Annotated in this window: 57 protein-coding genes and 1 pseudogene (1 of these 58 running past the window's edge); 31 read left to right on the top strand and 27 right to left on the bottom strand. The window is 62.5% G+C overall.

Annotation, left to right across the window (positions count from 1 at the left end; genetic code table 11):
• On the bottom strand, positions 1–289 hold the start of the coding sequence (locus ACS8YF_RS05675; protein ID WP_440849247.1) for a DHA2 family efflux MFS transporter permease subunit. The gene continues 1,280 nt to the left of window position 1, outside the view; only the first 289 of its 1,569 coding nucleotides appear in the window; the start codon lies at positions 287–289; the stop codon falls past the left edge of the window.
• Positions 290–391: 102 nt separating this feature from the next.
• Between ACS8YF_RS05675 and ACS8YF_RS05670 the strand changes: the two genes are divergently transcribed.
• Positions 392–1,003: a hypothetical protein gene (locus tag ACS8YF_RS05670; RefSeq protein WP_440849246.1), complete on the top strand. Its 612-nt coding sequence runs from the start codon at positions 392–394 to the stop codon at positions 1,001–1,003.
• A 58-nt stretch (positions 1,004–1,061) separates the two neighbouring features.
• On the opposite strand, the gene ACS8YF_RS05665 is transcribed toward ACS8YF_RS05670, so the two are convergent.
• The gene (locus ACS8YF_RS05665) at positions 1,062–1,217 is read right to left on the bottom strand and encodes an entericidin A/B family lipoprotein (protein ID WP_109992946.1); all 156 of its coding nucleotides are present in this window, start codon (positions 1,215–1,217) and stop codon (positions 1,062–1,064) included.
• Between the two features lie 109 nt (positions 1,218–1,326).
• Positions 1,327–1,821 (bottom strand): Lrp/AsnC family transcriptional regulator, encoded by a 495-nt coding sequence (locus ACS8YF_RS05660; RefSeq protein ID WP_440849245.1) that lies wholly within the window; start codon positions 1,819–1,821, stop codon positions 1,327–1,329.
• Between the two features lie 160 nt (positions 1,822–1,981).
• Between ACS8YF_RS05660 and ACS8YF_RS05655 the strand changes: the two genes are divergently transcribed.
• Positions 1,982–3,676, top strand: a complete 1,695-nt coding sequence (locus ACS8YF_RS05655) for a 2-isopropylmalate synthase (RefSeq protein WP_440849244.1) — start codon at positions 1,982–1,984, stop codon at positions 3,674–3,676.
• 1,208 nt (positions 3,677–4,884) lie between these two features.
• On the opposite strand, the gene ACS8YF_RS05650 is transcribed toward ACS8YF_RS05655, so the two are convergent.
• On the bottom strand, positions 4,885–5,868 hold the full coding sequence (locus ACS8YF_RS05650; RefSeq protein WP_440849243.1) for a 2-hydroxyacid dehydrogenase: 984 nt from the start codon (positions 5,866–5,868) through the stop codon (positions 4,885–4,887).
• A 176-nt stretch (positions 5,869–6,044) separates the two neighbouring features.
• Positions 6,045–7,919, bottom strand: coding sequence for a chloride channel protein (locus ACS8YF_RS05645; protein WP_440849242.1), 1,875 nt, complete (start codon positions 7,917–7,919; stop codon positions 6,045–6,047).
• Positions 7,920–8,220: 301 nt separating this feature from the next.
• On the opposite strand from ACS8YF_RS05645, the gene ACS8YF_RS05640 reads away from it, so the two are divergent.
• From ACS8YF_RS05640 to ACS8YF_RS05630, 3 genes are all read left to right on the top strand, one after another.
• A complete protein-coding gene (locus ACS8YF_RS05640; RefSeq protein WP_440849241.1) occupies positions 8,221–9,066 on the top strand; it encodes a YiiX/YebB-like N1pC/P60 family cysteine hydrolase in 846 nt (281 codons plus the stop codon).
• 65 nt (positions 9,067–9,131) lie between these two features.
• On the top strand, positions 9,132–9,566 hold the full coding sequence (locus ACS8YF_RS05635; RefSeq protein WP_440849240.1) for a hypothetical protein: 435 nt from the start codon (positions 9,132–9,134) through the stop codon (positions 9,564–9,566).
• A complete protein-coding gene (locus tag ACS8YF_RS05630; protein ID WP_440849239.1) occupies positions 9,563–10,513 on the top strand; it encodes an alpha/beta fold hydrolase in 951 nt (316 codons plus the stop codon). The genes ACS8YF_RS05635 and ACS8YF_RS05630 overlap by 4 nt, the downstream gene beginning before the upstream one ends.
• Positions 10,514–10,877: 364 nt before the next feature.
• On the opposite strand, the gene ACS8YF_RS05625 is transcribed toward ACS8YF_RS05630, so the two are convergent.
• The 7 genes from ACS8YF_RS05625 to ACS8YF_RS05595 all read right to left on the bottom strand — a co-directional run bounded on the left by ACS8YF_RS05625 (position 10,878) and on the right by ACS8YF_RS05595 (position 17,387).
• Positions 10,878–11,867, bottom strand: coding sequence for an alcohol dehydrogenase catalytic domain-containing protein (locus ACS8YF_RS05625; RefSeq protein ID WP_440849238.1), 990 nt, complete (start codon positions 11,865–11,867; stop codon positions 10,878–10,880).
• Positions 11,868–11,881: 14 nt separating this feature from the next.
• Positions 11,882–12,646, bottom strand: coding sequence for an SDR family NAD(P)-dependent oxidoreductase (locus ACS8YF_RS05620; protein WP_440849237.1), 765 nt, complete (start codon positions 12,644–12,646; stop codon positions 11,882–11,884).
• Positions 12,643–13,947, bottom strand: a complete 1,305-nt coding sequence (gene hisD, locus ACS8YF_RS05615; RefSeq protein ID WP_440849236.1) for a histidinol dehydrogenase — start codon at positions 13,945–13,947, stop codon at positions 12,643–12,645. The genes ACS8YF_RS05620 and hisD overlap by 4 nt, the downstream gene beginning before the upstream one ends.
• A 71-nt stretch (positions 13,948–14,018) precedes the next feature.
• The gene (locus ACS8YF_RS05610; protein ID WP_440849235.1) at positions 14,019–15,326 is read right to left on the bottom strand and encodes a TRAP transporter large permease; all 1,308 of its coding nucleotides are present in this window, start codon (positions 15,324–15,326) and stop codon (positions 14,019–14,021) included.
• Positions 15,327–15,427: 101 nt separating this feature from the next.
• A complete protein-coding gene (locus tag ACS8YF_RS05605) occupies positions 15,428–15,982 on the bottom strand; it encodes a TRAP transporter small permease (protein ID WP_440849234.1) in 555 nt (184 codons plus the stop codon).
• A complete protein-coding gene (locus ACS8YF_RS05600; protein ID WP_440849233.1) occupies positions 15,979–17,145 on the bottom strand; it encodes a TRAP transporter substrate-binding protein in 1,167 nt (388 codons plus the stop codon). Before ACS8YF_RS05600 ends, ACS8YF_RS05605 begins: the two co-directional genes overlap by 4 nt.
• 35 nt (positions 17,146–17,180) lie before the next feature.
• Complete coding sequence (locus ACS8YF_RS05595) at positions 17,181–17,387, bottom strand: hypothetical protein (RefSeq protein ID WP_440849232.1); 207 nt, start codon at positions 17,385–17,387, stop codon at positions 17,181–17,183.
• A 380-nt stretch (positions 17,388–17,767) separates the two neighbouring features.
• Between ACS8YF_RS05595 and ACS8YF_RS05590 the strand changes: the two genes are divergently transcribed.
• Positions 17,768–18,787 carry a LacI family DNA-binding transcriptional regulator gene (locus tag ACS8YF_RS05590; RefSeq protein WP_440849231.1) on the top strand — a complete coding sequence of 340 codons (1,020 nt, stop codon included), beginning with the start codon at positions 17,768–17,770 and terminating at the stop codon, positions 18,785–18,787.
• A 542-nt stretch (positions 18,788–19,329) separates the two neighbouring features.
• On the opposite strand, the gene ACS8YF_RS05585 is transcribed toward ACS8YF_RS05590, so the two are convergent.
• Positions 19,330–20,061, bottom strand: a complete 732-nt coding sequence (locus ACS8YF_RS05585; protein ID WP_440849230.1) for a GntR family transcriptional regulator — start codon at positions 20,059–20,061, stop codon at positions 19,330–19,332.
• Positions 20,062–20,182: 121 nt separating this feature from the next.
• Between ACS8YF_RS05585 and ACS8YF_RS05580 the strand changes: the two genes are divergently transcribed.
• From ACS8YF_RS05580 to ACS8YF_RS05545, 8 genes are all read left to right on the top strand, one after another.
• A complete protein-coding gene (locus ACS8YF_RS05580; RefSeq protein WP_440849229.1) occupies positions 20,183–20,467 on the top strand; it encodes a UxaA family hydrolase in 285 nt (94 codons plus the stop codon).
• 2 nt (positions 20,468–20,469) lie between these two features.
• Complete coding sequence (locus ACS8YF_RS05575; protein ID WP_440849228.1) at positions 20,470–21,636, top strand: UxaA family hydrolase; 1,167 nt, start codon at positions 20,470–20,472, stop codon at positions 21,634–21,636.
• 65 nt (positions 21,637–21,701) lie between these two features.
• Positions 21,702–22,637: a hydroxyacid dehydrogenase gene (locus tag ACS8YF_RS05570; protein ID WP_440849227.1), complete on the top strand. Its 936-nt coding sequence runs from the start codon at positions 21,702–21,704 to the stop codon at positions 22,635–22,637.
• Positions 22,634–23,641 (top strand): Ldh family oxidoreductase, encoded by a 1,008-nt coding sequence (locus tag ACS8YF_RS05565; RefSeq protein WP_440849226.1) that lies wholly within the window; start codon positions 22,634–22,636, stop codon positions 23,639–23,641. The genes ACS8YF_RS05570 and ACS8YF_RS05565 overlap by 4 nt, the downstream gene beginning before the upstream one ends.
• 96 nt (positions 23,642–23,737) lie before the next feature.
• The gene (locus ACS8YF_RS05560) at positions 23,738–24,712 is read left to right on the top strand and encodes a tripartite tricarboxylate transporter substrate binding protein (protein ID WP_440849225.1); all 975 of its coding nucleotides are present in this window, start codon (positions 23,738–23,740) and stop codon (positions 24,710–24,712) included.
• Between the two features lie 60 nt (positions 24,713–24,772).
• A complete protein-coding gene (locus ACS8YF_RS05555; protein ID WP_440849224.1) occupies positions 24,773–26,287 on the top strand; it encodes a tripartite tricarboxylate transporter permease in 1,515 nt (504 codons plus the stop codon).
• Positions 26,288–26,294: 7 nt separating this feature from the next.
• Positions 26,295–26,765 carry a tripartite tricarboxylate transporter TctB family protein gene (locus ACS8YF_RS05550; protein WP_440849223.1) on the top strand — a complete coding sequence of 157 codons (471 nt, stop codon included), beginning with the start codon at positions 26,295–26,297 and terminating at the stop codon, positions 26,763–26,765.
• 13 nt (positions 26,766–26,778) lie between these two features.
• Positions 26,779–27,954: an enolase C-terminal domain-like protein gene (locus ACS8YF_RS05545; protein ID WP_440849222.1), complete on the top strand. Its 1,176-nt coding sequence runs from the start codon at positions 26,779–26,781 to the stop codon at positions 27,952–27,954.
• A 14-nt stretch (positions 27,955–27,968) separates the two neighbouring features.
• On the opposite strand, the gene ACS8YF_RS05540 is transcribed toward ACS8YF_RS05545, so the two are convergent.
• The 3 genes from ACS8YF_RS05540 to ACS8YF_RS05530 form a co-directional block, all read right to left on the bottom strand.
• The gene (locus tag ACS8YF_RS05540; RefSeq protein ID WP_440849324.1) at positions 27,969–28,868 is read right to left on the bottom strand and encodes an NAD(P)-dependent oxidoreductase; all 900 of its coding nucleotides are present in this window, start codon (positions 28,866–28,868) and stop codon (positions 27,969–27,971) included.
• A 51-nt stretch (positions 28,869–28,919) separates the two neighbouring features.
• Positions 28,920–29,783, bottom strand: coding sequence for an MBL fold metallo-hydrolase (locus tag ACS8YF_RS05535; protein ID WP_440849221.1), 864 nt, complete (start codon positions 29,781–29,783; stop codon positions 28,920–28,922).
• A gap of 123 nt (positions 29,784–29,906) precedes the next feature.
• Positions 29,907–30,323, bottom strand: coding sequence for a cupin domain-containing protein (locus ACS8YF_RS05530; protein WP_440849220.1), 417 nt, complete (start codon positions 30,321–30,323; stop codon positions 29,907–29,909).
• A 172-nt stretch (positions 30,324–30,495) separates the two neighbouring features.
• Here ACS8YF_RS05530 and ACS8YF_RS05525 point away from each other — a divergent pair, with 172 nt between their 5' ends.
• A complete protein-coding gene (locus ACS8YF_RS05525) occupies positions 30,496–31,260 on the top strand; it encodes an SDR family NAD(P)-dependent oxidoreductase (RefSeq protein WP_440849219.1) in 765 nt (254 codons plus the stop codon).
• A 13-nt stretch (positions 31,261–31,273) separates the two neighbouring features.
• Here the strand turns inward: ACS8YF_RS05525 and ACS8YF_RS05520 are convergent, their stop codons facing one another.
• From ACS8YF_RS05520 to ACS8YF_RS05510, 3 genes are all read right to left on the bottom strand, one after another.
• Positions 31,274–31,630 carry a hypothetical protein gene (locus ACS8YF_RS05520; RefSeq protein ID WP_440849218.1) on the bottom strand — a complete coding sequence of 119 codons (357 nt, stop codon included), beginning with the start codon at positions 31,628–31,630 and terminating at the stop codon, positions 31,274–31,276.
• Positions 31,631–31,844: 214 nt separating this feature from the next.
• Positions 31,845–32,591: a dienelactone hydrolase family protein gene (locus ACS8YF_RS05515; RefSeq protein ID WP_440849217.1), complete on the bottom strand. Its 747-nt coding sequence runs from the start codon at positions 32,589–32,591 to the stop codon at positions 31,845–31,847.
• A gap of 120 nt (positions 32,592–32,711) precedes the next feature.
• Positions 32,712–33,176, bottom strand: a complete 465-nt coding sequence (locus tag ACS8YF_RS05510; protein WP_440849216.1) for a DoxX family protein — start codon at positions 33,174–33,176, stop codon at positions 32,712–32,714.
• Positions 33,177–33,301: 125 nt separating this feature from the next.
• Between ACS8YF_RS05510 and ACS8YF_RS05505 the strand changes: the two genes are divergently transcribed.
• From ACS8YF_RS05505 to ACS8YF_RS05460, 10 genes are all read left to right on the top strand, one after another.
• Positions 33,302–34,213, top strand: coding sequence for a LysR substrate-binding domain-containing protein (locus ACS8YF_RS05505; protein ID WP_440849215.1), 912 nt, complete (start codon positions 33,302–33,304; stop codon positions 34,211–34,213).
• 651 nt (positions 34,214–34,864) lie between these two features.
• Positions 34,865–35,863, top strand: a complete 999-nt coding sequence (locus tag ACS8YF_RS05500) for a substrate-binding domain-containing protein (protein ID WP_440849214.1) — start codon at positions 34,865–34,867, stop codon at positions 35,861–35,863.
• An 85-nt stretch (positions 35,864–35,948) separates the two neighbouring features.
• Positions 35,949–36,968, top strand: coding sequence for a galactitol-1-phosphate 5-dehydrogenase (locus ACS8YF_RS05495; RefSeq protein ID WP_440849323.1), 1,020 nt, complete (start codon positions 35,949–35,951; stop codon positions 36,966–36,968).
• 32 nt (positions 36,969–37,000) lie between these two features.
• On the top strand, positions 37,001–38,518 hold the full coding sequence (locus tag ACS8YF_RS05490) for an FGGY-family carbohydrate kinase (protein WP_440849213.1): 1,518 nt from the start codon (positions 37,001–37,003) through the stop codon (positions 38,516–38,518).
• The gene (locus tag ACS8YF_RS05485; protein WP_440849212.1) at positions 38,515–39,504 is read left to right on the top strand and encodes a sugar-binding transcriptional regulator; all 990 of its coding nucleotides are present in this window, start codon (positions 38,515–38,517) and stop codon (positions 39,502–39,504) included. The genes ACS8YF_RS05490 and ACS8YF_RS05485 overlap by 4 nt, the downstream gene beginning before the upstream one ends.
• Positions 39,497–40,993 (top strand): sugar ABC transporter ATP-binding protein, encoded by a 1,497-nt coding sequence (locus ACS8YF_RS05480; RefSeq protein WP_440849211.1) that lies wholly within the window; start codon positions 39,497–39,499, stop codon positions 40,991–40,993. Before ACS8YF_RS05485 ends, ACS8YF_RS05480 begins: the two co-directional genes overlap by 8 nt.
• Complete coding sequence (locus ACS8YF_RS05475) at positions 40,990–42,018, top strand: ABC transporter permease (protein ID WP_440849210.1); 1,029 nt, start codon at positions 40,990–40,992, stop codon at positions 42,016–42,018. Before ACS8YF_RS05480 ends, ACS8YF_RS05475 begins: the two co-directional genes overlap by 4 nt.
• 107 nt (positions 42,019–42,125) lie before the next feature.
• On the top strand, positions 42,126–43,043 hold the full coding sequence (deoC, locus tag ACS8YF_RS05470) for a deoxyribose-phosphate aldolase (protein WP_440849322.1): 918 nt from the start codon (positions 42,126–42,128) through the stop codon (positions 43,041–43,043).
• Positions 43,044–43,071: 28 nt separating this feature from the next.
• The gene (locus ACS8YF_RS05465) at positions 43,072–45,471 is read left to right on the top strand and encodes an aldehyde dehydrogenase family protein (protein ID WP_440849209.1); all 2,400 of its coding nucleotides are present in this window, start codon (positions 43,072–43,074) and stop codon (positions 45,469–45,471) included.
• The gene (locus ACS8YF_RS05460) at positions 45,461–46,165 is read left to right on the top strand and encodes an HAD-IA family hydrolase (protein WP_440849208.1); all 705 of its coding nucleotides are present in this window, start codon (positions 45,461–45,463) and stop codon (positions 46,163–46,165) included. The genes ACS8YF_RS05465 and ACS8YF_RS05460 overlap by 11 nt, the downstream gene beginning before the upstream one ends.
• Before the next feature lie 295 nt (positions 46,166–46,460).
• Here the strand turns inward: ACS8YF_RS05460 and ACS8YF_RS05455 are convergent, their stop codons facing one another.
• From ACS8YF_RS05455 to ACS8YF_RS05445, 3 genes are all read right to left on the bottom strand, one after another.
• Complete coding sequence (locus ACS8YF_RS05455) at positions 46,461–47,078, bottom strand: LysE family translocator (protein WP_440849207.1); 618 nt, start codon at positions 47,076–47,078, stop codon at positions 46,461–46,463.
• A gap of 184 nt (positions 47,079–47,262) precedes the next feature.
• Positions 47,263–47,664, bottom strand: a complete 402-nt coding sequence (locus ACS8YF_RS05450) for a GFA family protein (protein ID WP_440849321.1) — start codon at positions 47,662–47,664, stop codon at positions 47,263–47,265.
• Between the two features lie 74 nt (positions 47,665–47,738).
• Entirely contained in the window at positions 47,739–47,942 is a 204-nt protein-coding gene (locus tag ACS8YF_RS05445) for a hypothetical protein (RefSeq protein ID WP_440849206.1), read from the bottom strand.
• Here ACS8YF_RS05445 and ACS8YF_RS05440 point away from each other — a divergent pair.
• Both ACS8YF_RS05440 and ACS8YF_RS05435 read left to right on the top strand, forming a co-directional pair.
• Positions 47,931–48,536: a LysR substrate-binding domain-containing protein gene (locus ACS8YF_RS05440; RefSeq protein WP_440849205.1), complete on the top strand. Its 606-nt coding sequence runs from the start codon at positions 47,931–47,933 to the stop codon at positions 48,534–48,536. The two genes, ACS8YF_RS05445 and ACS8YF_RS05440, sit on opposite strands and share 12 nt — an antisense overlap.
• A 151-nt stretch (positions 48,537–48,687) precedes the next feature.
• Positions 48,688–50,421, top strand: coding sequence for an FAD-dependent oxidoreductase (locus ACS8YF_RS05435; protein WP_440849204.1), 1,734 nt, complete (start codon positions 48,688–48,690; stop codon positions 50,419–50,421).
• A 29-nt stretch (positions 50,422–50,450) separates the two neighbouring features.
• Here ACS8YF_RS05435 and ACS8YF_RS05430 read toward each other — a convergent pair whose 3' ends face one another.
• Both ACS8YF_RS05430 and ACS8YF_RS05425 read right to left on the bottom strand, forming a co-directional pair.
• Positions 50,451–50,876 (bottom strand): type II toxin-antitoxin system VapC family toxin, encoded by a 426-nt coding sequence (locus tag ACS8YF_RS05430; protein ID WP_440849203.1) that lies wholly within the window; start codon positions 50,874–50,876, stop codon positions 50,451–50,453.
• Positions 50,877–51,116 carry a FitA-like ribbon-helix-helix domain-containing protein gene (locus ACS8YF_RS05425; protein ID WP_440849320.1) on the bottom strand — a complete coding sequence of 80 codons (240 nt, stop codon included), beginning with the start codon at positions 51,114–51,116 and terminating at the stop codon, positions 50,877–50,879.
• Between the two features lie 199 nt (positions 51,117–51,315).
• Here ACS8YF_RS05425 and ACS8YF_RS05420 point away from each other — a divergent pair, with 199 nt between their 5' ends.
• From ACS8YF_RS05420 to ACS8YF_RS05405, 4 genes are all read left to right on the top strand, one after another.
• Positions 51,316–51,621: a helix-turn-helix domain-containing protein gene (locus tag ACS8YF_RS05420; RefSeq protein WP_440849202.1), complete on the top strand. Its 306-nt coding sequence runs from the start codon at positions 51,316–51,318 to the stop codon at positions 51,619–51,621.
• Positions 51,611–52,891, top strand: a complete 1,281-nt coding sequence (locus ACS8YF_RS05415) for a HipA domain-containing protein (RefSeq protein WP_440849201.1) — start codon at positions 51,611–51,613, stop codon at positions 52,889–52,891. The genes ACS8YF_RS05420 and ACS8YF_RS05415 overlap by 11 nt, the downstream gene beginning before the upstream one ends.
• Before the next feature lie 28 nt (positions 52,892–52,919).
• A complete protein-coding gene (locus tag ACS8YF_RS05410; protein WP_440849200.1) occupies positions 52,920–53,078 on the top strand; it encodes a hypothetical protein in 159 nt (52 codons plus the stop codon).
• A 98-nt stretch (positions 53,079–53,176) separates the two neighbouring features.
• Positions 53,177–54,349, top strand: a complete 1,173-nt coding sequence (locus tag ACS8YF_RS05405; protein ID WP_440849199.1) for a Fic family protein — start codon at positions 53,177–53,179, stop codon at positions 54,347–54,349.
• Positions 54,350–54,396: 47 nt separating this feature from the next.
• Here ACS8YF_RS05405 and ACS8YF_RS05400 read toward each other — a convergent pair whose 3' ends face one another.
• The 3 genes and pseudogenes from ACS8YF_RS05400 to ACS8YF_RS05390 form a co-directional block, all read right to left on the bottom strand.
• Positions 54,397–54,834, bottom strand: coding sequence for a hypothetical protein (locus tag ACS8YF_RS05400; protein ID WP_440849327.1), 438 nt, complete (start codon positions 54,832–54,834; stop codon positions 54,397–54,399).
• A gap of 9 nt (positions 54,835–54,843) precedes the next feature.
• Positions 54,844–55,218 (bottom strand): annotated as a pseudogene (locus ACS8YF_RS05395) (DUF3037 domain-containing protein); the annotation flags it as partial.
• Positions 55,215–55,586, bottom strand: coding sequence for a HipA family kinase (locus ACS8YF_RS05390; protein WP_440849319.1), 372 nt, complete (start codon positions 55,584–55,586; stop codon positions 55,215–55,217). The pseudogene ACS8YF_RS05395 and the gene ACS8YF_RS05390, both read right to left, overlap by 4 nt.
• Positions 55,587–55,793: the final 207 nt, after the last annotated feature.

Raw genomic sequence — 55,793 nt, 5'->3', positions numbered from 1 at the left:
ATGCGGCGATGAATACCAGCAGCAGGCCGACATAGGTCTTGCGCTGGCCGAATGCCGCCATCAGCCACGGCGAGATCAGCAGGGTGACCGTCGTTGCCGCCAGAAATCCGGTCGACAACCATTGCACCTGCGACGCGCTCATGCCGAACGCCCCCTTGATGTAGGGCGTGGCGACATTGACGATCGTGATCGACATGCCGAGCGCAACGAGGCCGAGCAGCACCGTGAGGGTGACGTACAAGCGGTATTTCGGCCCGTAGCGCTCGAACATGGCCTCGACCTGGGTCATGAGACTCCGAGCGGGAAAGAGTGGCAGGAAATATTGTGTAGTATACAGAAAGACGGGGGCGCATGCTTACCCATGCCGGTCCGGTTGGAACAGGAGCGAGCCGTGAAAAAACTGCGGAGGGCAATAGCCGGCCTGCTGGCCGGCGTCGTGCTGACGGGGTTGGCTGGATGTGCGCATGCGCCGGCGAAGACCGGCCCGGGCGCGGCACGCTTCGACAGCGCGCGGTATGACGTGACGATGGTTTATCCGGCCACGCTCAAGGTTCGCCACGGATTCGCCAGTGGTTATTTCCTTCAGCAGCGCTGGAATCCGGATGCCGCCCATGCCGTGTCCGGGCAGGGCTTGCTGACGCTGACGCTGCCGCAATCGAACAAGCTCACCACGGGCGAGCTGCGGCTCGGCGTCAGCGACGCGAGCCGGGCGTTGCACCATTGCGCGCTGCCCGACGACGGCAACGCGGGCGCGGTTTCACGAGTCGTGATTGACGGCGTGGCGTTCAAGCGCCGCGACACCGGCGATGCGGGCATGAACCATTACCTGATGCGGCACGCCTATCGCGGCGTCGCGCATGGCCATTGCTACGCCATCGATCTGATCGTGGATGGCACGAATCCTGGCGTCTATCCCGGCAATCCCACTCCGCCGATGACGAAAAAGACAGCCTTCAAGCGCCTGACGTCGTTACTCGATGGCCTGACCTTCTCCCGCTCCTGAACGCAGAAGACCGCCGGTAGGCGGCGTTCGGTCCTATCCGCCGGGCGTGTCGTGCGGCTTATTGATCGCCGCTGGGCTTGTGCTTCTCGGCGCTATGTTGAATGCTTTGCCCCGCGTCCTTCATGTCGTGGCCGAAGCCCGCCATCGTGTTGCAGCCGGCCAGCCCGAAGGTGGCGGCGACGATGAGCAGCAAGCCGAATGTAATCTGTTTCATGGCGTACCTTTGTTGAGTCATCTGGCTCTCGGCCCGGATGGTAACGCGCAGGGCATGATGCCCGAATTAGGCATGGCAATGCATGAACCGCGGCTGACGAGCCCCGGCCTCAGGTGGCCGGGCGTGGCGGCAATGCACGATCCTGCAACACCCGGCGCAGCACGAAGCTTGAATGGACGCCGGACACGCCCGGTATGCGTGTGATGTGCTGCAGCAGCAGGCGCTGATAATCGTCCATGTCGACCGCTGCGATACGCAGCAGATACTCGGCTTCCTGGCCGGTAATCAACAGGCATTCCTGGACCTCGGGCAGCTCGGCGATGCGGGTCTCGAATTCCTCGAAGCGCTCCGGCGTGTGTTGGTCCATGCGGATCATCAGCACCACGTTGAGGCCGTAGCCGAGCTTGCGATCGTCGACCGTGGCGCGATAGCCGGTGACCAGCCCGGCCGCTTCCAGTGCACGCACCCGCCGCAGGCAGGGCGAGGGCGACAGATTCACGCGTTCCGCTAGGGCCTGATTGCTGATCCGGCCCTCGGTCTGAAGAATTTCCAGGATCCGGCGGTCGAAGCGGTCGGGGAATTCGCTGTTTCGGTTATCGGCCATGGCGGCGCAATTTTATTCTATATCAGTGTCCGATCTGGGAATAATCTACCTTTAACCGGTATGCGCGCGCCATAGTTGGCAATCATCTGCCGCGGCTGGGCGCGTATCATGAAGTCATCGTCGGCGGTTGCCGGCGTTCGTATTCGTCAGGAGTTTCGTCATGTCCCGATTCGACCATCGCAAATACAAGCCGGCGCCGCGCGTGACCGGTTTCGATCGCACCTGGCCCGAGCGCGAGATCACCCGCGCGCCGATCTGGGTGAGCGAGGATCTCCGCGACGGCAATCAGGCGCTGCTCGAGCCGATGACGGTCGAGCAGAAACAGAAGCTGTGGAAGCTGCTGGTGGATATCGGCGTCAAGGAAATCATGGTCGGCTTTCCCTCGGCCAGCCAGCCGGACTACGACTTCGTGCGCTGGCTGATCGATGAAGACCAGATTCCCGAGGATGTCACCATCGCCGCGCTCACCCAGTGTCGCGACCACCTGATCGACAAGACCTTCGAGTCGCTGGAAGGTGTGTCCAAGGCGATCATCCATCTCTACAACTCCACCTCGACCATCCAGCGCGAGCGCGTGTTCGAGATGGATCAGGACGGCATCATCGATATCGCCGTGGCGGGTGCGAAGCGCGTCAAGGCCAATGCGGAGGCGCGCCCCGGCGTGCACTGGCGGCTGGAATACTCGCCGGAGAGCTTCTCGCAGACCGAGGTCGATTTCTCGGTGCGCATCTGCGAGGCGGTGATGGATGTCTGGCAGCCCACGCCCGAGGACCGGATCATCTTCAATCTGCCGAACACGGTGGAGCAGGTCGGCCCGCATCATCATGCCGACCAGATCGAGTATTTCTGCCAGCACATCAGGGGCCGCGATTCGGTGATCGTATCCGTGCACACGCACAACGATCGCGGCGGCGCGCTGGCCGCGGCCGAGCTGGCGATGCTGGCGGGCGCGGAGCGCGTCGAGGGTTGCCTGCTGGGCAACGGCGAGCGGACCGGCAACATGGATATCGTGGTCCTGGCGATGAATCTCTACGGCATGGGCGTGGATCCGGAGCTGGATCTGTCCAACCCGGACGAGATCATCAAGGTCGTGCACGAGTGCACCGGCATCCCCCTGCATCCGCGCCATCCCTGGGTGGGCGAGCTGGTCTATACCGCCTTCTCCGGCAGCCATCAGGATGCGATCCGCAAGTCGCTGCGCAAACAGGGCGACGACGAGCCCTGGCAGGTGGCGTATCTGCCGATCGACCCGCGCGACATCGGTCGCGACTACCAGGCTGTGATCCGTGTGAACAGCCAGTCGGGCAAGGGCGGTATGGCCTTCCTGCTCGAGCGCGACTACGGCATCAACCTGCCGCGCTGGATGATGCTGGCGCTGGCCCCGCACGTGCAGCGCGAGAGCGAAAAAGTCACCGGCGAACTGGGCTCGGCCGCGATTCGTCGCCTGCTGTTCGAACATTTCGATCGCCAGCATCCGGTGTCCCTGGTGGACTACAGCGTACGCCGTGTCGGTGAAGGCCAGAAGGTGTCGGTCACCCTGGCGCAGGCGGGTCGCCAGTTCACGATCGACGGCGCGGGCAACGGTCCGTTGTCGGCCTTCGTGCATGCCTGGAACGACTACACGGGCGACGATGTCGCCATCGCCGACTACGCTGAACATGCGCTGACCTCGGGCTCGGACGCGAACGCGATCGCCTTCGTCCAGCTCAAGGCCGGCACCATCCGTATCCCGGCCGTGGCCGAAGATGCCGATACGCTGTCGGCCTCGATGAAGGCCATCATCAGCGCCATCAACCTCTCGCGCGAGGCCGACGAAACCGGTCAGCGAGGTGGTCTGGCGGCGCTGGCGAGCTAGCGTTTCGCGCTCTACCTGGCGAGCCTCGGAGGTTTCTCCGGGGTTCTTTTTTTAGGTTCTTCGCGGATTACGGCGGCCATTGCGCCCTGCGGGGCCCGAGCGTTCAAGCAGGTGTAGCTATGAGTCAGCAGTGCACTGGGCTGGCAACGCCGAACAGGCGCTCGGAAAGCCCCGCCCCGGGCGTCTTCGCCGATCTCCGGTTTCGCGCTGCAGCGCGAGTCACTTCTCTTGTTTGCGCAAGAGAAGTAACCAAGAGAAAAGCACCCGGCACGGCGCCGGCTTCGCCGGTTCACGTCGAGGCGTAGTGTCGGCGGGATGCGCCCAGAACTCACATCGCTTTGGCGATGCTCAAACAGGCTGGACGCACCGGCGCCGTGCGCCGGACACCCGCCGACACTACGCCTCGCCGTCGCCGCACAACGGGACTGAAATACAGACACGGCATATCAGAGCTTGGCGTATTCCGTAAACCGTTGCATCGCGGCCCATCTATTAATCCGGCATCAAAACAGCTGACTTCATCAGCTGTTTTTAACGCCTTCAAAAATAAAAGCCGGCGCCTGTCCGTCTTTTGTTTTCAAAGGCTTCGCGGCCGATGGCCGCGGCGAGCATGCGGTCGCATACGCGCGCTATTAACCCGAAAAATCATCTATTTTTGTGCCGGGTTAATAACTATCGAGGCCAGCATCCGGCTCGCCTCGATCCCGCAAATACGCGAAGAGCCTTTTTTATCCACAGATTCACACCGATTAACGCAGATTAGAAGGCTGCACTGATCGGGGACGAAGGCGCTGTGCAGGCGGCTCGGCCTTCCCCGGCCTTGGTGTCGCGAGATGAAGCTGGGCAGGTCGCAAAAACTGTATCGATAGGGAGCAGTGTATTTATTGGCTGCACGCGAACAGCCGGCGCCGTGATTCTCCGTCTTCATCTGCGTGAATCTGCGTCGATCTGCGGACCCATGACTTCCGGACCGAAGCGCTCGCAGGGCAGTTGTCTCGCGGTGGCATGGTGCGTCTCGGAGCTTTATCCCGGGCTCTTTTTGTCCGCAGATCGACACAGATCGGACGGCAGTGCTGATCGTGCGTGGAAACCCGTAGCGCCGTCATTCCTTGTCTTCAATCTGTTTGAATCGGTGTCAATCCGTGGATGAAAGCCTTCGGGAACGAAGCGCTAAGGCCGCAACGATTGGCGGGCCGCGTGGTGGCCGATCAGCGCCCGAGATCGGCCGTGTTATAGCAGCTCGGCATGGTCTCGCCTTCGAGGCCAGCGATGAGGTTGTCCACCGCCAGCCGCGCCATGGCGTGTCGCGTTTCGGCGGTCGCGGAGCCGATGTGGGGCAGGGCGACGACATCGTTGCGGCCGATCAGCGGATGGCCGGGGCCGGCCGGTTCGTCCTGAAACACGTCCAGGCCGGCCGCGCGGATGCCGCCGGCGTCGAGTGCCGCGACCAGCGCGTTTTCATCCACCACCGAGCCACGGGCGATGTTGATGAAGATCGCGTGCGGCGCCATGCGTTCGAAGGCTTTTTCGTCGAACATATGATGGGTTTCGTCGCTGCCCGGTACGACGGCGCAGACGAAGTCCGAGTTCGCCAGGAGGTCCTCGAATTCGACGTAGCGCAGGCCGATTTCAGCCTCGGCCTCGGGCTTGCGCGAGCGGTTGCTGTAGACCACGTCCATCTCGAAACCGAAGGCGGCACGCCGGGCAATGGCCTGGCCAATACGGCCCATGCCGACGATGCCGAGACGCTTGTGGTGCACATTGACACCGAACTGATCGCGCCCGATCGGCGCCGTCCATTGCCCGGCGCGGACCCACTCGGCCAGCTCGACCACGCGGCGCGCGGTGGCCAGGATGAGTGTCATCGCCGTGTCGGCGGTGGTGTCGGTGAGTACGTCCGGCGTATGCCCCAGCGCGATACCCTGGTTCGATAGCGCGTCGACGTCGTATTTGTCGACCCCGACAGACACGCTGGAGAGCACCTTGAGCCGGCGCGCCTGATGGATGGTCGCGGCGGGCCAGCGCATGTTCACGCCGATGGCGCCGCCGGCGGTGGCCAGCGCATCGTCGAATCCGGGCGCGGCCGCCGGGTCCTCGTAGTCGGAAAAGTCGGCCAGCTGGTAGCGTTCGGCCAGCCGGCTCTTCTGGTCTTCGGGCAGGCTGTCGGAGAAGATCAGAACGGTCTGCGTCATGACAAGCAAGCGATGAATCCAGCCTGCAATCTAGCCCCTGGCGCGGTCGGGTCACAACACCGGGCGGCGCCGGGCCTATGCATCAATCCGGCATCGTGGCCGGCTTGGCACGGCTGTCGGCCCGTATATTGCTGTCAGCGCGGGCCCTATACATGCCGTAGTAGACCGGTCATCGGCTAAGCGTCGTCTTCGGCCACCGGTTCGGCCCGGAGCGCGGGCTGTGTCTTGTCGCCGCGGTTGGGCTTGAGTGTGGGGCGGGGCTTGCGCCGGCGCTCCATCTGGCGGGCCAGACGCGAGGAGCGCGCCACGTCGGACAGCGTCAGCACGCCCTGAACCTCGCGCGGATGGGTCATGTTGCCGTCCCTGGTGACCAGCGCCACTTCGCAGTTGGCCGCACGCAGTCGGCCGACGATATCGAAGATCATGTCCTCGGCGCCGACCACGATGTAGTCGGTTTCCATGTGCTCGTCGACCCAGCTGCGGATGCCGATGCCGCCGCGGCCCTTGAGCCGATAGTGGCGCCGCGAGGAGAAGATCGCCTGAATGTTCTGCTCGGCGTCGAGCACCAGCACATTGGGGTGCTGTCGTCCGAAGCGCCGGAAACGCCGCCGGACCTCGGCCATGCCGCGCGTGCTGCCCACGCGCACGACCCGCGGATCGTAGAAATCCGAGGCCTTGCGCAGCATGAACAGGTTGGTTTCCAGCGAGCCGGGCACTGGGTGGTTGCGGCGCGTCAGTTTGAAGGTATAGATGGTGTCGGCCATCAGGAACTGGCGCACGCCATAGGCGATGGACACGATGATCACCATGGGAATGATCACGTGATAATCGCGCGTCATTTCGAAGATGATCACCAGCGCGGTGAGTGCGGCGCCGGTCGAGCCCGCCACCACGCCGGCCATGCCGAGCACGGCCATGGTCGCCACATCCAGATGGAAGCCGGGCGCGACATGCTGCATGGCCACGGCAAACGCGCCGCCGAGCGTGGCGCCGAGATACAGCGCGGGCGAGAACACGCCGCCCGAGGCCCCGGAGCCGAGGGTGAGCGAGGTGGACAGCAGTTTGGCCGCGAACAGAAGCAGCAGTAGCCAGGGATTGGTGAGCACGTCTTCCAGGATGTTCTGGATCGTGGCGTAGCCGACGCCTTCGACGTAGTAATGCCCGCCATAGATCAGGAATACGTACATCATCACGCCGACGACGCCCATGCCGGCGACATGACGGACGTAGTCGTTCACCGGCAGCTTCTCGAAGCCTTCCTCGAACCAATAGATGCTGCGCGTGAACAGCCAGGCGGCCAGGCCCAGCAGCACGCCGAAGATGACGTAGACGACCAGCAGCTGGGGCGAATTGAGCACCAGGCCGTCGTTGCCGAGCGCCGGAATATTGAACGAGGGATTGGTGCCGAACAGGCTCTGGCCGACGAAGGCGGCGGAGCCCGTCGATAGCAGCACCGGGATCAGCGTACGGCCCGAGGTCTCCGGCAGGATGATTTCGATCGCGAACAGCACGCCGCCCAGCGGCGCGTTGAAGGTGGCGGTGATGCCGGCGGCCGCGCCCGAGGCAATCAGCGTATTACGCTGCCATTCGCGCAGCAGCGCCAGCTGGCCGACGGTGGAGCCGAGCGCCGAGCCGATCTGGATGATCGGCCCCTCACGGCCGACCGCGCCACCGGTGGCGATCGAGATCGATGACGCCAGCGCCTTGGTGGCCGCCACCACCGGCCGAATGATACCGCCCTTGTAATAGATGGCGTCGATGACTTCCGGGACGCCGTGGCCCTTGGCTTCGGGCGCGAAGGTTTTCACCAGCCAGGTCACGATCAACGCGCCGATCATCGGTACCGCGATGATCCACGGGCCCCAGGGGCTGGCCGCGGTGTGCTGGTTCGCATCGTAGGCGAAGGAAAACTGGCCGGCGAAGGCGAGATTGTGGAACAGGCCGATCAGCGCGCGAAACGCGCCGGCACCATAGCCCGCAGCAATCCCCACGCCTACGGCGAGCAGGCTGAGTATCAGGCTGGAGCGTTCGATCGTGCGTGGCCGGGCCACCGGGTCTCTCTTAATTGTCGGCGACGAAGGATCAGCGCCGCCCCGGCGGCGGGGGCGCGATCGACATCGTCGAGTGTGTGGATGTCGGCGGCGGCCCGGGTCGGGCTGCCGCGCGAAGCGCATCATACATTAATAAATAAAGACTTTCTAAACGTCGACGAAAATTCGGAAAATCGTGCCGATTGTGCAGTCAAATACGCTTTCATGAGGCTACCGTGCGGTCGCATTGCGCGTTCCGGGGCGGCGCGCCTCGTCCGATCGTCCAGTCGTGGCGCCGGCGCGTCCGCGCTAAACTGGCGACATGAGCGAGGCGGCGGGACAGAACAAGGGCCCGGGTTGGCGCGCACGGCTGGCGCGCTGGGTGAGCCGTTGGCTGGCGACCGATGTGCAGCCCCGGTCGGCGCCGCGCACCGATTTCCAGCGTTTGAGCGAGCACCTGCGCCCGGCCGATGTGGTGCTGGTCGCCGGGCGGAGCCGCGTGGCCGGCGTGATCCAGACCGTAACGCTCAGCTCCTGGAGTCATGCGGCGCTGTACATCGGTCGCGCCGACGCGGTGGTTGATACCGGCGTGCGCCGCGCCATCGCGAATGCCGGCTGGCCCGCCGACACCCAGGTGCTGCTCGAGGCCGAGATGGGCGACGGGGTGCGCGTATCGCCGCTGGACCGTTATCGGGGCGAGCATTTGCGCATTTGTCGCCCGCGCGACATGCCCGCGTCCGATCGCGCGGCCGTGACGGCCTATGCCTGTGCGCGCTATGGCACGCCCTACGACACGCGGCAAATCTTCGACCTGCTGCGTTTCTTCCTGCCCTATGGCGTGTTGCCGAGGCATTGGCGGTCGACTCTGTTCGAGGCCGGTCACGGCGACATGATCCGCGCGATTTGTTCGACGCTGCTGGCCAACGCATTTGCCAGCGTGCATTATCCGATCCTGCCGACCATTCATCGCGGCGAACACGGCGAGATGATCTTCGTGCGCCGCAATGGGCGCCTGATCACGCCGCGCGATTTCGATTATTCGCCGTATTTCGACATCATCAAATACCCGTTTTTCGGTGACGACGTCGCCCGGTACCGCGATTTGACCTGGGATGACGACGCGCCGCGCGCCTCGCGCCCGGTAGAGGGCCGCCGATCGATCAAATAGCGCGTCGGGATGGCGGGTGCCGCCGATTGCGTATACTCGGCCGAGGGGTTTCGCGACCGAAAACCATGGTGTTTCGCCGCAACGCGCATGACATCGCATCCAGTCCGGCCGCCCGCGAGGATCGCCGGGAGCGTGGCGCGGACATGCCGGTAATGGTCTGGAACAACAGGCGCCTGCGTGTGTGCCATGCCGTTTCCGCCAACACCGTGTTCTGCATCCTGAGTTCGCTGGCGTTCTCGATCTATGTGAGGCTCTCGAACACCTGTTCGACGACCAGCGGCTCGCTTGGCGCCATGGTATTGGCCTGGCTCTACCGCACCGTTGTCATCATGCGGGTCGGCGGCGAGATCAATGTCCGGCTCGCGTTCCAGGCCCCCGAGTACATTACGGTCAGCGGCAACAAGCCAATCGGTGAGCGCGGCGCGTTCGTGGCCGACAGCGTCGCCAGGCGCGCCCAGGCTGTTGATTGCGACGCCCAGGACGAACGAGCCCCGCGATGACTGCAACGCGTGTCGATATCCCCAGCAGCGCCGAACCAGGCGCTACCGTGTGTCTGCGCGAGGCGACCGCGGCTGGGCGGTCGGGCCACGCCGGTCGCGCCGTGCTGTTCGTCCACGGTGCGACCTACCCCGGCGTGATGTTCGATGTGCCCGGCGCCAGCTGGATGAGGCGGGCCGTGGCCGATGGTTACGACGCGTACGCGCTGGATGTCCGGGGTTACGGTGGCTCGACCCGGCCGGACTGCATGGCCGAGCCGCCCGAGGCCGGTGCGCCGTTCTGCCGGGCGGAGGATGCGGCCCGCGACATCGCCGACGCGATCGCCGAAATTCGGCGTCGCGCCGGGGTGGCTTCGGTCGATGTGGTGGCCTGGTCATGGGGCACGATGACCACCGCCTGCCACATCGCGGCCGGAGATTCGGCGGTCCGCCGGCTGGTGCTGTTCGCTCCGGTCTATGGCGTGCCCAACCCGGACTGGGTCGATGGGCTTTCGGAGCCGGGTCAGCCCAACCGGCTGCGCCGGCTCGGCGCCTATCGGACCGAGTCGCAGGCCCAGGCCGATGCCCGCTGGGCGGCCCAGATCACCGCGGTCCGGGCCGATGCCTGGCGCGATCCGGCGGTGCTGGGGGCCTGGTTCGAAGCCATGCAGGCCGATGAACCGGGCGATGTCGTACGTGCGCCCAACGGCGTGCTGCTCGATCTGTGGTCAGCCTTCAACGGGCGGCCGCGCTACGAAGCCGCTCGCATCCAGGTGCCGACCCTCGTGATTCGCGGTGGCGCCGACACCACGGCCACGCGGGCCGACGGCCTGGCGCTGCTGGATGCATTGGGCACAAAGGAAAAATGCTACGTCGAGATTGCCCATGCCAGCCACTTCGCACTGCTCGAGCATCGGCGGCATGTGTTGTTCGATCAGGTCGCTGCGTTTCTTGATAGCGAGCCCGACTGAGGCGAAGTATGCCGCCGTGCCCCGATCGAAATACCCAGACATGATGTTTTTGTCCTGCTCGTCCTAAACATCGTGTGGGTTATGTCGCGGGTGGGGTACGGCCCCGAGGCAGAGCGACATTGAGCGGGGCGGGTCATATCCAGGATTATCACATGACCCATGGAGGCTCAGGCCGCGCCAGAGATGCTTGAGCCGTGCGCCTCGTCGGCATACGGCGCGTTCACGTCGATCTGGACTTAAACAAGGACAAGATAACAAGGACACGATCGCGGCGCCGGGTTCGTGGCTGCGGACAGTCATGAGGCAGCTGCGGTGAGACGCCGATGGACATCGGTTGGCGTGGCATATGGTCTTGCGTGCTGGACTATGGAATTAATACGACTTTGGCTGCGGCAACGCGGCCCTCGTCGAGTTCACCGAACATCCGGGCGCCCTGGGACAGGGGGTGCGTTTCCACCCATTCCAGCCCGCCGAGCGCGCCATTCACCAGTGCGGACAATGCAGCTTGAAAATCGGATGGCGTGTAGGTATAGCAGCCGAGCAGGCTGATTTCGGCCAGAGTGAGCTTACGGGCATCCAGCTCGCCCCCTGACGCCTGCAGCCCAATGCTCAAGACGACGCCGCCGGGGCGCACAGCGGATATCGCAACGCTGCGTGTGACCGCCGAGCCAACGGCATCGACCACCAGATCGAAGCGACCCTCGGACAACGTGCTTTTGCCTGGATCGTGCAGATTATCCATGCCGGCCCTGGCAGCGGTGGTCTGTCGCAGCGGATTCGGCTCGGAGATCAGCGGATCAGATGCACCATAAGCGCGCAGCAGCAGTGCACTGATCAAGCCGATGGCGCCGCCACCGATCACGGCGGTTCGTGCCTCGGACAATGGTCTCACAGCCGCGCGGGCGGCCAGATGCAGGGCGTGCACGGCAGTGGCGGTCGGCTCGGCCAGGGCTGCATGAACCGGGTTCATGTGGGGCGGCAGCACGAACAGGTTGCGCTCGGGTATGGTGACATGCTCGGCGAATGCGCCCGGTCGTGTCATGCCAATCATGGTCCGCTCGGGACACAGATTGAAACGCCCCTGTCCGCAGTATTCACATTGGCCGCAGCTGATCAGCGGATTGATCGCCACGGCCTGGCCTGCGTGGACGCCGGTCTGGCAGATTCCCGCCACTTCGTGGCCCAGCACCAACGGCGGATTGCGCCGCGGGTCGTGGCCGTGGAACGCGTGCATGTCCGAACCGCAGATACCGGCTGCCTGCACATCGACAATCACGTCGCCCGCGTGTTGGCCGGGTTCGTCCTGATCCCGGTACTGCATTTCAAAAGGAGCGGTATAGACGAGCGCTTTCATTGCTGTTTCTCCGGCTATTTTGCGGTGAACCCACCGTCGACGAAAACGGTCTGGCCGGTGATGTAATCGGACGCACTTGCGGCGAGAAATATTGCGATGCCGTGCAGATCCTCCAGACGCCCATTGCGGCCGATCATCGTCTGCTCGGCGTTGCGCTGGGCCTGCGCTGAGTCATCGAACACCGGCGCGGTCAGTTCGGTTGGGAAGAATCCCGGCGCGATCGCATTGCAGTTAATGCCGTGCGGCGACCAGGCTTCGGCCATGGCACGCGTCATCTGCACCACGCCGCCCTTGGCGGTGCCGTAAGGCAAGCCATTGGGAAAGGCACGCACCGACTGTAGCGAGGCAATATTGATGATCCGGCCCCAGCTGCGGCGCTGCATCCGGCCGACGAGCGCCTGCGCCAAAACAAACGGGACAGTCAGATGGATATGCAGGGTCCGCTGCCAGGTGTCCACATCGACCTCTGCTGCCGGCAGGCGCGGATTGACGCCGGCGGCGTTGACCAGAATATCGGGCGCGGCATTCAGATCGGCACAGCGCGCGGCGACCAGGCGCAAAGCGTCCAGATCGTCGAGATCGATGTCCAGCACACTCGCCCGGCCGCCCGATTGCTGGATACGATCGGCGGCCTCCTCCAACCGATCGCGGCGTCGCGCGGCCAGGATCACGTGCGCACCGGCGCCCGCCAGCGCAATAGCCAGCTCGCGCCCAATGCCGGAGCTCGCGCCGGTTATCAGCGCTGATCGACCCGACAAGTCGAAAAGACCGTCGCTCACAGCGACGCGTCGAGGTCGAAGCTCTCGCCCGGGAAATACTTGTGCAGTCTGATGTCGCCGGTTCGGGCATGGCCTTCCATGCCTTCGCTGCGCGATAGTCGAGCGGCTACCGCGGCGACGTCGTGCGTGGCGGCTTTGTCCTGGCGCTGATAAGTCACCACCTTGATGAATTTGTGCGCGCTCAAGCCGCCGGTATAGCGCGCCGCACCCTTGGTCGGCAGGATATGGTTGGTGCCTGAGCATTTATCACCGAAGGCGACCGTTGTTTCCTCGCCGAGGAACAGCGAGCCATAGTTCTGCAGATTATCCCGCCACCAATCAAGATCCGCTGCCTGGATTTCCAGATGCTCCGCCGCGTATTCGTCGCTGATCTTTGCGATCTCTTCACGCGTATCGCCGACCACGATTTCGCCGTAATCGCGCCAGGCCGCCGTCGCCGCCTTGCGCTGGGTCTCCGGCAGCGCATCGATACAAGCGGGCATGCGTTCCATCACGCTTTTGGCCAGCGTTTCAGACGTCGTGAACAACCACGCGGGCGAATCCGGCCCGTGCTCTGCTTGCCCGGCCAGATCGGCCGCGACGATATCGGCATCTGCGTGCTCGTCCGCGATGACGGCAATTTCGGTCGGGCCGGCAAACAGATCGATGCCAACACGCCCGTAAAGCAGGCGCTTGGCCTCGGCGACAAAGCGATTGCCGGGGCCCACCAGCATATCCGCCGGCTTGTCCGTGAACAGGCCAAAAGCCATGGCCGCCACGCCCTGTACGCCGCCCAGTGCCAGTACATGGTCGGCGCCGGCGACTTTCATGGCGTAGAGGATGGCCGGATGAACGCCGCCGTCGCGTGGCGGAGAGCAGGCGATCACATTCTTCACGCCGGCGATCTTCGCCGTCGCCACGCTCATCAACGCCGAGGCGATGTGTGCATAGCGCCCGCCCGGCACATAGCAGCCGACGGTCTGCATCGGGATCAGGCGCTGACCGGCAAACAGCCCGGGGCTGATCTCGGACTCGAACTCGCGGATGCTGTCGCGCTGCTGACGTGCGAATCCGCCGATGCGCTCGTAAGCAAAATGGATATCGTCACGCAGCTGCTGCGGCACATGCTCGGCTGCCGCGTCGATCTCATCCTGCGACACGACAATGTCGCCCTCGAACTTGTCGAGTTCCCGGGCATAGGTGATTGCCGCTTGCTCTCTGCCGTTTTCCAGCTTTTCCAGCATCTCCAGGACGGTGCTGCGGGTCTGGCTCTCGCCAGAGGATGACGTGCGCGAGGCTTTCTTCAGGTAGCGAATGCTCATTACTCAAACTCCTTTGTGTAATCGCTTACAATTATATTTTTACTTGCGGTGCGAATACTGGAATCAATGGGTCAGAATGCCCACAGCGACAGCTGCGGGATGAACGCGATCACCAGCACGGCCAGCAGCATGGCAAACACGAATGGCACGGCGTACCACGCCACGCTCATCACGGGTGTTCCGCGCAGGCTGGATACCACAAACAGATTCAAGCCGAAGGGCGGCGTGATGAAGCCGACACCGAGCGCGGTGATCATCACGATAGAGAAATGAATATCGTTCATACCGATGTTGCGAGCGAGCGGTAGCAGCAACGGTGCGAGGATCACGATATTCGGCGTGGTCTCCATCACGCAGCCGGCCACGAGCAGGATGCCGATCATGATCAGGATCAGCACGGTCGGGTTGTCGCTCAGACCGGTCATGCCGGCCACGAACGTCTGCGGTATGTCCAGAGAGGCCAGAGTTTGCGCCAGTGGCAGCGACATGGCGATGATCGGCAGGATGACGCCGTTCACCTTCGCTGAACTCTCAAGAATGCGCGGCAGATCGCGCAGATGCAGCGTGCCTTGCCCAAAGCCGACGGCGATGGTCACGCTTACGGCCACCGCGGCGGCCTCGGTCGGCGTGAATATACCCGAGTAGATGCCGCCCAGAATGATGAATGGAATCATCACTCCGTATCGAGCCGCCCAGAAGGCGCGCAGCCAACGGTTGAGGGAAAACTTGGCACTCTCATGCTCGTAGCCGTTGATGCGGTTGAGCATCACATTCGTGAAGAGGATGGTCACGAGCACGACCACACCGGGCACTGCGGCTGCGAGAAAGAGGGTGGCCACTGACTGGCCCAGAATGAGCCCAATGATGATGTATGAGATCGACGGTGGGATGAGCACGCCGGTACACGAGCCGGCTGCCACCAGCGCGCAGGCCATGGCTTCCGGATAGCCACGTGCGACCAGTCGGTCCAGTGTTATCCGGCCGATCGCCGCGGTATCGGCTGCGTCCGATCCGGAAATACAGGCGAAGAATCCCGCGCCCAGAACCGTGGCCGATCCAAGGCCTGTGCGGGCCCCGCCTACCGTCGCCTCGGCGAGATCCAGCAGTTTCGTCGACAACCCCGTGCGCACCAGCAGATCGCCCGTCAGGATGAACAGCGGAATTGCGATGAGTGCGAACGAATTGATGCCGTCGAACAAGGCTTCACCGAACAACGACAGCGGCAACACGCCGGTAAAGTAGAGCATGGCGCTGGCGCCCAGGCCGATAACGACCCAGATCGGTACCGCCAGCATCATCAGCACCACCATTGCAATCAGCGGCCCATAAAAGCCCCAGCCCAGGGTGGCTGCCTGCTGTGCATACATGAGTGCGTTCATTCAGGCGATCTTCCAGTGCATGTAGCGCCATCGGGCTCTTGGCCCGCCGGCAGCCCATAAGGTGTTGCAATCATTGCCGCGTCACACGCCAGTGCCGTTCCTCAATCAAAAAGCTTGCTGCCTTCGAACGGCGCACGTCCTGTGCGTAGATCGGATACGTCGCGAAGCATTGCCTGCAACAATCGGAATATCATCATCCCGAATCCAAGCGGCACGGCAGCCAGAAACCAAACCCGGCTGACCTGAAGCGCTTCGGCCACTGAGCCGAATTGCCACGATGTCTCTATTGGTGCCATTGACCAGTAGATCGCGATCACCGCCAGCAGAAGCGTCATGAGATCACCGAAAATCAGTACCGTCGCCTTGCCGCGTGGCGGCAGCCATTGCAGCAGGGCATCGATACGAATATGGCTACGCTCGCGTACCGCGGCCGACGCACCCACCCAAGCCAGGTATATGAATAGAAACCGGGATGCTTCGCCGCCCCACACGGACGAATCGGCCAGTAGAAAGCGTCGCGCCACTTCACTGGTCACGATCAGTACGATGGCGACATAGAACACGAGCAGTAACCATCGCTCGCCGTTGCGATCAAGTGCGCCAACAATGGCTCGAAGCCTGGATTGCCGCCGAGCAAGCGGAGATTCGGCGGTCATACGTCGGCCACGTAATACGTGCCTCGCTTTTGCGTGGCCGCCAGGAATTCATCGAACTTGTCGAGTGAACCGGCGAGCTTCTTCTTGGTGTCGTCCCATGTCTTGAGCTGATGACCACAGGACGCCTTCCACTGCGCCATCTCGTCGTCATTGGGCGTATAGAACTGCACCCCGGCCTTCTGCAGTTCCTGCATGGCATAGGCGCGGGATGCCGGCACCTGAGCCAGGTTCTGGCGGAACGTGATGTCACTGGCCTCCTCGATTGCGTGCTGTACCTCGCTCGGGAGGCTTCTGAACCACTTCAGGTTGCACGAATAGATCTGTGAATCAGGCACGGCCTCGTTGAAGGTCACCCAGGACAAGACATCCTTGAATCCGAATACATAGAGAGCGTTGATCGATGGATCGAGGGCGTCGGCAACCCCTTCCTTGATCGCCGCAGTCGTCTCGCCCCAGGCGATTGGCGTCGGATTGGCGCCCATTAATTTATAGACTTTCTGCAGAATCTCGGACCCCGGCACACGAAACTTGATTCCGTGCATCTGGTCCGGCGTCTTTATCGGTCCCTTGCCGCCCTTGCGCAAGGCAATGACGCGCGGGTCGATGACGACGTACATCAGCGCCTTGAAGCCGTGACTTTCCAGCTTCGGATTGATTGTGTCCTGCCATGTCTTGGACGTGACCAGGTTCACGAAATGCTGGCTGGCACCGCACCAATACGGCAGGTTGATCAGATCCGCTTCAGGTGCGAATGGCGCAAAATTGGAGAGGGAATGCTGAGCGCCCTGTATCGTGCCGCTCTGGACCTTGTTAACAAGGGCGGTTCCAGCACCGAGTTGGCCGCCGGGAGCAAGCTTCACGTAGACCTTGCCGCGCGTCATGTTCTCGATATTGTCCTTCAGGTTGAGCTGCATGATCGGGTAGCTACGCGAGGCACCGACGATATAGGCGGTGGCTAGATTCATCGTGTATTTGGCGGATCGCGCCCGCTGCTGCTCCTCACGGGAAACCGCGGCAACAGCCGGTTCCGAGGTCAGTAACCCGCCCGTGGCGGCAATCACGGCTGTGGTGAATCCGTAGCGGCCGGCGACCGACAGAAACTGGCGTCTATCCGGCGATTTCAGGCTCTTGTCGAAATCTCTCGAATCTTTGCTGCGTCCCATGAGTCATTCTCCTGCTTTCGCACTGGCGATTATTGTTAATTACGATTATTGGGCGTGTTTTCCCGGCGTTCCGCTACCAGCGCCGCCGCCACCAGAAAGACCGATATCAGCACTAGCAGCGCAAACTGCAGCGCGTTATCCGGCAGTAGTCGAACAAGGAATCCAGGCAGCATCCCTCCCAGTTTCCCCAGTACAACATCAAGCACATACAGCGCCGCGCTGAACCAGAAAAGACGCAGCAAGATTTTCTCTAAGCTCGTTCTGCCGGATCGCACCAATCTCATGCTGCTACCAAATGAAAGCGCTTACATACGCTATGCATAACAATATTGCACTGTCAACACTGCTGGCGGCATGGGCGTTTGGAATCGCTGATACCCCGTCGCGGGGGGCTTTTAGGGCGTCCTTTTTTTTATATACCGAATTGATTTATTTGATTTTATTTTTAACCCCTGGTTGCTGCTACAACTTTTGGATGAGTTTTCGCGCTGGTTGCGGTGCCACCAACGTCTAACTCCGTACAGGGCCGACAAATGACAGCCCTGCGCAAATGAGACAGACTTTAGGAAAATCACTAACCCGTTTGTATCGAGTGAAAGCTGCGAGACGTACGAGCCGCAATGTGGGCATTATCGACGTCGCGCGTCGCGCTGGCGTATCAACAGCGTCGGTTTCGCGCACTATCAACTCGCCCGATATGGTGCGCCCCGAGTTGCGCAAGCGCATCGAAGCCGCAATAAGGGATCTCGGCTATATCCCGTCTGGTGCCGCGCGAGCGCTGGCAAGCAGCCAGACTCGCGCTGTAGGCGCCATCGTTCCCACGCTGGACAACGCGATATTCGCCAGCGGTATCAGCTCGCTTCAACGCCGCTTGACGCAATTGGGGTACACGCTACTGGTGGCGGCGTCCGAGTATGACTTGGAGCAGGAAGTTCGAGAGGCGCACGCCTTCCTCTGTCACGGCGTTGAAGGGCTAATGCTGGTTGGAGAAGCGCACGCGCCCCAGCTGTATAGCCTGCTTGAGCGGTACCAGTTACCGTTCGTGAACTGCTGGACGTACCGAGCCTCGTCCGAATACCCATGCATCGGATTCGATAACGAAGGGGCAGCGCGCCGACTCACCGAATATCTTATCGACCTAGGCCACCGCGACATTGCAATGATCGCAGGCGTGAGCCAATCGAACGATCGTGCACAGGCGCGTATCCAGGGCGTACGGGCTGCACTCGCCGTGATCGGTAGGCAGTTGGAGGAGCAGCGATTAGTAGAGCAGCCCTATGGGATCGCAGATGGCCGAAACGGTATGCGTGAATTGCTGAATCGTTGCGCGCAACCCCCGACCGCGGTGATATGCGGCAACGATGTGCTGGCGATCGGCGCTATATTCGAATGCCAATCGCGCGGCCTGGGGGTCCCCGCAGCCATCTCGATCACTGGATTCGACGACTTGAGCATAAGCGCACATCTGCAACCGGGGCTGACAACCGTTAAGGTGCCGTCTTCAGAAATGGGCGCCAAGGCTGCAGATTTTCTCGTAAAACGCATCAACGGCGAGACGACGCTGCTCCATACGGAAATTGAAACGACTCTGGTCGTGCGTGGAACGACGAAATCCGCAGCGAATAGAGTGGTCACGACTTAGCTCGATTAATCCGAGCTTTGGCAGGGGCCAGTCAACGACAGTCTCGACAGTCATCGACAGGCGTTTCAATGGTTGAGGCGCCGAGCCAGATCAGTTTGTTCTTCAACCCCGGCCGCGCACGTGGCGACGATTGCTGGTAGCAGGACAGTCGCTTGTAGAACAAAGCCTCGTAGGGCGTATAAGGCTGGTTTCGTTGCTCTGGACCCGCGACGAGCGGGTTATCACCACGCTGCCCAAGGTGATACGGCGTGGTCGCTTGCGCCAACGGATTGCTCCCGATATCGCACAGACCCGCGCGCCCGGCGAACTGCGCGGTCAGCGAATGCAGCGAGTAGTGAGCTGATGCAATGGCAGCCGATGATATCCGCGCCGCGGTTGACCTGACGAATATGCGCCGACAGCGCCCCGAACAGCGAGCCGCCGAACAGCCAGGACAAGGGGCTCGATTTAGTCGGGTCTATGACGATATGTTCGCGATATCGAGCGTGTGACTTACGCTCGGCCTGCTGGTGCAGGCAGGCGCGAGGGGCATGCCGCGGTCGTCAGTCGAGTTCGTTGAAATAGTAATGATGCCCGGTGTGGCAGAGACTGCGGCGCCATTCAACGGGCTCGTTGCGAATGTTTAGAGCGCGCCGTTCCACCGACAGCAGCGGTGAAGCCGGGGCCACGCCGAGCAGTTCTGCTTCAGTCGCAGACGCGGCGGCCGCGCGGACCATCTCGCTCGCATGGACGACCATCACGCCGTATTCCGTCTCATAGAACTCATACAGCGTGTTCGGCAGGTCTTCGAGCCGCCAGCTCGATAAACCCGGGAAAAGACTGCTCGGAATGGTGATGCTCTCGTAAATCACGGGTGTGCCGTTAAGCTCCCGGACGCGCTCGATCCGAACCACCATGGCGTGCGCGGAGAGTTCCAGTGCGCGAGCCTCGGTCGCGCTCGCCTTGCTTTCCAGGCAGCGGGTGACCCGGCTGATCGGCAGTTCCCGCTCGCCGTTGTCGTTGACCAGGTGGAAGAACTGGAACAGCGAGCGTTGCTGGCTATGGCGCGCTGCGAACGTGCCTCGCCCCTGGCGTCGTTCCACAAGGTGTTCCTTCTCCATCGCGGTGAGCGCCTTGCGTACCGTGCCCTGGCTCACGTCGTATTCCTGTGCCAGAGCGATCTCACTGGGAAGCGCCGTGCCGGGCGGCCATTCATTATTACCTAAGCGCCTGACGAGCAAGCTTTTTATCTGCTCGTAGAGCGGTCTGTAATTTAATGTGCGTGCTTCGCTCATAGGGCCCTGTGCCTCGTGTAGCGGCTCATCATAACCGATAGTCTAATATTGACAGTCTTATATAAGACATAATACAAAAGACGTGCCGTTACGGCTCAACGCGATATCTGGAGGAAATTCAATGGAGACCCACTTCCTGGTCCACAACAAGGCTGACAAGGTCGGCGTTGTGGTTGTCGAAGGCGTCAGCGCAGGTGAAACGCTTACCGGCTGGCTGATGGAGGGCGACGAGACGCTCGAGATCAAGGCCAATCACGACATCCCGATCGGTCACAAGATCGCGCTCGACGATATCGGTAACCAAGACACGATCATCGAATATGAGCACGACATCGGCCGCGCCGTGGCCGACATCGCCAAGGGCGATCACGTGCACGTCCACAACATCAAGACCAAGCGGTGGTAGCCATGACGAAGCGCACTTTTCTGGGATATCGGCGTGAAAACGGGCGCGTGGGCGTGCGTAACCACGTCATCATCCTGCCGCTCGATGATATTTCGAACGCAGCCTGTGAAGCGGTGGCCAACAACATAAAGGGCACGATGGCCATCCCGCATCCGTACGGGCGGCTGCAGTTTGGCGCGGACCTGGATCTGCATTTCCGCACCCTGATCGGCACGGGAGCGAACCCGAATGTCGCCGCAGTGGTGGTTATCGGTATCGAACCTGGCTGGACCCAGCGCGTGGTCGAGGGTATCGCCAAGACCGGTAAGCCGGTCGAAGGTTTCGCCATTGAACAGCATGGCGATATCGACACCATCGCGCGTGCCTCCTGGACCGCCAAGAAGTTCGTGCAGGACGCTTCAATGAAACAGCGCGAGGAATGCGGTATCGACGAACTCTGGATTTCCACCAAGTGTGGCGAGTCCGACACCACCTCGGGGCTGGCCTCCTGTCCTACGGTCGGGAATCTGATGGACAAGCTGGTGGCCGAAGGCGCGACGATGTGTTTCGGAGAGACCTCGGAAATCACCGGTGCCGAGATGGTCTGTGCCGAACGCGCTGCCGACGAGGCGACCAAGCAGAAGTTTCTGGATACCTGGGGCAGCTACAACGATTTCATCAACCGTCACAAGACCAACGACCTGTCCGAGTCGCAGCCGACCAAGGGCAATATCGAAGGCGGTCTGTCGACCATCGAGGAAAAAGCCTTCGGCAACCTGGCCAAGATCGGGCACAAGACGTCGTACATCGACGTACTCGAACCGGCGGAAGAGCCGACGAAGGGGCCCGGGCTGTATTTCATGGATACGTCGTCGGCCGCGGCCGAGTGCGTGACGCTCATGGCCGCGGCCGGGTACGTGGTGCATCTGTTCCCGACCGGGCAGGGCAACATTATCGGCAACCCGATCGAGCCGGTGATCAAGCTGTCGGCCAACCCGCGCACCGTGCGCACCATGGCCGAGCATGTCGATCTCGACGTGTCGGGCATCCTGCGGCGCGAAATGGATTTCGACCAGGCCGGCGACGCCCTGATCGAGTCCGTGCTCGAGACGAGCAGTGGTCGTCTGACCGCCGCTGAAGCGCTCGGCCATCGCGAGTTCGTGCTGACCAAGCTGTATCGGAGTGCTTGATGAAAATCGGCGTGCGGCCGAGTGGTAGCCGCGCGCCGTTCGCCGTTGACTTCAGGGAGAGTTGAGTGAGCGATATCGTAATCACCGAATTCATGGACGAGGCGCCAATCGCGGCCTTGCGCGAACGCTACGACGTACGTTTCGAGCCTTCGTTGGTGGATGAGCGGGCGACGCTGCTCGGAGCGGTCGGCCACGCGCAGGCGATCATCGTGCGCAATCGCACCCGGGTGGATCGCGAGTTGCTTGAGGCGGCGCCAAAGCTGCGTGCCGTCGGGCGGCTCGGCGTCGGGCTCGACAACATCGATCTGGAGGCGTGCCGGGCGCGCGATGTGCGCGTGCTGCCAGCCACGGGCGCCAACGATGTGGCTGTGGCCGAGTATGTGATCGCGGCGGCGCTGATACTGCGGCGGGGCGCGTACGAACATCGTGCTTCGATGCAGGCTGGCGAATGGCCGCGTTCGGCGTTGATCGGACTGGAGGTGGCAGGGGCGACGATGGGGCTGGTCGGATTCGGTGGTATCGCCCGCCAGGTCGCGGCTCGGGCCAAGGCGCTGGGTATGCGCGTGATGGCACACGACCCCAACCTGTCGATGCACGACGCCTGTTGGGCCGAGTACGACGTCGAGCCGATCGACTTCAAGTCGCTTCTGGCCGAGTCGGACGTGCTCAGTCTGCATGTGCCGCTCGTGCCCGGCACGCGGCATCTGATCGATGCGGCGGCGCTGGCGCGCATGCGATCGGGCGCGGTGATCGTCAACAGCGCGCGTGGCGGTGTAATCGACGATGCGGCGCTTGCCAGCGCCTTGGCCGATGGCGTCATTGCGGCGGCCGCGCTCGACGTGTTCGAGGACGAGCCGTTACCGGCGGATTCGGTCTATGCCGGGCTCGATAACGTGCTGCTCACGCCGCACATCGCCGGGGTGACGGTGCAGTCGAACGTGCGCGTCAGCCAGGTCACCGTCGACAATGTACTCGCCGCGCTCGACGAGGCCGCGGCATGAGTCGCGTCAGCGCCGAGCGAGCCCGGGAACTGGCGAGCAAGGTATTGTGTAACAACGCCGTCAGCGCCCCGAACGCCGACGCGGTGGCGACGGCGCTGGTGGCCGCGGAGCTCGATGGTCTGGCCTCGCATGGCCTGTCCCGCCTGATCGCGTATGCCGATCAGGCGATGGCCGGAAAGGTGGATGGCTATGCCAAGCCGCGAATCCGGGTCAATGCGCCGGCGGCGTTGGCCGTGGACGCCGGCCATGGCTTCGCGTTCCCGGCGATTCAGTTCGGCATCGAACATGGTGTGGCGCGGGCGCGAGAGGCCGGCAGTTGCACGGTCGCGATCAGTCATTCGCACCATGCGGGCGTGCTCGGTCATCACGTGGAAGCCGCAGCCACACAGGGCCTGATCGCACTCGGGTTTTCCAATTCGCCGGCGGCGATGGCGCCGTGGGGCGGATCAAAGGGTGTGTTCGGCACCAATCCGATCGCCTGCGCCGTGCCGCGCAGCGGCGCGCCCCCCATGGTGATCGACCTGTCATTGAGCGGCGTGGCACGGGGCAAGGTCATGCTCGCGAACCAGCGCGGCGAGGCGATTCCCGAGGGGTGGGCGCTCGACGAAGCCGGCCGCCCGACCACCGAGGCCGCGGCCGCGCTCGCCGGCACGATGATCCCCGCCGGGGGCGCCAAGGGCGCGGCTCTGGCGCTGATGGTCGAGATTCTGTCGGCCACGCTCACGGGTTCGAGCTATGCCTTCGAGGCCAGCTCTTTTTTCAACATGGAAGGCCCGCCGCCGAATATCGGGCAATGCTTCTGGCTGATCGATCCGGACCGGCTGGCCGGCCCGCAGTTTGCAGCGCGGCTCGAAGTTCTGTTTGCCGCGATCACCGACCAGCCCGGTGCGCGTATTCCCGGGGTGCGCCGGCACGAGTTGCGGGTCGCGAATCAGAAAAAAGGTGTTGAAATCGACGATGCGTTGATGGCGAATATCGGACAGCGGGTCGGCGTATATAAATAGCTGAGAACCCACGCCGTTGCCCACGAGCTTCAAACAGAAAGCGGCCGCGGCGGGATATGAATCACAACAACGTGAACATGCGAAACGGAGGAGAACATGAAGATCAAAACGATGGCGGCAACCATGGTGCTGGCGAGTACGCTCGCGGTGCCGGTTATGGTGACGACGGCTCGAGCCGCCGATGCATCGAACTATCCATCGCGGCCGCTGCACTACATCATCCCGTTCGGGCCCGGCGGCGAGTCGGACATCACCGCCCGCTTGCAGCAACCGATATTCGAGAAGATGACCGGTCAGAACATGATCATCGAATACAAGTCAGGCGGCGGCGGGGCAGTAGCCTGGTCGCAGCTGAATTCGATGAAGGGCGATGGCTACACGATCATGGGTACGAATCTGCCGCATATCATCGTCAAGCCGATGATGGGCAACGTCGGCTTCAAGACGAGCGACATCACCAACGTGTACATGTTCGAGTACACGCCGGATGCGATTCTCGTGGCCAAGGACAGTCCGCTCAAGACGCTCGACGATCTGATCGCCTACGCCAAGAAACACCCCGGCATGCTCACGATGTCGGGGTCGGGCACCGGGACCGCCAACCAGTTGGCCAACGTGCGGTTCGAGAATATTACCGGCACCAAGACCACTTATATTCCGTTCAAGGGTACCGGGGCTGCCTATACGGCGCTACGCGGCGGACAGGTCAAGGCGGAATGGGGATATTCGACGGTGGCAGCCAATCATCCGGGCGAGGTCCGCATGCTGGCCGTGGCCACCGATAAACGCATGGCGATCTTTCCGCAGGTGCCCACCTTTAAGGAAAAAAAGATCGATATGGTTGGCGGCGCCTATCGGGGTGTGGCGGTGCCCAAATCCACGCCCGAGTCGATCCGAAAGAAACTCTCGGCTCTGATCGGCAAGGTCAACGCCAATCCGAAGTTCAAGCAATCGTTGGCCAAGCGCGGCTTTGTCGAACTGAACGTGCCGTACGAAAAGATGGATGCGTTCATGAGCAAGCAGCGCGCCAAGTACACCAGACTCGTCAAGAAAGCTGGTCTGGTGCACTGATTTGCAGCCTGGCCCGGCACACGCGCGGGCCAGGCCGCTTTTCTTCGGAGTCTGAGGACGATGACTCATATCAATGACATCCTGGCCGCGCTGACGCCGCTGCATCTGGCGTTGGCCGTGCTGGGTGTAGCGGCCGGCACTATCCTGGGCGCGATTCCCGGGTTGACGGCGACCATGGCGATCGCGGTGCTGGTGCCGCTGACTTTTTCCATGGACCCGACCACCGCGCTTATGCTGATGGGGGCGATCTACACGGGTGCGATCTATGGCGGTGCCTATGCAGCGATCCTGCTGAACACGCCGGGCACGCCCTCGGCGATCGCCACCACGTTCGATGGCTACCCCATGGCCAAGCGCGGCGACGGCGATCTGGCCGTGACCATTGCCTGCCTGTCCAGCGTATTCGGTGGACTGGTGGGGGCGGCCGTCCTGTTGTTTCTGGCGCCGCCATTAGCCAATGTGGCGCTCGCCTTTGGGCCGGTCGAATATTTCTGGCTGGCCATTTTCGGCCTGACGCTGATTTCGGCCATTTCCTCGGGGCAGCTGCTGAAAGGGCTTATTGGCGCGTCCTTCGGCTTGTTGCTGTCCTGCGTGGGGGTTGCGCCTATTTCCGGGAGCCCGCGGTTTACCTTCGATTCCACCACGCTGCTCGGCGGGATCAATGTCGTATCCGGCCTGATCGGCCTGTACTGCATCCCCGTACTGATCAATCTGGTCGCCCGGCCGGAGCGTCATCTGGAAATCCAGGAAGCTTCCCGTGGCTTTCGTTTGCCCGAAGCGATCCGGCTCTGTATGTCCGGCGGCCTCAACCTGATCCGTTCGTCGCTGATCGGCGCGTTCGTTGGCATTCTGCCGGGCGCCGGCGGGTCGATCTCCGGCCTGGTGTCGTATTCAGAGGCGCGTCGTGCGTCGAAGACCCCCGAGCGTTTCGGCCAGGGCGAGCCGCGCGGCGTCCAGGCCAGCGAATCGGCCAACAACGCCACCGTCGGGGGCGGCATGGTGCCCACCCTGGTGTTGGGCATTCCGGGCACACCGCCGGATGCCGTAATTCTGGGCGCGCTGCTGGTGCAGGGGATCCAGCCGGGGCCGGCCATGTTCTCCGGGCATAGTCCGATTGTCTACACCTTCATCTACGGTCTGTTCATCGCCACGCTGCTGATGTTGCCGATCGGCCTGTTGATCGGTCGTTATGCCTTCAAGTCGATCGTTACCTTTCCCAAGGCGGTGCTCGTACCGATCGTCGCTTTCATGACGATCATCGGCACCTACGCGATCAACAACTCGGTCTCCGACGTCATGGTGATGATCGTACTGGGCGTCGTCGGTTGGGGGCTCGAACGCCTCGGCTTCCAGCCGTCGCCGATCGTGCTCGGCCTGATTCTCGGCCCTATTGCCGAGCAGGGCTTCGTCCAGGGCTGGATGATCGGGGGCGCCACGGGCGACCCATTGGCCATCTTTTTCTCGGGGCCACTGGCGATCGGCATCTTCCTGTTGATCCTGGCCTCGCTTTTCTACCCCATGATCGCCGGCCGTCTGAGCCGGGGTGCCAAGGAGCGCGACAATGCCCCCATCTAAGGATGCCGTGCGCGACACCCGCGATCTGCGGGGCACCGTCGGCGCTTTGATCTTCGTCGTCGTCGGGGGCGTGTGCTGGTGGGATATCAGCCGCACGCCCTCACCGCAGGCGACGGTGTTCCCCGAGACCGTCATCGGGCTGATGGTGGTGTTCAGCGCACTGCTGATCCTGCGCAACCTGCTGGGCTACGCCGCGCCGGCGTCGATTGGCTCGGCCGGTTCGGTCGTTCGACGCGTTCTGCTGATCGTGGTGATGGTCATCGCCACGCTGGCGATGCCGTACTTCGGCTTCCCGATCGCCGCACTGGCCGCGTACGTGGCCATCATGGCCATTGCCATGTATGAACGCTGGACTCCGATGCGGCTGTGGCTCTATCCCGCGTCGGGGGTGATCGTGGTATTGGGTTTCTATTTCATCTTCAAATACCTGTTCCAGGTCCCGCTGCCCGAGCCTTCGCTGTTCGGGCCGCTGTTCTGAGCGGGGAGGGCTCATGCGCATACAGGAAATCCGCGACGCGGTGGCGCCGATTGCATCGCCCATCCGCAATGCGTTCATCGATTTTTCCAGGATGACCATCAGCGTCGTTGCGATCGTGACCGATGTTCAGCGCAATGGTGAGCAGATCATCGGTTATGGCTTTCATTCAAATGGTCGTTACGCGCAGCAGGGAATTCTACGATCGCGCCTTCTGCCGCGCCTGGCCGAAGCCGAGCCGGAGAGCCTGCTGGATGCGACGGGCGAGAATTTCGATCCGCAGAAGATCTGGCGCTGTTTCATGCACAACGAGAAACCGGGCGGGCATGGCGACCGCGCCGTGGCGGCCGGGGCTCTGGACATGGCGGTGTGGGACGTCATCGCGAAGGTGGCCGAACAACCGCTGTGGCGTCTGTTGTCCGATCGATACAACGACGGTCGGTACGACGATGAGATCGTGGTCTACCCCGGTGGCGGCTACTACTACCCGGGCAAGGAAATCGAAGGTCTCAAGGACGAAATGCGGCGCTACGACGAAGCGGGCTATCGCGTCGCGAAAATGAAGATCGGCGGCGCGGATATCGCCACCGACCAGGCGCGGATCGAAGGGGCTCTGGAGGTTCTGGGCGACGGGCAGCGCCTGGCCGTCGATGCCAACGGCAAGTTCGATCTGCCAACCGCGATCGACTACGCCAGAATGCTCGAACCCTACGATCTGTTCTGGTACGAGGAGCCGGGCGATCCGATCGATTATGCGCTGCAGGCCGAACTGGCCCGGCACTATGATCTATCGATGGCCACGGGCGAAAATCTGTTCTCGACGCAGGATGTCTGCAATCTCATACAATTCGGCGGCATGCGGCCCGACCGCGACTGGATCCAGGCCGACCCCGCACTCGCTTACGGGCTGACCGAATATCTCAATCTGATTGCGGCGACCGAGCGCCTTGGCTGGCCGCGGCGCCGGTTGATGCCCCACGGCGGGCACCAGCTCGCCTTGAACATTGCCGCCGGGCTGCAGATCGGCGGCACCGAATCGTACCCCGCGGTATTCCAGCCCTACGGCGGTTTTGCCGACGATATTCCGATCATCGACGGGCGCGTCCGGTTGCCGGACGCGCCCGGTATCGGCATGGAGCGCAAGCCGGTGATGTTCGACGCCCTGCGCAAAGCGCTCGAATTGACCGGCTGAGCGCGCCGAGTGCGCTAATCGTCCAGGTGTGCGCCGCGCCGGGACACCTCGGCCAGGGCCGACAGGTCCTTGTCGCCGTCGCCCGCCGCCATTGCCTCGGCCAGGCGTTCACGAGCGGTGGCGCCCATGGGCATGGGCACTTGTTCGGCGTGGGCCGCGGCCAGCGCCAGATCCACATCCTTGGCGCCGAGTGCCAGTTTGAAGCCTTCCGGGTTGTCGTACTCGCGCTTGCTCATCGCCGGGGCATAACCCTGGTAGGCCGGGGCGGCGAATACCGAGCTGGTTACGATCTCCAGGAAATCGCCGGGTTCGATGCCGTATTTGGCGGTGAGCGCGGCCGCCTCACCCATGGTTTCCACCGCCGACATGAGCATGTAGTTGGTCGCCAGCTTCATGACATTGGCCCGGTAGGGTGCATCGCCGGCCGGCCAGACCTTCGCGCCCATCGTCTCCAGCGCCGGCCGCGCGGCCTCGATGGCGGCGTTCGGTCCGGCGGCCAGGATCTGCAGCTTGGCTGCCTTGGCGATGTCCGGCCGGCCGAGCACCGGCGCGGCGACATAGGCCCTGCCGGCGGATTGATGACGGGCCGCCATGTCGCGGCCGGTCTCGACCGAGACGGTGGCCATGTTCACATGCACGGTGTTCTCGCCCATGGCCTCGATCAGGCCGTACTCGTCGACTACGGCCGCCAGCGCCGCATCGTCGGCCAGCATGGTGATCAACACGTCCGCCGTGGCGCAGTCGGCCGGCGAATCGGCCTGCGTCGCACCCGCTTCGACCAGCGGCTGGCACTTGTAGGCGCTGCGGTTCCAGACCGTGACGTCGAAATTCGCGTTGATGAGATTGGTGGCCATGGCGCGCCCCATGGCGCCGAGTCCGATGAATCCGATTTTCATGATTTGATCCTGTGTGATGTGGCGCCGCGCGCTGCGCGCCGCTGGAATGGAGGAATGACGTCCGAATGCTCAGATCGTGGGTTGCCAAACATGCGGCAGAAAGCGATAGCCCTCGCCGTCGGTCACGACATAGCCGATGCCGGGAAAATCCAGATGATGGCCGCCGACGAGTTCCTGCGACTCGGCCAGCTCGGCCATGATGCGGCGGCGCGTCTCGCGCGCCTGTGCGACATCGGTATCGAAGGCCACGCCCGCATCCGGGCAGGGAAACTGAATCTGCGGCAGGTGCACGATATCGGTCCACAGCAGGATACGATCGTGGCCGGATTCGATGCGATAGCCGGAATGATCGGGGGTATGCCCCGGCAACGGCACGCGCGTGATGCCGGGCAACACCGAGGTACCTTCCAGGTGCTGCATTTGCGCGCCGACTGCGGCGATCACGCGGTGGGCGGCCTGGAACTGGCCTTGCTGGGCGTCGGAGGCGCCCTCGGGAATCTCGCCGCCCCAGTAATCCAGCTCGCCCGCCGGTACCAGCACGGTGGCCTGCGGAAACACCGCGTTGTCGTCGGCATCGATCAGACCGCCGACGTGATCCGGGTGCATGTGCGTAATCAGCACCGTATCGATTGCGGACGGCGTCACGCCGATTGCTTGCAGATTTTCCAGCAGATAGGGCCCGGCATCGCCGGCCAGACCGCCGAGGCCGGTGTCGATCAGGATCTTCTGCGTACCGGTGTCCAGCAGATAAGCGTTGAGGGTGATGCGCGGCGGCGTCGGGCGCCGGCTTTCGGCGTGTAGCCGACGCACTTCGTCTTCATCGATGTTCTGCGGCAGCGCGAAGCTGGCCTCCATCTGGGCATCGAGTAGGGTGGTGAGAACAAAGTCGCCTATGCGCAGTTGGTGCACGTTGGCGGGTTGGGTTGTACTCATGAAGCAGGATCGGCCGTTTGATTGCGGGCCGATCAGTTGTGGGTGATGGGTTCCACGCTACAACACCCGGCCAGGCCATGCATTACGGCGCCGGCGATCGGCTCGCGCCGCCATCGTCCCGCGCTACTTGACGGCATCGGTTTCCAGTTCGGGCATCAGCACCACGCTTTCCTGCTCGTTTGGATCGGTGCGCGCGATCACCGCGCGGGCGGTTTCGCTGTCGCTGGGGTTGTAGGGCAGGTGCGGCACGTTCGCCGGGATATAGAAGAAATCGCCCGGCTCGACGACGGCGTGCTGCTCGAGATGATCGCCGTACCAGCAGTGCGACACGCCTTCGAGCGCGTAGATCGCCGTTTCGTGGTGTTCGTGCTTGTGCGCCCTGGCGCGGGCGCCGGGTGGAATGGTCACGATCTGCATATGAATGCCGGCCGCGCCCACCGATTCGGCGGACACGCCCACGTTGTAGTCTAGTGCCTGCTTGCCGGTGATGGTGTCGCCGGCGCGTACGACGCGGCAGGTGGGTTGATCGATTGCGCTCATATTGGCCCTTGCTCGACTGTCCAGGACGCCGATTCTAGAGGATATCGGCCGGCCGGACGTTGCGAACGATCAAGTCGGATGCTACCGATGTCGGGACGAGGGCCGGCATATCGGCCGCGAACGCGGATCGTGCGAATCTGCCGGCCATGGTTTGTATTGCAGGAGAAATCCGATGAGTGATTCGGTATCGAAATCGGGCAAGGCGGCCGGGATGGCCTTCGTTACGGGTGGCTCGCGCGGCATCGGCGCCGCCATCTGCCGGCAACTGGCCGCCGACGGCTATGCCGTGGCCGTGGGCTACGGGCACAACGAAGCCGCCGCGCAGTCGGTGGTGGCCGCGATTCGCGACGCGGGCGGCACGGCCGAGGCGGTTCATGTCGATGTCAGCGAACTCGACAGCATCGACGAGCGGATCGGCGAAGCCGAAGCGGCGCTCGGCCGCTTGTCCGTCCTGGTGGCCAATGCGGGCGTCACGGGCGAGACCCGGCGTGTGGATGAACAAAGCCTGGGCAATATCGAGGATGTGTTCCGGGTCAACGCCGTGGCGCCGATCGTCTGCGCGCAGGCTGCGGTACGCCGTCTTTCGACCCGTCACGGCGGCCAGGGCGGGGCGATCGTGATCATGTCGTCGGTGGCGGCCCATTCCGGGGGCGCGGGCGGCCTGGCCACCTATGGCGCCAGCAAGGGCGCGATGGAGACTTTCATTCTCGGTCTGGGCAAGGAAGTGGCGGACGAGGGCATCCGCGTCACCGGCGTGGCCCCCGGCATCATCGATACCGACATGCCGCCGGACGAGCTGCGCGAAGCGGCCGAGACTGCGGTGCCGATGCGCCGGCTCGGCAAGCCGGCGGAGATTGCCGACGCCGTGTCCTGGCTGGTCTCGGACCGCGCCTCGTTCGTGACCGGCGAATCGGTGACCGTTTCCGGCGGCCGCTAGCCGTTGCAAGTGCTCAGGGCTGGGGCAGCCGCCGGGCCGCTCCAGCCTTGTACAGGCCCAGCAGTGTGGGCCGAATCGACAGACGCACGGCGGGCCCGGCATGGCCGGTTTCCAGTTCGATCATGCGTTCGTAATAGAATTCGGCCTGCTCGATGTCGGCCTCGGCATCCCGAAGCCGCCGGCGGTGAAGCGGGTCGGGCGGGCGCGAGCCCAGATTTTGGCAATACGCCTGGTAGCGCTGGCGTGCTTCGTCGTAGGTCAGGCGCGCCGCGTTTTCACGCAAATACTTCATCCGGGTCGCGCGGTTACGCCGAACCATGAGGAATCGCAGCGCGATCAGAGCGCCGACCACCACCAATACGCTTGTCATCTCTGCCTCAGAGAACCCACACAAAGCCGTCGATCGTGCGTAATAACGGCCCCGGGGCGGCATAGTTAATACCGTTTCCCGGCAAAAGACACGCTTTATTTTCGCCGCCGGTGTGGCGGCCGGTCGGCGCCGTGCGCGACCGGCCGGATTCGAGTCTTTATCGGTCGTGAAACCGGGGGGTAGGTCTGGGCCCGACGCGGCGCCCCGGCCCCGTTCAGCCGCCCAGCGTTTCCTCGAATAAGGTCGACAAGCGCTTGTAATGACGGGCATCGGCGGCTTCGTTGTAGACCGGCGCGTCGAACGCGGTGTAGCCGTGGCCGGCGCCCTTGTACAGTTCGGTGGTGAAGTCCACGCCGGCCGCCGCCATGGCGGCATCGAGCCGGCCGATCTGTGCCGGCGGCATCAGTTCATCACCATCGGCGTGGCCCAGATAGACACGGCCCTTGATCCGGTCGACCACGCCGAGCGGGCTGTTTTCGTCGCCCTCGACGGCAAGCCGGGCCGAATGGAAGCCGGCGGCCGCGGCCACGCGTTCGGGATGGGCTGCCGCCATGCGCAGGGCGAACGCACCGGTCATGCAATAGCCAACCACGCCGATGCGGCTGCCGTCGAATTCGGGTTCGGCGTCGATCGTGGCGACCAGCGCCGCGAAGTCGCGCGCCTGAGCTTCCGGCGTCAGATGGCCGGCATATTCGAACAGCGTCGGCCGGACGTCTTCGTCGCGAAACGATTTCCCTTCGGGCACCACCGGACCCACGACGTCGCGGTAGTAGATGTTGGGCATGAGTACCGCATAGCCGTCGTCGGCGATGGTCTGGGCCTTGTCGTGATAGCAGGGCCGCAAGCCGCCGATGTCGGTGAACAGCACGACGGCGGGCAGGGCGCCGTTCGCATCGTCGGGTGTGAAGATGTGGGCGTCGATCGTGCCGTCGGTGGCGTTGATATCGATGGCGCGGCTCATGGGCAAACTCCTAATGAAATGAGTGGCATCACGTGGGTTATAGGACCATGTACCGGCATTCTGCAACGACCGCGCGGGCCTGCGGAGCCCGCGCGGTGGTCTCGATGCGGGCGGCGCGGCTCAGGCCGCGTGCATGGTCCGGCGCGATGCCGCGGCCCGTCGGCCGAGCCAGGCATCGACCGCGAAGCGCCCCGGGCCGGCGACGTAGAGCGCCAGCAGGCCGCCGATGATTGCGATGTTCTTGTAGAAGTTGATTTCGTTGGCGTACTGCTCGGCGCCGGTCATCGTCCAGTACGGGTGGCCGATGAGTGCAGTGCCCAACGTATAAAGCGCCATCAGCAGCGCCAACGGCCGGGTCGCCGCGCCGAATGCAATGGCAAGCGCAACCGGGACTTCCATCACCACGGCGATGGCCGCTGCGAGTACGGGTATCGGCGCGCCCGTGTGTTGCATGTAGGCCACGGTGCCGGCGAAGCCGACCAGCTTGCCCCAGCCGAAGAGCACGAACAGCCAGGCAATCAGCACCCGGGCGGCGAGCAGCAGCGGATCCTGGAAATACGATTTGTGCAGGAGAGAGTCGAACATGACGGGCCTCGTTGCGATTGTGGATCGGGCCGGCAAGGCCGGCTGTTTCATTCAAGTTAGGCGCAGGACGCCCGGATCGGAAGCCGGCATAATCTCAACACGGCGTTCTATTATGGGAACGAGGCGTGGAAGATCTTGATGATCTGTTCTATTTTTCGAGCGTGGTCGAGCACGGCGGCTTCTCCGCCGCGGCCCGGGCGCTGAAGCAGCCCAAATCGAAGCTCAGCCGGCGCGTGGCCGCGCTCGAGGCACGGCTTGGCGTACGGCTGCTTAATCGCGACACCCGAGGCATTTCGCTCACGCCGATCGGCGAGGCCTTCCATGCGCATTGCCGCACCATGCTCGATGCCGCGCGCTCCGCGTTCGAGACCGTCGAACAAAGCCAGGCCCAGCCGCGCGGCACGGTGCGCCTGAGTTGCCCGCCGGGGCTGTTGTATCTGCGGCTGGCGCCGTTGATCTCGGCCTTTTTGGCCCGTTATCCCGAAGTCAACCTGGAGATCGAGGCGGTGGCGCGACCGGTCGATCCCGTGCGTGAAGGTTTCGATGTGGCGTTGCGCGTGCGGCCGACACCGTTGGCCGACAGCGATCTGAACATGCGCGCGATCGCGGCCAGCCCGCATCGGTTGATCGGCGCCCCAGAGTTGGTGGCGCATCTGCCGGGCCGCGCCACAGCGCCCGAGCGCGTCGACTGGCCGGCGCTGAGCGAAAGCCGCCCGGATGGCCGTTATTGTTGGTATCTCGAGAACACCGCCGGCCTGCGTTGCGAGATCGCCTACCGGCCGCGGTTGGTGACCGACGATATGTCGACCCTGCGCCGGGCGGCACTCGACGGTCTGGGCGTGGCGCAGTTGCCGATGCTGTTCGTCGGCGACGACCTCGCCGCCGGCCGGCTGGTCAATGTACTCCCCGGCTGGGCGCCGCCCGACAAGCTGCTGCACGCCGTGTTCGCCTCGCGCCGCGGCCAGTTGCCGGCGGTACGCGCGCTGCTGGATTTTCTGGCCGAATCCATCGGGCCGAGCGATTTCACGGATGGATGAAGTCTGACAATGGCGTCAACGCGCGTTCGAGGCATCAGAGAGAGCCGGAACAAACACCGTTGCGGCCCGGCTCAGCGTGTTTGCCGCGATAGCGTGCTATGACGCGGGCAACGGCAATAGGATCTCGATTCTCGCCATAGTGCAGTCGTTGGCGCTCCCGCGGGTGCTTCGGGCGCTGGTGACGTCTGAGAGTCGACAATCGCGAGTCGCCCAAAGCGATATCTGGCTAAATCTTTAGTCTGATGTGAGGACTCCAAACGAGAAGCGAGCCCACTGTGTCGCGCGATAGGTGAAGAGGTTCGCTCCGGCGTCGTTAAACCAACATGAACAGCCTACGCATACAGCCTGAACAACCTCAGGTTGGACCTCTAAATAAATGCGTAGATATTTTAACCAATTGAAAATTAATAAATATTTTCTCTTCTCTTATACGTCGCGTTTCGACGAGACCGCTTCGTCGCGGGGGTCAAGACGTTCGCAACCACTGTCTGACCGTCGCTCGCAATGAGGCAGATCTTCGAACTCCGAAGGCGAACTCTTTGCGCTCGATCAGAGTTGACACCGGCAAAACCGGGTGCTCTATTTGATTCTCAAATGTGATCTAAATTCACATATGTGAATACAGCAAGTGCGACAGAGAGGAGACCTGGAATGAGAATCCAAAAGAAGTTGCTTGTGACCGCAGCTATCGCCGCGACCGTGCTCAGCTATTCGGCTGTCAGTTCCGCGCAGGGTAAAAAGATCGGTTTCAGCATGGTGACTCAGCAGTCGCCGTTTTATGTGCAGCTCCGTCAAGGTGCAGAAAGCGAAGCCCATAAGCGGGGCGATACGCTGGTGTTCGTCGATGCCAACGGCGATGTCACCAAGCAGAACAACGACATTCAGGATCTTCTGACACGCAAAGTCGGCGTGTTGATCATCAATCCGGTCAACCCGGATGCCGTGGCGCCTTCGCTGGCTGCAGCGAAACGCAGTCACGTGCCGGTTGTCGCCGTGGATCGCAACGTGCGAGGCAAGGTCGCCAGTTATGTCGGACGCGACAACGTCAAGATGGCCAATATGTCGGCCGAGGCGTTGATTAAAGCGCTCAAGGCCAAGGGAATCACGAGCGGGAATATCGTCGAAATTCAGGGCGATGCCGGCGGTACGGTCATGGCTGAGCGACACAAGGGCTTCCAGGACGCGGTCAAGGGCACGAATTTCAAGGTTATCGAAGGGCCGTATAGCGACTACATCCGCGCGAACGCTGTCGCTGCGATGCAGGACATTCTGCAAGCCCACTCGAACATCGTGGCTGTATTCGCGCACAACGACGATATGGGTATGGGAGCGCTTCAGGTGCTCAAGGAAGCGGGCAAAAACAATGTGCTCGTTGCAGGCGTGGATGGGCTGTCCGAGGCTCTGGATGCCATCGCCAATGGCAACCAGTACGTGGCTACGGCGCTTAACGACCCGAGGTATATGGGGCGTTTGACCGTCAAGACGGCTGAAAAAGCCGCCAATGGCCAGGCACTGCCGACGTTCATCAATGCGGGCACTGAACTCGTGACTAAGCAGAACGTCGCCGAGATCAAGCGTGATGGACCGTTCGGGCAGTACGTGCCCGCTAGCGCGAATCAGCCGAACGGCAAGGATTCGGTTTCCAAGTAATTCGCCCGGCGCGACGGCGGTCGTCGCGCCGCGTTTTTCGGACTTTCAATTCTCTTCAAAGGATAAAGACGTGAAAGCAGCCGTCATGCATCGACCGGGTGACATCCGAGTCGAAGACATCGCCATGCCCGAGGCCCGGCCGGGCCATGCCCGGGTCAAGGTGGCCGCCTGCGGCGTATGCGGATCGGATCTTCCCCGCATGCTGACCAAGGGGGCCCATGTCATGCCGTTGGTCTGCGGCCATGAGTTCTCCGGCTATATTGATGCGCTCGGGGAAGGGGGGGAGGATTTTGTCGAGGGTGAATTGGTCACCGTGCCGCCGATGATTCCCTGCATGGAATGTAACCAATGCCGGCGCGGCCATCCGTCGCGTTGCGTGGACTACGACTACTTCGGCAGCCGCCGCGACGGCGCTTATGCCGAGTACGTGAGTGTGCCGCTCAGCAATCTGGTCAAGGTGCCCCAGGACATGTCGCCGACGGCCGCGGCCTTCGTCGATCCTGCCGCCATTGCTTTGCACGCGATCTGGCAAGGCGAATTTCGCACCGGCGAGAGCGCTGCTGTTATGGGCTGTGGGCCGATCGGTTTGTTCGCTATCCAGTGGTTGAAGCTCATGGGGGCTGGCGACATCGTGGCTATCGACCTCGCCGAAGAAAAACTGGCGATGGCTCGTGAAGCTGGCGCAACACAGACCTACAGGGCCGATGAATTGGAAGAGGATTTGCCGGTCTGCCATTTGATCGTTGAAGCCGCCGGTGCGCCGGCCTCGATCGATCAAGCGATCCGCATGACCGGGCCGGGTGGTCATATCGTGTTCATCGGAATCCCGACAAAGGATGTGCAGCTGTCGACCCAGACTTTCTCTCATTTCCTGCGCCAGGAAATTTCGCTGCACGGGGCCTGGAACTCGTTCTCCATGCCGTTTCCGGGCGACGAATGGAGAACCGCGATCGACAAGCTGGCCAGTGGCGAGCTGCGCTGGGAATTCATGATCACCCACGATCTGTCGTTGGATGAGTTACCGGACATGTTCTCGCGCTTCGAGGCCGGGAGCGAGGTATCGGCCAAGGTACTGTTCCGCCCCGGCGGACCGGCGTCGGGCTAGGCCCGCGCACGAATGACAAGGAGGGCTGCCTCATGAGCCTGTTTCTTGGCGTCGATTTCGGGACCGGCGGTGTAAGGGTCGGCCTCTATGACGTGCAACAGCGTCGTCTGGAGAATGTTGCCGAAGCTGCCTACGACACCGATTATCCGGGGCAGGGTCGTGCCGAACAGGCGCCGGATGATTGGTGGCAGGCGCTGGGCAGGGCCTGTCGGGCATTGATGAGCGCGGCTGGGCGGCCCGCGGTCGTTGCCATGAGTGTGGCGACTACCGCTTCGACTGTCGTCGCTGCACGAGAGAATGGGCGCCCGGTACGCCCGGCGTTGTTATGGATGGACTGCCGCGCTTCCGTCGAAGCCACGGAGACCGCGGCGATCGATCATCCCATGATGTGTCCCGGTGGGGATGCGGCCGAGTGGCTTATCCCCAAAGCGATGTGGATGGCGCGCCATGAACGCGATCTGTATTGCCAGTCCGATCGGTTGTGCGAAGCCGTCGACTGGATCAACCATGCCCTGACCGGACGCTGGGTCGCCTCGCGTTTGAATGCGACCTGCAAATGGAACTACGACAGCAAACGGTGTCGTTTCCCGGCCGATCTCTACGAACAGCTCGATGTGCCGGAGCTCATCGACAAGTTGCCGGGCGAGGTGTTCGCCGTCGGTGAAGCGGTTGGCGAGATCACCGCGGAGGCGGCCGCACACCTTGGGTTAAACGGCCGGCCCTTGCTGGTGCAGGGTGGAATCGACGCCCACGTCGGTATGCTCGGAGCTGGCGCGACCGAGCCGGGCGATGTGTTGTTCATCGGCGGCACCTCGAACGTCCAGCTCATCCATACCGAAGCCGAACAGCCGGTCACCGGTGTCTGGGGGCCTTATGCCGATGCGCTGGTTGACGACAGCTGGCTACTCGAAGGTGGGCAGATATCGTCCGGATCGATCCTGTCTTGGTTGGCGCACACGATTTTCGGTCTGGATGACGCCGGCCATAGCGCGCTGATTGCCGAGGCCGGCAAGCTGACTCCGGCCGATTCGGGGCTGCTGGTACTGGATTACTGGATGGGAAATCGTTCGCCCTATCGCGATGCCAATCTGCGCGGCGCGATATTCGGTTTGTCTTTGCATCACGGTCGTGTGGACATGTACCGCGCGGCTGTCGAGGCAGTAGCGCTCGGCGCGGCGAACGTGTTCACCGCGCTTGCCCGACACGACATATCGGTGCGCCGGGTGATTGCGGCCGGTGGATTCCAAAAGAATCCACTATGGCTGGAAACGACCGTGAACGCGACCGGGTTGCCGTTCGATCTGGTTCCGCGCAACAACCTGACGCTGATCGGCACCGCGGCAGCGGCAGCCTGTGGCGGGCGGTATTTCGCGTCGCTGCGCGAGGCCGCGGCTTACGTTGCCGAACCCTGTGAGCGGGTTGAGCCGGATCGAACGGCGCATCGGCGATACGCCGATTTACTGGGACGCTACCAGGAAACCACCGAAAGAATGGGCGATCTGCTATGCAGTGCACGGATACCGCCCACATCTAATCGGTCAGTCGCATGAGTAACGCATCGAAAGACAACACCACGACTCGGCTTGGCACGGAAGAAACACGCGAGCAGCTCATGGTGCAAATCGCCAAGCTGTCGTATGAGCTGGAGCTCAACCAGAACGAGATTGCACGGCGTACCGGATTGACGCGCTGGCAGGTCGCACGGCTTCTCAAGGACGCGCGTGCTGCCGGGATCGTGCGCATCGAGATCTCCCCGCGTTCGTCGCGACTGCCGCACGAAGAAGCCGAGCTACAGAAGCGTTTCGGGTTGCACGAAGCCATCGTTCTAGCCGATCAGCACGACGACGATCTGGCGCTGAACGTGGTTGCCCGGGCCGCGGGGCAGTATCTGGCCTCGCTATCGCCAGCGCCTTCTCTGGTGGGGGTGTCCTGGGGCCGCACCATGACCAAGATCGCGTCCTGGTTGCCCGCGATGTGGAATGACGACGTGGACGTCGTGTTGCTCAACGGCGCGATCAATATCCGCAATGTGGCCGAAGTCACCAACAACGTGGCCGAGCGCTTTGCCCACGCCGGTAACGGCCGGGCAACGCTGTTACCGGTCCCGGCGGTCCTGGGTAGTTCGAATACGCGCGAAGCGTTGGAAGCTGATCACCTGATCGCCGATGTACTGCAAATCGCTGACCGGGCGCCGGTGGCGTGCATGAGTATGGGCGAATTGACGGATCGTTCGGTATTGGTCACATCGGGCTATATCGACGAAGCGCTACTCGACGAACTCGGCAGACGGGGCGCGGTGGGCGACATTCTGGGGCGTTTCATCGACGACGACGGGGCCATCGTCATGCCCGAACTCGACGATCGAACCATCGGTCTGCGGCCGGAAAGACTACGCGACAAGGAATTGGCGATCGGCGTCTGTGTAGGCGCCAGCAAGCACCGGGTAGCGCGTGCTTGTCTGCGTGCCGGCTATCTCAATGTCTTGATTACCGACGAGCCGACCGCGCGTTTTCTGCTGGAGTCCGACGATGGCTGAGCACGTGCTGGAACTGGATGGCGTGGCCAAGCGTTTTCCACCCAACGTGGTCGCGCTGCGGCAAGCCTCGCTGTTCGTGCGGCCGGGCGAAGTGCATTGCCTGATGGGCGCCAACGGCGCCGGCAAGAGTACGTTGCTCAAGGTCGTGGCCGGTGCGCACCGGGCCGACGAAGGCGAATTACGGGTCGACGGCCGGCGGCTCGATCCGCGGCATCCGCAGGATGCGGCCCGGGCCGGCATCGCCATGATTTATCAGGAACTGGATCTGGTCGGCCAGATGACGGTCGAGGAAAACCTGATGCTCGGGCGCACGCCGCAGCGCTGGGGGTTCGTTTCCCGCCGGGCGCGTCGCCGTATCGTGGAAGAAGCGCTGGCGCGCGTGGGTGCGACGTTCGGTCCGGAGGCTCGAATCGAGAGTCTGTCGATCGCCAATCAGCAGCTGGCGGCGATCGCCCGGGCCCTGACTGGCGAGGCCCGGGTCGTCGTGATGGACGAGCCTTCTGCAGCCTTGAACGAGACCGAACTGGCCCGGGTGTTCGAGGTGGTTCGCGAAATGACAGCCCAGGGCGTGGCAGTGGTCTATGTCAGCCACCGTCTGCCAGAAATTCGTGCCATCGGCGATCGGGTGACGGTACTGCGCAACGGCGAAACGGTCGATAGCTTCACCGTGGCCGAGGTCGACGACCAGGCGCTGCTCAAGGCCGTAGTCGGCGATCAGCCGATGGCCGAACGCGCCACGCGCGACCACAGCGCCCCGGAGCAGCCGATAGCGCTCGACATTCGCGAGCTCAATGGTCCGGACGGGCTGACGGTGCGCGATCTCAAGGTACGCCGGGGCGAGGTGATCGGGCTCGCCGGCCTGAATGGCGCCGGGCGGACCACTTTGCTCAAGGCGTTGTTCGGTGCGTTGCCGATGACGGGCGATGTGGCTTTATTCGAGCAGCCCTATCGGCCGCGTCACACCCGCGACGCCATCGCCCGGGGTGTCGGGCTGGTGCCGGAAAGCCGCAAGACGGAGGGGCTGGTCCTAGACAGTGCGATCTATCGCAACGCGAGTCTGGTGTCGATGCGTCATCGACGGCTCATCTGGCAGCAGGCGATGACGCAGCAGGCGCAACCCGTACTCGACGATCTCAAAACCAAATACGGTCGATTATCGCAACCCGTGCGCCAGCTTTCCGGCGGCAACCAGCAGAAAGTCGTGTTGGCGAAATGGGTGGTCGATGGCGTGCAACTGCTGTTGCTCGACGAGCCGAGCCGAGGGCTCGACGTCGGCGCCAAAGCCGAGCTTTACCGGCTGGCACGCACGCTGGCTGCCGAAGGCACGGCAGTACTCGTGGCGAGCAGCGAATTCGAAGAACTCTATCTCAACTGCGACCGGATCTGGGTCATGCACGAGGGCCGCAACGTGGCTTGCTTCGACCCGGCAGTGGCGTCGAGCGACGACATACAACAAGCGATAATTATCGGAGGAGAGCGTCAGTCATGACGACGTTAAGCCAGTCGCCGGCCAACACGCCGGCTGCGTCTTCGGCGGTGCCCGGTGCCGGCCGTCGCCTGCGCGCCGTGCTGAATTGGGCGATGCGCTACAACTTTCTGTTCATCTTCTTGCTGGCGGTCTGCATCGCGGCCTCGTTGTCCGACAATTTCCTGACCCCCGGCAATATCGCCAATTTGTTCCAGCAGGCGGCCGTCATCGGCATTCTGGCCGTGGGTATGACGTTCGTCATTCTGACAGCCAACATTGATCTGTCGGTCGGCAGCGTGGCCGCCTTCGGCGGCGTTCTGGTCGCGGTCCTGCTGCAAAGCGGGATGCCGGTGATCCTGGCCGTTCCACTGACCTTGTTGGTCGGTATGGCGGCCGGGGCGCTGATGGGGGCGATCACCGTGTTCGGCATGGTGCCCAGTTTCATCGTCACCCTGGCCGGGCTCGTCTCGTTCCGCGGGCTGACGTTTCTGGTCTCTGACGGTGTGCCGATCGGTGGATTGCCGACCGGTTTCAGTGGTTTCGGCTCGGCGGTCATCACGTTCGGCGAGTTTCGGTTTCCGGTGATGGGGCTTGTCTTCATCGGAATCGTGGTCGTCGCCGGTTTACTCCTGCGCTACACCGTGTTCGGCGAGCATGTGCTGGCCACAGGTGGCAATCGCGAAGCGGCCCGGTTGTCGGGCGTGCCGGTGCGCTTTGTCACGATCGCCGTTTTCGCCGTGTCCGGCCTGCTGGCCACGTTGGGCGGCGTGCTGTTGACCTCGCGGCTGTCGATTGGCCAGCCCACGGCCATGCAAGGGGCCGAGCTGGATGCCATCGCCGCGGTGGTGCTCGGTGGCACGAGCCTGTTCGGCGGGCGCGGCAGCATGCTGGGTACCGCGGTTGCAGTCATGTTGCTCCAGGTTATCCGCAATATCTTCAATCTATTGGGTCTGGGCTCGTTCTATCAGATGACGATCACAGGCGTGATCATCGTCTTTGCCATTCTTTTGAACCGGCTCATCGACCACTACGCAGGACGCAACTAATGGCTGGCAATGCAAACAGCGCGGCGGCCCGTCCCGCCACGGATGACACGCCGAGTTCGACCCCGCCCAATCCGCATTCGTTGCGCAACCCGGGTACGGCTTTGGGCATGGCCGACGTATTGCCGGTCCAGATCAACACGGCGGCCGCGCTTCGGCGTAGCGCTACCCTCGGTACGCGCCGTAGCGTGAAAAAGATCTGGCAGGTGGCTTGGGATCTCAAAGCGATTGCGTGCATGGACCTGACCACGCTGGCCGGAGACGACACGCCGGGGCGCGTCAAACGGCTGTGTGCCAAGGCCCGGCGGCCGGTGCGTTCCGATCTGCTCGAGGCGTTGGGCTGTGCCGATCTGGGGCTGACGACCGGGGCCGTCTGTGTGTATCCGACCATGGTGGGCCCGGCCGTCAAGGCGTTGTCCGGTAGCGGCATACCGGTGGCCTCGGTTGCCACCGGTTTCCCGGCGGGCCTCACGCCGCTGGCGCAGCGCCTCGAGGAAATCCGCTATGCGGTCGACCAGGGCGCGGCCGAGATCGATATCGTCATCACCCGCGAACATGTACTGCTCGGACAGTGGGATGCGCTCTACGAAGAAATCGCGCGGATGCGCGAGACCTGCGGCGATGCGCATCTCAAGGCCATCCTGGCCACCGGCGATCTCAAGACGCTGCGCAATGTGTATCGCGCCAGCCGCGTGGCGATGATGGCCGGCGCGGACTTCATCAAAACCTCGACCGGTAAGGAAGATGTCAATGCCGTGCTGCCGGTCGGCCTGACGATGTGCCGGGCGATTCGCGATTACCGTGAAGCGACCGGATACGCCGTGGGCTTCAAGCCCGCCGGCGGGCTGCGCACGGCCAAGGAAGCCCGGGTATGGCTGTCGATGATGCGTGAGGAACTCGGCCGCGAATGGCAGGAGCCTTCCCTGTTTCGTATCGGCGCCAGCTCCATGCTCGGCGATATCGAACGCCAGCTCGAGCATTTCGTCACCGGTCGGTACTCGGCTGCGCACCGCCACGGTCTGGCCTGAGCCGACCCGCGACTTCGGAAAATACATCATGAGTGCACCGTCCCCCACGATTCCCGAGCTACTCGATACCATGGATTACGGCCCCTCGCCCGAAAGCGCCGACCAGGCGCTGGCCTGGCTCGATCGGCATCAACGTCGTTTCGGCCATTTCATTGGCGGCACTTTCGTCGAGCCCACCGAGGGCGGCTATTTTCAAACCGTCGATCCGGCGACCGAAACCCCGCTGGCCGAGGTGGCACAGGGTAGCCCTGCCGATATCGACAAGGCCGTTGCGGCGGCCAAGAAGGCCTTGGGAAGCTGGTCGAAAACCCCGGGCCATGAGCGAGCGCGCCGACTCTATGCCCTCGCCCGGTTGGTACAGAAGCACGCACGTCTTCTGGCCGTGCTGGAATGTCTGGACAACGGCAAGCCCATACGGGAAGCCCGCGACGGCGATATTCCGCTGGTGGCCCGGCATTTCTACCACCACGCCGGCTGGGCTGATTTGATCGAGACCGAATTCCCCGGTCACCAGCCCGTCGGCGTCTGTGGCCAGATCATTCCCTGGAACTTTCCGTTGTTGATGCTGGCCTGGAAGGTCGCGCCGGCGTTGGCCGCAGGCAATACGGTGGTGCTCAAGCCGGCCGAATATACGCCGCTCACGGCGCTGGCTTTCGCCGAATTGTGCCGAGAAGCCGGGCTGCCCCCCGGCACGGTCAATTTCGTGACCGGCGATGGTGAGACAGGCGCTGCCCTGGTCGGCCATGCCGATGTCGCCAAGATCGCCTTTACCGGCTCGACGGCGGTCGGGCGCTGGATTCGTGAGCGTACGGCCGGGAGCGGCAAGAAATTGTCGTTGGAACTGGGCGGCAAGTCGCCGTTCGTGGTGTTCGAAGACAGCGATCTCGATGCCGCGGTCGAAGGCGTGGTCGACTCGATTTGGTTCAATCAGGGGCAGGTCTGTTGTGCCGGCTCGCGCATTCTGGTGCAAGAGGGCGTGGCAGAGCGCTTCCATCACAAACTGCGCGAGCGCATGGCGACCTTGCGAGTCGGCAACCCGCTGGACAAATCGACCGATATCGGCGCGATCGTCGATCGCCGTCAACTCGCGCGTATCATCGATCTGGTTGAGCGCGGCGTCGCCGAAGGGGCCAGCTGTTACCAGCCACCGATGGCCGTGCATGAAACTGGCTTTTTCTATCCGCCGACGTTGATTACCGATGTCGAGTCGTCCTCGTTGTTGATGCGCGAGGAAATTTTCGGACCGGTGGTCACATCGAGTACGTTCCGCACGCCGGACGAGGCAGTGGCTTTGGCCAACGACACGCGCTACGGTCTGGCGGCTTCAGTCTGGAGCGAGAGCATCAGCCGTGCGTTGGATGTCGCCGGTCAAATACAGGCCGGCGTTGTCTGGATCAATACCGCCAATCAGTTCGATGCCGCCGCCGGATTCGGCGGCTATCGCGAAAGTGGCTATGGGCGCGAAGGCGGTCGTGAAGGGTTGCAGGACTATCTGACGGCAGAACCCGTGAAACGCCGTAAAACCGAGGCCGCTCCCGCGCCCGTCGTGGCGGTGCCAGCCGCGGAGCCGGCGCCACCTGCCGGCATCGATCGGACCACCAAACTGTATATCGGCGGCAAGCAGTCACGGCCGGATTCCGGCTATAGCTATGCGGTTGCCGGCACCGAGGGCCGCGCCGTCGGTTTGGCACCGCTGGCCAATCGCAAGGATATCCGTAACGCCGTGGCTGCGGCTCGCAAGGCGGCCGGATGGTCGCAACAGAGCGCGCATGCGCGGGCTCAGGTCGTGTTTTATCTGGCTGAGAACTTGGACGCGCGCCACGCCGAGTTTGCCGAAATGCTGGTAGCGCACACGGGGCTGAGTCGAAGTGCAGCCGACAAGGAAGTGGCACTTTCGGTTCGGCTGTTATTTCACTACGCGGCGCTTGCCGACAAATACGACGGGCGGGTTCATTCGACGGCGGTCCGGCACGCCACGCTGGCAATGAATGAACCGTGGGGTGTGTTGGGCATGGTCTGTGCCGATGCCACGCCGTTATCGGGGCTGGTTGGTCTGGTCGCGCCAGCGATCGCGCTGGGCAATCGTGCGGTGGCCGTCGTTTCGCAATCGCATGCGTTGATCGCTCTCGCATTGTATTCAGTGCTGGATACGAGCGATGTGCCCGGTGGCGTGATCAACCTGTTGTGCGGGGATCGCGAGGAACTGGCCGGGGTACTGGCGGCGCACGACGATGTCGATGCACTTTGGTGTGCGGCAATGAGCGTGGAGCAGCAGGCTGCACTCGAGGTGGCGTCGAGCGGCAATCTCAAACCGGTGACGGTGATTCCGTCCCGGCGCTGGTCCGAGGAGGCGATCACCGTCGTCGGCGCTTCACTGGCGCCCCAGGCAATACAGGTCAAGAATATCTGGATTCCCTATGGCGATTGAGCAGCGCGCCGGCGACTCATGTCGTCGCCCGATCCGGGCGGTCATCTTCGATATGGATGGCCTGCTTCTGGATACGGAGCAGATATATACCGACGTGACGCAGGACATTGTCGGGCCCTACGGCCATCGTTTCGACTGGACAGTTAAGCAGGACACTATTGGCTTGGGCGAGAGCGCTCTGGCCGAGCGTATTATTTCTGCCTTCGATCTCCCGATGACGGCGATCGATTTTCTGGCCCAGCGAGAGCCGTTATTGCAATCGCGTTTCGCGGCCGTGCCGGCCAAGCCGGGGGCCGAGCGGCTGGTGCGTCATCTGGCGGCCCACGATATACCGATTGCCGTGGGGACCAGCTCGTCGAGGGCCTTGCTCGAACTCAAATCCGGACCGCACCAAGACTGGTTTGCCCTGTTCGATGTGATCGTCACGGCCGACGACAAGGCGGTAGCCGAGGCAAAACCCGCGCCGGATATCTTCCGAGTGGCCGCTCGGCGCATCGGCTGCGACCCGGCCGAAACGCTCGTTTTCGAAGATTCGCCCTTCGGTATTCAAGCGGCCCGTGCGGCCGGAATGTCGGTTATCGCGGTGCCGGATGCGGCCATGGACCGGACACGATTCGAGGAGGCGAACGATATCATTAAGTCGCTACATGATTTCGAATCGACCAAATGGGCGTTACCATCTCTTGATGTCTAAGTGAGAGAGGGCGGGTTGCCCTCCGCTGCAATTGGACCTCTTCAATCAATATTGGCCTCGGCATATCGGTAGGCGAATATCGAGAACGATTGCGCTGAACTCACGCCGTTGATAAGCACGGTCGCCCGCTGCCGCTATAACCGCTGGCTTGTAACCGATGAGACGGCCACACTGCGCTAGGCGGCGCTCGACGGTCTGCGCGTATCGCAACAGCTAATCGTACGCGCGCTGCTGGATTTTCTGGCCGAATCCATCGGGCCGAGCGATTTCGCCCGCCGGCCCCCGGCGGGCGAGGTTAGCGGGCGTTCGGCAGAATGAGGTGGGTGCCGAAACCGGCCAGTGCGATGCCCACGAGCCGGTCGAACGCCGTGCGGACCCGGCTGAAAAGCGCCAGCGCCGGCGGCCGGCTCAGAACCAACGCGACAACCGCGTACCAGCTCGCCGAGATCAGGGCCATCATCACGACGGCCGCCAGACTCCAGCCGATCGAGGCCTGCGGCGGCATGACGGTGGCGAACAGGCTGGATACGAATACCGCGGTCTTGGGATTGGCCAGATTGGTGATCAATCCGGTGCGAAACAGTGCGCGCGCCGCAGGCTGGTCGTGAGCCCTCGGCGGGCCGTCGCCGGGGCGGGTCGAGGCGCGCAGCATAGCGAGGCCGAGCCCGATCAGATAAGCGCCGCCGACAAGTTTCAGGCCGATATAAGCCCAGGGCGCGGCCAGAAAAAGGCCGCGGATACCCAGAGCGCCGGCCAGCCCCCAGACGAGCGTGGCCGAGGCAATGCCCGCCACCGCGAACAGGCTCGCCCGGGCGCGATGGCGGGCGGCGGTACGCGCCACCAGCACGAAATTCGGCCCCGGTGATATCGCCGCCAGCAGCCAGAGGCTGCCGAGGGCTATGAACTGATGCATGGCTCGGCCCGGTTTCTCATCGAACGAACGATGCTTAGGCGCGATGGCGCCGGGAGAATGTGTTCCAGCCGAGCGTTAGCGCTGAGTTGGCAGGGTGGGGCGATATCGTCGAACGCCAAAGCTCACCGGCCGCTTTGGAGCGCAGCGGTAAAGCGGTCAGGTGCAGCGCCTTGTTGGGCGATCATTACCAATCTACCAGCTCACCGGAACCGCCACCTTCAGATGGAAAATCCTTGAAGTGGGGTAAATTATCTACTATAGGGAGCACTGCGTGCTGACATTGAACGTGTAACTTTGGATTGAATTCCTTACTTGGCAATAGAAACGCGTTCACGCTCCGAAGACCCATTCTCGGGATCTCCGAAAAAAGATGGGTGCCGCAAGTCTCGCAACGCATTCTTTGAGTCGTCTTCACCACAATAGGAGTGGGCGTTCCGTGAACCACTCTAACCGCTGTTGCAGGGTAAGCGGATGATGCAACATATGCGGCGCCATGAGCTGCTCGACAATCATCACAGTGACAATAGGCTTGCACGACCGGTTGCCCGGTGATCTCCAGGTCAATTTTACCGCAACGGCAATGCACATCTATTGTATTCAAGTTTTTCTCCTCTCAGTCCTTACTGACGCCTAACGTTTGGTTATGGTCGCCCCGCTCAATCAAAGCCGCATGCCGCCCGCGGCCTCGATGCGCTCGCCGTCGATCCAGCGCGCGTCATCGGACAGTAGCATGGCCGAGCGCTGCTCGATCGCGGCCGCGAATGGCTCGATGATCTCGATGAGATCGAAACCCTGTTCGAGCACAGGCATAACGCGTTGTCGGGCCTGTTGCGGGTCGATGTCGGCCATGCGATGGCGCGTCATCTGCTGATCCCGGAATGGCCCGGCTTGCTCGCCGCCCATCCGGGCCTGGAACTCGAACTGTCCGTCAGTGACGGACTGGCCGATCCGGTACGCGAAGGTCTGGATCTGGTCGTACGCGGCGGTCGCGTGCGGGACGCCCAGCTCATTGCCCGGCCGCTCGGCGATATGGCGATCGTCAACTGCGCCAGTCCGGGTTATCTGGCGCGCCATGGCACGCCGAGGTCCCCGGCCGATCTCGAAAACGGCCATCGCGTCGTGCACTACGTGCCGCGCCTCGGCGAGCCGCTGCCACGCTGGGAATACGTCAGCGACGGACAGACGCATGTTCTGCCGCTGCCGGGCGTGATTACGGTGAACAGTACCGGTGCGTATACCGATGCCTGCCGGGCCGGGCTGGGACTGATCCAGGTGCCGCGCGTCGGCGTGCAGTGGTTGCTGGACGCCGGTGAACTGATCGAGGTGATGCCCGGCCACCGCGCCGAGCCGATGCCGATCTCTTTCGTCTACCCGCATCGGCGCAATCTGTCGCGTCGCGTGCGGGGGTTCATGGACTGGCTGGGCCCGAAGATCCAGGCCTACTATCGGCTGGCGTGACGACGGAAACCGTCCTGGCCTCGCGGTGGTGCCGGGGCGCTGCATCGGAAATCGTGGGTAGGGCGGTATGGTGGAGATATCGGGCGCGGCTGCTTGCCGCCGCTTTTTTCGCCGACACGCGGATCGTGGTCGGCTACGGAGATCGACGCACATGCAGTTACGCGAAAGCAATATCCAGCGACTCCAATCCGGCGATGTCTACGACGCACTCATCGTCGGCGGGGGCATCAACGGTGCGGTCAGCGCGGCGGCACTGTCGGGCAAGGGCGTCAAGACAGCGTTGATCGACCAGGGCGATTTCGCCGGTATGACCAGCATGTGGTCGTCCAACCTGATCTGGGGCGGTATCAAGTACATGGAGTCGTACGACTTCAAGCTCGTGCGCGAGCTGTGCGTCTCCCGCAACCACCTGATCAAGCATTACCCGTCCACGGTGCAGGAAATCCGCTTCCTGACCACGATCACCCAGGGTTTCCGCTGGCATCCGCTGGTGCTCTGGGCCGGCACCTGGCTGTACTGGTTCTTCGGCAACTGCTTCACGAAGATTCCGCGTTTGCCGTCGCTCAAGCAGGTCAATAAAGAAGAACCGGTCATCGATACTCAGCCGGCCGTGGGCTGCTTCGAATATTCCGATGCCTTTCTGCACGACAACGACGCGCGCTTTGTCTTCAACTTCGTGCGCCTGGCGATGAACAGCGGCTGCGCAGCGGCTAACTACGTCGAATCCATCGGCGCCACCCGCGAGAACGGCATCTGGACCGTGCAGCTGCGCGACGTGATGACTGGCCGGGAATTCACCGCGAAAACCCGCACACTCATCAACGCCTGCGGCCCGCTCGCCGATCAATACAACCGGCTGACCGAGAAGAAGACTGAGCATAGCCATGTGCTGTCCAAGGGGATTCATCTCATCGTCGAACGGCTCACGCCCAACAAACGCGTGCTGGCTTTCTTCGACCAGGATGGGCGCCTGTTCTTCGCCATCCCCATGGGCAACCGCACCTGCATCGGCACTACCGACACGCGCACCGACGACCCGCATGCGGCGATCACCGACGAAGACATCGACTTCGTACTGGACAACATCAACGCCCGGCTGGCGCTCGACAAACCGCTGGATCGCGACGACATCATCGCCACCCGCTGCGGCGTACGTCCGCTGGCGGTGGAAAACAGCGGCGGCCAGGATCGGGACTTCCTGCAGCTCTCCCGCAAGCACGAGATCGATTCCGACATCGAACAGGGCTACATCAGCATCTTCGGCGGCAAGCTCACCGATTGCGTGAACGTCGGCAACGAAATCACCGACCTGGTCGAACGGATGGGCATCGAAGTCCGCTACCCGAAATATCGCTGGTACGGCGAACCGGTGGATTCGGTGCGCGACGAATTCTTCCATCAGGCCCGGCTCATGAACCTCGACGGCTACACCGACCCGGCCTCGTCCGAACCGCTGTCCACCCGGCTCTGGCGCCGCTACGCCGGCCATGCCATCGGCATTCTCGAAAACATCCGAGAAGACCCGCGCCAGGCCGAAATCCTCATCGAGGGCACCGAATACATCCGCGCCGAAGTCCGCCAGGCCGCGAGACGAGAGATGATCACCAAGCTCGAGGATTTCCTGCGCCGCCGCTCCAAGATCAGCCTCGTCTCCCGCCAGGACACCATCAAGCACTCTGCCGGCCTGCTCGAAGCTTGCGAGATCCTGTTCGGCGACGACGCGAAAAAACGCTTCGACGAATACTTCCGCGAGCACCCGGTAGTCAACGGCATCGCCAAGGACCCGTCGTCCGGCCAGGCCGCCGCAGACGATGCGCCCGAGGCGACCGACGTAGCCGACACCGCCCGCGAGCGCGAGCATGGGTTTGAGACGTTGAATTGGTAGGGGCCATCGGCTGGGATGATGTTTCGTGATCAGTGTTCATCCCAAGGATTAACCAGCGCAACGCCGAAGGGGTCAAAGTCCTTGGTGTTGCGGGTCGCAAGCGTTGCGCCGTGGTTAAGGCAGATTGCGGCGATTTGGGCGTCCGCCATTGAGGCGGGGCGCCCCGCGGCTTCGCTCGCGGCCACGCGCTGTGCATAGTGCACCGCAGCCTCAGCGTCGAACGAGAAGATGGCGCCAGCAAAGTCTTCTTCGAACATCATGGCGGCAACGCCGCCGAGTTGCTGTTTGCGCCGCCCGTCGGGCAGGCGCTCTATGCCATAGAGAATCTCGGCCACGGTGATCGCCGTGATGGCTATATCGTCTCGGGCACTTGTCGAGTCGATCCAATCTACAACGGGCGGGTTCGGCGCCGGTCGCATGAGTTCGGACAAAACGTTCGTACCAAGAACGATCATCTAGTCGAACTCGGCGGGCCGTGCTCGTTCAGTTCGTTTCGGCGCATCGATTTCCACGCCATCGGTGGCCGCGAACCGTTCGCAAATGCGGCTGCCCAAACCTCGCTGTCGGCGTGGTGCAGGCGCACGTTGCAGAATCAAGCGCACTTCTTCTTCCATGGAATGCCCGTGTTCGGCGGCCGTCAGCCGCAATGCGCGTTTCAGTTCATCGTCCAGATTGCGAATCGTGATTGAAGCCATGATCGCTTTTGATTGCATTGAAATCAATGCGGTCATTATAGCAATTCGACAGTCCGAGAATGACATCCAGATCTTGCTCACCTCCCGTTCGTCTCGGTGAGTAGATCGCGCCTTGCCGCGAAATATTCCCGAACGGAAATATTGCGGTTTTATTCCTGTTCGGGAATACTGTTCAAATATATTCGTTCGGATGTAAGTAGTGACGATCAGGAACGCGAAAGACTTCGGCCTCCAGATTCGCGAAGCCCGTCGTCGTGCAGGGATCACGCAGGGTGTACTGGCGGATCGTTGCGGCACCACGCAGAGCTGGATATCGGAGCTGGAAAACGGCAAGCCCCGCGCTGAGCTCGAGTTGGCTCTGCGTGTGCTGCGCGAGCTTGGCCTGGCACTACAGGTTGCAGAGAGTGCTGAGCCGCCAGCGACGCAGTCGAACAGCAATTTCGACGTAACCGATCTTGTCGGAATGCCGCGCTCGCACAAATCATCGAGTACCGATGATGGCTGAGCGTGTCACCCGGAGCACGCCGCTGTATTTCGGTGATCGTTTGATCGGTGTGATAGAGAGGTTGGCCGATCAAGGTCGGCTCCGTCTGACTTACGACGACAGTTGGCGGGAAATGCCGGGAGTTTGGCCCATCTCCTTGTCGCTTCCCATCTCGCGCCGGGTTCATACCGACCAGCGCCGCGAGACCCAGAAGCCGGTCGAGCATTTTCTCCGGGGGCTGCTACCCGACAACGAAGATACGATTAATCGATGGGCGCGCGAGTTCGGCGTGGGCCGGCACGACCCGGTCGCCATCCTGAGCGAGATCGGTGTGGACTGTCCGGGCGGGATTTCCTTCGTCGAGCCGGCCGGCCAAGGCTACGAAGAACCGCTCGACAACGCGCGGCTCGGCCATGAAATGCGATGTCTGCAAGAGTCGTTACCCTCGGCGTTGGAGGGCGACCACGGTCAGTTCTCTCTGGCCGGTGCCCAGGCAAAAACCGCCCTGCGAAAAACAGCGACCGGATGGGCCGTTCCGCACGGTGGCTTAGCCAGTACGCATATTCTCAAACCCGCCATGATCGGCTTGCCCGATCAGGCGCTCAACGAGCATTACTGCCTGGAGCTGGCGCGCCGAATCGGCTTGCCGGCGGTCGAATCGGAGGTCGTCGACTTCGACGACGTGCCGGTGCTCGTGGTCAAGCGTTTCGACCGCTTCGGCGCGGTGCCGAATCTAATACGGCTGCATCAGGAAGACTTCTGCCAGGCGCTTGGCGTGCATCCGCGCAACAAATACGAAGCCGAAGGCGGGCCGAGACTCGCGGATATGATGCAACTGCTCGATCGCCACAGCGGCGATCCACTGGCCGACCAGACACGCCTGTACCAGGCGGTACTCTTCAACCTGATCATTGCGGGCACCGACGCACACGCCAAGAACTTCGCGCTCATCTATCCGCCAACAGCCGGCTTGCCACGGCTCGCCCCGCTGTACGACATGAACAGCATGTACCCCTACGCCGCTCAGCGGCGTGACCTGCGCAGTTCGCTACGCTTCGCCGGCCATTACAAGCTGCGTGAAATCACGAGAGAACATCTGGTACGTCGAATCGATGGCTGTCGTCTGCGAGCGCGCGACATGGCGTCTATCCGGGATGAGCTGTTGGACACACTGCCTCAAGTTGCCGAAACGTTGGCGGCTGACGTGGCTGCGGCAGGCGTGAAATCGGACATTCCCGAGACGATTGCTGCCGGCGTAGGGGCGGCTTGTCGGCGTTGGCGCGGCAGCTAGATATCAGCGGTCAGGCGCTGTCGTAGAGATGCTTCTGGATCAAGACCCGCGCCAGGTCGAAATCCTCGTCGAAGGCACCGAATACATCCGCGCCGAAGTCGGCATCGCAAAGGATCCGTCGTTGGGACAGACGGCGGCCGACTCAGCCCGCGAGCGCGAGCATGGGTTCGAAACGTTGAACTGGTAGCAACGCTGTCTACAAGTAAAGCTTGTTTAACTAGCAACGAGCTAAGTAAACGAAATCGCGAATTGCTTTATTAGCGTGGCTATCGCTACGCTTCGGCGATGATCGATGAAGCCGATGCTGCAGCCCGAGCCGGCCGCTACCGCGAAACCATCGCGGGCGGCGAGACAGTGCGCGCGTTCGTACCCGCCGATTTGCCGCCCGAGCCGCCGATCGATGTGCTATCGCTACTGGAACCTTTCGCCAGGGCCCAGAGCGCGATCGGGCGCCTCGACGGCATTACGACGCTGCTGCCTGGCGATGATCTGTTTCTCTACATGTATGTGCGCAAGGAAGCGGTGTTGTCCTCTCAGATCGAGGGCACGCAGTCCACGTTGAACGACCTGCTGCGTTTCGAAAGCGACGCCACTTCCGGCCAGCCGATCGACGATATTCGCGAAGTATCGAATTACGTCGACGCCATGCTCTACGGCCTTGACCGCCTGGAAACACTACCTTTGTCGCTCCGCTTGATGCGCGAAATGCACGCGCGGTTGCTCGATAGCGGCCGCGGTGCCGCCAAGAGCCCCGGCGAGTTCCGGACCACGCAGAACTGGATCGGCGGCATGCGGCCCGTTAATGCCCAGTTCGTGCCGCCATCGCCCGACGACATGCTGCAGTGCCTGGACACGTTCGAGCGTTTCATTCATGAACAGGAGTCGCGCTTGCCTACGCTGATCAAGGCCGGACTGCTGCACGTTCAATTCGAGACGATTCACCCGTTTCTGGACGGCAACGGACGCCTCGGCCGCCTGCTGGTGACGTTGTTCTTATGCATGCAAGGCGAGATGAAGCGGCCGCTGCTTTATCTCAGCCTCTATTTGAAAACCCATCGCGAACGTTACTACGCGCTGTTGCAAGACGTTCGCGAGTACGGTCTTTGGGAAGACTGGTTGACGTTCTTTCTCGAGGGTATCGCCGAGACCGCGAACCAGGCGTTCGATGCGGCGAACCGCATCGTGCGGCTATTCGAAGCCGATCGTGCGGCCATCCGGAACAACGATGATCGTGTCGGTTCAGTCCTCCGAGTGCACGAGGCCATGCAGCGCTTGCCGTTCGCCAACACGAAGCAACTCAGGCGCGCGACCGGATTGTCAGCCCCGCCGATAAACGACGCGCTCAAGGTGCTTGAACGCCTTGAAATCGTGAGTGAAGTCTCGGGGCGCCAGCGAGGGCGGGTGTATCGGTATGATGCCTTTATGGACATTTTGAGCGAAGGGACCACGCCGCTGTAGCGAGCTTCGCGAAACGTGAAACAGCCTCTCGCTTATCAGTAGGTGTATCAATCGCCCAGGGCGAATTCGAGAACAGCCTGCTTGTCTTGATAGCTAACAACGGACGCTTCGGCCTTAGCAAGAAGCTCCCGTGCTTCCTCGACTGCCCTGCTTCGCTTTTTATCGTTGTTCGTCCCATCGACGGCGAATAGGAAACGACCTGCAAACAGGTGACGGCGCCGAATCTCGGCCAGTCGAAATTGCCAACGATTGGCATGTTCCAGAATGGCGCTAGGTGTCGTTTGTCCAAGGTTGAGCGGTTTCATCGCCTTATGCGCTTTACCGTCACGTTGTTCGACGAAGGGTAGCTCTGGCGTTTCGAACTCGTCATTACCTAGGCGAGCTTGCGTGAAACGCCCGCTTATGCCGACTTCCTTGAGCCAATTGCCAATACCGCGTGCCAGCTTCGCTTCACGCTGTTCCGGTGTGTGGAAGCTACGGTGCACGTAATACTGGTGCAGTGCCGCGAGTTTGCTTTCCGGGTGATCGGCTAAAGCGACCCGCGGTTCGCTGAAGCGGATGATGCTTTCGCGTGGTCGGATCAGTTCTTCGAAAATGGCAGTCGAGTCGCCGTTGTTGCCCGTGTCGGCCGCAACCAGGCTTTATAGCCTCTTGAGTTCCGCATGCAACTCTTTAACCGATTGTAGATACAGACGGCTATCAACATCATCGAAGAAATTTGTGATGCGTCTGCTTCGGCGCGTTTCGAGCTCGAACCCCAGGAACGCTTGCTCGGCCGCGAGCAATACAATGCCCACGTTCGCGAATTCGCCCGTTTCCACGAGCGGCGCGAAACGTACGATGGCGTACTGGCAGGCAATGCGGTTCATCGGATAGCCCAGAAATCGTCGGACTCGAAAGCGGTCAGGAGCGCATAGGCTGCGGACCAATCGAACGCCACCGGGTCGAGCTGCTCGGCGTCGAGGTAGCGCCATTCATCGGGGATCGATTCGACAATCGCGTCCCAACGCCCCATGGTGGCGATCATACGCTTAGCGTACTCGGCCCGCGTGACCAAGCCATCGAACACGGCAGGTGCTTGATCGCGGAATACGTGATCGATAAAGAAATTGGCCGACGTCACCGTGTCATCAAGGGCAACATTGTGGTCGATCACGACCAGTTCCTGCGCGTCCGGGGCCCAGAACAGGTTCGGGTTGCCGCCGTGTTCGGTCAATGTGCGATCGCCGTTCTTAATCCACTAGTCGAAAAGAAGAACGTCTTGTCTCATCTTCGGCGGGACCAACTGTGCCGATTGACAGTTCAATTCAGTGCCGCGCCGTCTTTTCGTAAACGGTCCACCAACCCCATCCTTCCGGCGGCATAACCGATAAGCCAATCTCTCCGCTGTCGCTATTGACGGAGAGATTGAGATGTCGGAGACAAGGAAATACTGGTCGCAGCA

Origin of the sequence: Salinisphaera sp. SWV1, from assembly GCF_052044155.1 — a bacterium.
Classification (GTDB): Bacteria; Pseudomonadota; Gammaproteobacteria; order Nevskiales; family Salinisphaeraceae; genus Salinisphaera.
The sequence above is the reverse complement of the archived record's forward strand: the minus strand, read 5'-3'. Positions and strand labels throughout refer to the sequence as shown.

What these genes read in the sequence shown, in the direction of transcription:
- ACS8YF_RS05490 (WP_440849213.1), top strand. Translation starts at nt 37,001, where the DNA reads ATGAGCCTGTTTCTTGGCGTCGATTTCGGGACCGGCGGTGTAAGGGTC.
- ACS8YF_RS05440 (WP_440849205.1), top strand. Translation starts at nt 47,931, where the DNA reads ATGGCGCGTCATCTGCTGATCCCGGAATGGCCCGGCTTGCTCGCCGCC.
- ACS8YF_RS05605 (WP_440849234.1), bottom strand. Translation starts at nt 15,982, where the DNA reads ATGACCGCCGAATCTCCGCTTGCTCGGCGGCAATCCAGGCTTCGAGCC.
- ACS8YF_RS05425 (WP_440849320.1), bottom strand. Translation starts at nt 51,116, where the DNA reads ATGGCTTCAATCACGATTCGCAATCTGGACGATGAACTGAAACGCGCA.
- ACS8YF_RS05460 (WP_440849208.1), top strand. Translation starts at nt 45,461, where the DNA reads ATGGCGATTGAGCAGCGCGCCGGCGACTCATGTCGTCGCCCGATCCGG.
- ACS8YF_RS05580 (WP_440849229.1), top strand. Translation starts at nt 20,183, where the DNA reads ATGGAGACCCACTTCCTGGTCCACAACAAGGCTGACAAGGTCGGCGTT.
- ACS8YF_RS05585 (WP_440849230.1), bottom strand. Translation starts at nt 20,061, where the DNA reads ATGAGCGAAGCACGCACATTAAATTACAGACCGCTCTACGAGCAGATA.
- ACS8YF_RS05625 (WP_440849238.1), bottom strand. Translation starts at nt 11,867, where the DNA reads ATGAAAGCGCTCGTCTATACCGCTCCTTTTGAAATGCAGTACCGGGAT.
- ACS8YF_RS05640 (WP_440849241.1), top strand. Translation starts at nt 8,221, where the DNA reads ATGAGCGAGGCGGCGGGACAGAACAAGGGCCCGGGTTGGCGCGCACGG.
- deoC (WP_440849322.1), top strand. Translation starts at nt 42,126, where the DNA reads ATGGCCGACGTATTGCCGGTCCAGATCAACACGGCGGCCGCGCTTCGG.
- ACS8YF_RS05555 (WP_440849224.1), top strand. Translation starts at nt 24,773, where the DNA reads ATGACTCATATCAATGACATCCTGGCCGCGCTGACGCCGCTGCATCTG.
- ACS8YF_RS05665 (WP_109992946.1), bottom strand. Translation starts at nt 1,217, where the DNA reads ATGAAACAGATTACATTCGGCTTGCTGCTCATCGTCGCCGCCACCTTC.
- ACS8YF_RS05410 (WP_440849200.1), top strand. Translation starts at nt 52,920, where the DNA reads ATGCTTCTGGATCAAGACCCGCGCCAGGTCGAAATCCTCGTCGAAGGC.
- ACS8YF_RS05600 (WP_440849233.1), bottom strand. Translation starts at nt 17,145, where the DNA reads ATGGGACGCAGCAAAGATTCGAGAGATTTCGACAAGAGCCTGAAATCG.
- ACS8YF_RS05535 (WP_440849221.1), bottom strand. Translation starts at nt 29,783, where the DNA reads ATGAGTACAACCCAACCCGCCAACGTGCACCAACTGCGCATAGGCGAC.
- ACS8YF_RS05475 (WP_440849210.1), top strand. Translation starts at nt 40,990, where the DNA reads ATGACGACGTTAAGCCAGTCGCCGGCCAACACGCCGGCTGCGTCTTCG.
- ACS8YF_RS05435 (WP_440849204.1), top strand. Translation starts at nt 48,688, where the DNA reads ATGCAGTTACGCGAAAGCAATATCCAGCGACTCCAATCCGGCGATGTC.
- hisD (WP_440849236.1), bottom strand. Translation starts at nt 13,947, where the DNA reads ATGAGCATTCGCTACCTGAAGAAAGCCTCGCGCACGTCATCCTCTGGC.
- ACS8YF_RS05515 (WP_440849217.1), bottom strand. Translation starts at nt 32,591, where the DNA reads ATGAGCCGCGCCATCGATATCAACGCCACCGACGGCACGATCGACGCC.
- ACS8YF_RS05455 (WP_440849207.1), bottom strand. Translation starts at nt 47,078, where the DNA reads ATGCATCAGTTCATAGCCCTCGGCAGCCTCTGGCTGCTGGCGGCGATA.
- ACS8YF_RS05630 (WP_440849239.1), top strand. Translation starts at nt 9,563, where the DNA reads ATGACTGCAACGCGTGTCGATATCCCCAGCAGCGCCGAACCAGGCGCT.
- ACS8YF_RS05520 (WP_440849218.1), bottom strand. Translation starts at nt 31,630, where the DNA reads ATGACAAGCGTATTGGTGGTGGTCGGCGCTCTGATCGCGCTGCGATTC.
- ACS8YF_RS05485 (WP_440849212.1), top strand. Translation starts at nt 38,515, where the DNA reads ATGAGTAACGCATCGAAAGACAACACCACGACTCGGCTTGGCACGGAA.
- ACS8YF_RS05655 (WP_440849244.1), top strand. Translation starts at nt 1,982, where the DNA reads ATGTCCCGATTCGACCATCGCAAATACAAGCCGGCGCCGCGCGTGACC.
- ACS8YF_RS05480 (WP_440849211.1), top strand. Translation starts at nt 39,497, where the DNA reads ATGGCTGAGCACGTGCTGGAACTGGATGGCGTGGCCAAGCGTTTTCCA.
- ACS8YF_RS05405 (WP_440849199.1), top strand. Translation starts at nt 53,177, where the DNA reads ATGATCGATGAAGCCGATGCTGCAGCCCGAGCCGGCCGCTACCGCGAA.
- ACS8YF_RS05500 (WP_440849214.1), top strand. Translation starts at nt 34,865, where the DNA reads ATGAGAATCCAAAAGAAGTTGCTTGTGACCGCAGCTATCGCCGCGACC.
- ACS8YF_RS05465 (WP_440849209.1), top strand. Translation starts at nt 43,072, where the DNA reads ATGAGTGCACCGTCCCCCACGATTCCCGAGCTACTCGATACCATGGAT.
- ACS8YF_RS05430 (WP_440849203.1), bottom strand. Translation starts at nt 50,876, where the DNA reads ATGATCGTTCTTGGTACGAACGTTTTGTCCGAACTCATGCGACCGGCG.
- ACS8YF_RS05660 (WP_440849245.1), bottom strand. Translation starts at nt 1,821, where the DNA reads ATGGCCGATAACCGAAACAGCGAATTCCCCGACCGCTTCGACCGCCGG.
- ACS8YF_RS05415 (WP_440849201.1), top strand. Translation starts at nt 51,611, where the DNA reads ATGATGGCTGAGCGTGTCACCCGGAGCACGCCGCTGTATTTCGGTGAT.
- ACS8YF_RS05565 (WP_440849226.1), top strand. Translation starts at nt 22,634, where the DNA reads ATGAGTCGCGTCAGCGCCGAGCGAGCCCGGGAACTGGCGAGCAAGGTA.
- ACS8YF_RS05510 (WP_440849216.1), bottom strand. Translation starts at nt 33,176, where the DNA reads ATGTTCGACTCTCTCCTGCACAAATCGTATTTCCAGGATCCGCTGCTG.
- ACS8YF_RS05530 (WP_440849220.1), bottom strand. Translation starts at nt 30,323, where the DNA reads ATGAGCGCAATCGATCAACCCACCTGCCGCGTCGTACGCGCCGGCGAC.
- ACS8YF_RS05650 (WP_440849243.1), bottom strand. Translation starts at nt 5,868, where the DNA reads ATGACGCAGACCGTTCTGATCTTCTCCGACAGCCTGCCCGAAGACCAG.
- ACS8YF_RS05445 (WP_440849206.1), bottom strand. Translation starts at nt 47,942, where the DNA reads ATGACGCGCCATCGCATGGCCGACATCGACCCGCAACAGGCCCGACAA.
- ACS8YF_RS05635 (WP_440849240.1), top strand. Translation starts at nt 9,132, where the DNA reads ATGGTGTTTCGCCGCAACGCGCATGACATCGCATCCAGTCCGGCCGCC.
- ACS8YF_RS05525 (WP_440849219.1), top strand. Translation starts at nt 30,496, where the DNA reads ATGAGTGATTCGGTATCGAAATCGGGCAAGGCGGCCGGGATGGCCTTC.
- ACS8YF_RS05610 (WP_440849235.1), bottom strand. Translation starts at nt 15,326, where the DNA reads ATGAACGCACTCATGTATGCACAGCAGGCAGCCACCCTGGGCTGGGGC.
- ACS8YF_RS05575 (WP_440849228.1), top strand. Translation starts at nt 20,470, where the DNA reads ATGACGAAGCGCACTTTTCTGGGATATCGGCGTGAAAACGGGCGCGTG.
- ACS8YF_RS05545 (WP_440849222.1), top strand. Translation starts at nt 26,779, where the DNA reads ATGCGCATACAGGAAATCCGCGACGCGGTGGCGCCGATTGCATCGCCC.
- ACS8YF_RS05560 (WP_440849225.1), top strand. Translation starts at nt 23,738, where the DNA reads ATGAAGATCAAAACGATGGCGGCAACCATGGTGCTGGCGAGTACGCTC.
- ACS8YF_RS05495 (WP_440849323.1), top strand. Translation starts at nt 35,949, where the DNA reads ATGCATCGACCGGGTGACATCCGAGTCGAAGACATCGCCATGCCCGAG.